43 protein-coding genes (1 of these 43 running past the window's edge) are annotated in these 47,459 nt (G+C 66.6%); 21 read left to right on the top strand and 22 right to left on the bottom strand.

Features of this window, described 5'->3' with window-relative positions; translation table 11 throughout:
• Nucleotides 1-119: 119 nt before the first annotated feature.
• A complete protein-coding gene (locus tag QMX85_RS05290) occupies nt 120-977 on the bottom strand; it encodes an ATPase (protein WP_282339134.1) in 858 nt (285 codons plus the stop codon).
• A gap of 287 nt (nt 978-1,264) precedes the next feature.
• On the opposite strand from QMX85_RS05290, the gene QMX85_RS05285 reads away from it, so the two are divergent.
• Nucleotides 1,265-1,528: a hypothetical protein gene (locus tag QMX85_RS05285; protein ID WP_090227526.1), complete on the top strand. Its 264-nt coding sequence runs from the start codon at nt 1,265-1,267 to the stop codon at nt 1,526-1,528.
• A gap of 2 nt (nt 1,529-1,530) precedes the next feature.
• Here QMX85_RS05285 and QMX85_RS05280 read toward each other — a convergent pair whose 3' ends face one another.
• Together QMX85_RS05280 and QMX85_RS05275 are read right to left on the bottom strand one after the other, a co-directional pair.
• A complete protein-coding gene (locus QMX85_RS05280; RefSeq protein ID WP_282339133.1) occupies nt 1,531-2,520 on the bottom strand; it encodes an NAD-dependent epimerase/dehydratase family protein in 990 nt (329 codons plus the stop codon).
• A gap of 79 nt (nt 2,521-2,599) precedes the next feature.
• Nucleotides 2,600-3,496 (bottom strand): LysR family transcriptional regulator ArgP, encoded by an 897-nt coding sequence (locus tag QMX85_RS05275; protein ID WP_282339132.1) that lies wholly within the window; start codon nt 3,494-3,496, stop codon nt 2,600-2,602.
• 97 nt (nt 3,497-3,593) lie between these two features.
• Between QMX85_RS05275 and QMX85_RS05270 the strand changes: the two genes are divergently transcribed.
• The 7 genes from QMX85_RS05270 to QMX85_RS05240 all read left to right on the top strand — a co-directional run bounded on the left by QMX85_RS05270 (nt 3,594) and on the right by QMX85_RS05240 (nt 12,847).
• Nucleotides 3,594-4,202: a LysE/ArgO family amino acid transporter gene (locus tag QMX85_RS05270; protein WP_282339131.1), complete on the top strand. Its 609-nt coding sequence runs from the start codon at nt 3,594-3,596 to the stop codon at nt 4,200-4,202.
• A gap of 249 nt (nt 4,203-4,451) precedes the next feature.
• Nucleotides 4,452-5,033 carry a Fe-Mn family superoxide dismutase gene (locus tag QMX85_RS05265; RefSeq protein ID WP_090227537.1) on the top strand — a complete coding sequence of 194 codons (582 nt, stop codon included), beginning with the start codon at nt 4,452-4,454 and terminating at the stop codon, nt 5,031-5,033.
• A 282-nt stretch (nt 5,034-5,315) separates the two neighbouring features.
• Entirely contained in the window at nt 5,316-7,379 is a 2,064-nt protein-coding gene (locus QMX85_RS05260) for a GGDEF domain-containing phosphodiesterase (protein ID WP_282339130.1), read from the top strand.
• A 360-nt stretch (nt 7,380-7,739) separates the two neighbouring features.
• Complete coding sequence (locus tag QMX85_RS05255; protein ID WP_282339129.1) at nt 7,740-9,098, top strand: imelysin family protein; 1,359 nt, start codon at nt 7,740-7,742, stop codon at nt 9,096-9,098.
• A 154-nt stretch (nt 9,099-9,252) separates the two neighbouring features.
• Complete coding sequence (locus QMX85_RS05250; protein WP_282339128.1) at nt 9,253-10,665, top strand: di-heme oxidoredictase family protein; 1,413 nt, start codon at nt 9,253-9,255, stop codon at nt 10,663-10,665.
• Between the two features lie 12 nt (nt 10,666-10,677).
• Nucleotides 10,678-11,739: an imelysin family protein gene (locus QMX85_RS05245; protein WP_282339127.1), complete on the top strand. Its 1,062-nt coding sequence runs from the start codon at nt 10,678-10,680 to the stop codon at nt 11,737-11,739.
• A gap of 16 nt (nt 11,740-11,755) precedes the next feature.
• Nucleotides 11,756-12,847 carry a DUF1513 domain-containing protein gene (locus tag QMX85_RS05240; RefSeq protein ID WP_282339126.1) on the top strand — a complete coding sequence of 364 codons (1,092 nt, stop codon included), beginning with the start codon at nt 11,756-11,758 and terminating at the stop codon, nt 12,845-12,847.
• A gap of 36 nt (nt 12,848-12,883) precedes the next feature.
• Here the strand turns inward: QMX85_RS05240 and QMX85_RS05235 are convergent, their stop codons facing one another.
• From QMX85_RS05235 to QMX85_RS05215, 5 genes are all read right to left on the bottom strand, one after another.
• Nucleotides 12,884-13,114: a hypothetical protein gene (locus QMX85_RS05235; RefSeq protein WP_090227552.1), complete on the bottom strand. Its 231-nt coding sequence runs from the start codon at nt 13,112-13,114 to the stop codon at nt 12,884-12,886.
• Nucleotides 13,114-13,824 carry a lipopolysaccharide kinase InaA family protein gene (locus QMX85_RS05230; RefSeq protein ID WP_282339139.1) on the bottom strand — a complete coding sequence of 237 codons (711 nt, stop codon included), beginning with the start codon at nt 13,822-13,824 and terminating at the stop codon, nt 13,114-13,116. The genes QMX85_RS05235 and QMX85_RS05230 overlap by 1 nt, the downstream gene beginning before the upstream one ends.
• A gap of 11 nt (nt 13,825-13,835) precedes the next feature.
• Nucleotides 13,836-14,525 (bottom strand): class I SAM-dependent methyltransferase, encoded by a 690-nt coding sequence (locus QMX85_RS05225; RefSeq protein ID WP_282339125.1) that lies wholly within the window; start codon nt 14,523-14,525, stop codon nt 13,836-13,838.
• A gap of 82 nt (nt 14,526-14,607) precedes the next feature.
• Nucleotides 14,608-15,897 carry a HAMP domain-containing sensor histidine kinase gene (locus tag QMX85_RS05220; protein WP_282339124.1) on the bottom strand — a complete coding sequence of 430 codons (1,290 nt, stop codon included), beginning with the start codon at nt 15,895-15,897 and terminating at the stop codon, nt 14,608-14,610.
• Nucleotides 15,887-16,570 carry a response regulator transcription factor gene (locus tag QMX85_RS05215; protein WP_282339123.1) on the bottom strand — a complete coding sequence of 228 codons (684 nt, stop codon included), beginning with the start codon at nt 16,568-16,570 and terminating at the stop codon, nt 15,887-15,889. Before QMX85_RS05215 ends, QMX85_RS05220 begins: the two co-directional genes overlap by 11 nt.
• A 160-nt stretch (nt 16,571-16,730) precedes the next feature.
• Here QMX85_RS05215 and QMX85_RS05210 point away from each other — a divergent pair, with 160 nt between their 5' ends.
• Complete coding sequence (locus tag QMX85_RS05210; RefSeq protein WP_282339122.1) at nt 16,731-18,692, top strand: LTA synthase family protein; 1,962 nt, start codon at nt 16,731-16,733, stop codon at nt 18,690-18,692.
• Between the two features lie 14 nt (nt 18,693-18,706).
• The gene (locus QMX85_RS05205) at nt 18,707-19,459 is read left to right on the top strand and encodes a phosphatase PAP2 family protein (RefSeq protein WP_282339121.1); all 753 of its coding nucleotides are present in this window, start codon (nt 18,707-18,709) and stop codon (nt 19,457-19,459) included.
• On the opposite strand, the gene QMX85_RS05200 is transcribed toward QMX85_RS05205, so the two are convergent.
• The 6 genes from QMX85_RS05200 to prfB form a co-directional block, all read right to left on the bottom strand.
• The gene (locus QMX85_RS05200; protein WP_282339120.1) at nt 19,435-19,938 is read right to left on the bottom strand and encodes an O-acetyl-ADP-ribose deacetylase; all 504 of its coding nucleotides are present in this window, start codon (nt 19,936-19,938) and stop codon (nt 19,435-19,437) included. The genes QMX85_RS05205 and QMX85_RS05200 overlap by 25 nt on opposite strands.
• Nucleotides 19,935-20,258, bottom strand: a complete 324-nt coding sequence (locus tag QMX85_RS05195) for a hypothetical protein (protein ID WP_282339119.1) — start codon at nt 20,256-20,258, stop codon at nt 19,935-19,937. Before QMX85_RS05195 ends, QMX85_RS05200 begins: the two co-directional genes overlap by 4 nt.
• 137 nt (nt 20,259-20,395) lie before the next feature.
• Nucleotides 20,396-21,691, bottom strand: coding sequence for a flavohemoglobin expression-modulating QEGLA motif protein (locus QMX85_RS05190; RefSeq protein ID WP_282339118.1), 1,296 nt, complete (start codon nt 21,689-21,691; stop codon nt 20,396-20,398).
• Between the two features lie 7 nt (nt 21,692-21,698).
• Nucleotides 21,699-22,250, bottom strand: coding sequence for a hypothetical protein (locus tag QMX85_RS05185; RefSeq protein WP_282339117.1), 552 nt, complete (start codon nt 22,248-22,250; stop codon nt 21,699-21,701).
• A 243-nt stretch (nt 22,251-22,493) separates the two neighbouring features.
• Entirely contained in the window at nt 22,494-23,999 is a 1,506-nt protein-coding gene (gene lysS / locus QMX85_RS05180; RefSeq protein WP_282339116.1) for a lysine--tRNA ligase, read from the bottom strand.
• A gap of 149 nt (nt 24,000-24,148) precedes the next feature.
• Nucleotides 24,149-25,244, bottom strand: a protein-coding gene (prfB, locus tag QMX85_RS05175; RefSeq protein WP_139210702.1) for a peptide chain release factor 2 whose coding sequence is annotated in 2 segments (ribosomal slippage) — nt 24,149-25,171 and nt 25,173-25,244 — 1,095 coding nt in all. Because the reading frame shifts where the segments join, the coding sequence is not laid out codon by codon here.
• A 128-nt stretch (nt 25,245-25,372) separates the two neighbouring features.
• Here prfB and QMX85_RS05170 point away from each other — a divergent pair.
• Complete coding sequence (locus tag QMX85_RS05170; protein WP_282339115.1) at nt 25,373-27,001, top strand: diguanylate cyclase; 1,629 nt, start codon at nt 25,373-25,375, stop codon at nt 26,999-27,001.
• 26 nt (nt 27,002-27,027) lie between these two features.
• Here the strand turns inward: QMX85_RS05170 and QMX85_RS05165 are convergent, their stop codons facing one another.
• Nucleotides 27,028-27,753 carry a tellurite resistance TerB family protein gene (locus QMX85_RS05165; protein WP_282339114.1) on the bottom strand — a complete coding sequence of 242 codons (726 nt, stop codon included), beginning with the start codon at nt 27,751-27,753 and terminating at the stop codon, nt 27,028-27,030.
• A gap of 171 nt (nt 27,754-27,924) precedes the next feature.
• On the opposite strand from QMX85_RS05165, the gene QMX85_RS05160 reads away from it, so the two are divergent.
• Nucleotides 27,925-28,836: a LysR family transcriptional regulator gene (locus QMX85_RS05160; RefSeq protein ID WP_090227584.1), complete on the top strand. Its 912-nt coding sequence runs from the start codon at nt 27,925-27,927 to the stop codon at nt 28,834-28,836.
• A 154-nt stretch (nt 28,837-28,990) separates the two neighbouring features.
• Nucleotides 28,991-30,415, top strand: coding sequence for a gamma-aminobutyraldehyde dehydrogenase (locus QMX85_RS05155; RefSeq protein WP_282339138.1), 1,425 nt, complete (start codon nt 28,991-28,993; stop codon nt 30,413-30,415).
• 40 nt (nt 30,416-30,455) lie between these two features.
• On the opposite strand, the gene QMX85_RS05150 is transcribed toward QMX85_RS05155, so the two are convergent.
• The 4 genes from QMX85_RS05150 to recQ all read right to left on the bottom strand — a co-directional run bounded on the left by QMX85_RS05150 (nt 30,456) and on the right by recQ (nt 36,220).
• Nucleotides 30,456-30,749, bottom strand: a complete 294-nt coding sequence (locus QMX85_RS05150) for a SelT/SelW/SelH family protein (protein ID WP_273231377.1) — start codon at nt 30,747-30,749, stop codon at nt 30,456-30,458.
• Nucleotides 30,750-30,865: 116 nt separating this feature from the next.
• Nucleotides 30,866-33,172, bottom strand: coding sequence for a FimV/HubP family polar landmark protein (locus QMX85_RS05145; RefSeq protein WP_282339113.1), 2,307 nt, complete (start codon nt 33,170-33,172; stop codon nt 30,866-30,868).
• 350 nt (nt 33,173-33,522) lie between these two features.
• Complete coding sequence (locus tag QMX85_RS05140; protein WP_090227608.1) at nt 33,523-33,957, bottom strand: MarR family transcriptional regulator; 435 nt, start codon at nt 33,955-33,957, stop codon at nt 33,523-33,525.
• A 139-nt stretch (nt 33,958-34,096) separates the two neighbouring features.
• Complete coding sequence (gene recQ, locus QMX85_RS05135) at nt 34,097-36,220, bottom strand: DNA helicase RecQ (protein ID WP_282339112.1); 2,124 nt, start codon at nt 36,218-36,220, stop codon at nt 34,097-34,099.
• A gap of 175 nt (nt 36,221-36,395) precedes the next feature.
• Between recQ and QMX85_RS05130 the strand changes: the two genes are divergently transcribed.
• Both QMX85_RS05130 and QMX85_RS05125 read left to right on the top strand, forming a co-directional pair.
• Nucleotides 36,396-36,980, top strand: a complete 585-nt coding sequence (locus QMX85_RS05130) for a YecA family protein (RefSeq protein ID WP_282339111.1) — start codon at nt 36,396-36,398, stop codon at nt 36,978-36,980.
• A 13-nt stretch (nt 36,981-36,993) separates the two neighbouring features.
• Nucleotides 36,994-37,395, top strand: a complete 402-nt coding sequence (locus QMX85_RS05125; protein ID WP_282339110.1) for a YbaN family protein — start codon at nt 36,994-36,996, stop codon at nt 37,393-37,395.
• 4 nt (nt 37,396-37,399) lie between these two features.
• Here QMX85_RS05125 and QMX85_RS05120 read toward each other — a convergent pair whose 3' ends face one another.
• Complete coding sequence (locus QMX85_RS05120; RefSeq protein ID WP_282339109.1) at nt 37,400-37,999, bottom strand: DTW domain-containing protein; 600 nt, start codon at nt 37,997-37,999, stop codon at nt 37,400-37,402.
• A 61-nt stretch (nt 38,000-38,060) separates the two neighbouring features.
• Nucleotides 38,061-39,626, bottom strand: a complete 1,566-nt coding sequence (locus QMX85_RS05115) for a PAS domain-containing methyl-accepting chemotaxis protein (protein WP_282339108.1) — start codon at nt 39,624-39,626, stop codon at nt 38,061-38,063.
• Between the two features lie 381 nt (nt 39,627-40,007).
• Here QMX85_RS05115 and QMX85_RS05110 point away from each other — a divergent pair, with 381 nt between their 5' ends.
• The 4 genes from QMX85_RS05110 to QMX85_RS05095 all read left to right on the top strand — a co-directional run bounded on the left by QMX85_RS05110 (nt 40,008) and on the right by QMX85_RS05095 (nt 45,144).
• The gene (locus QMX85_RS05110; protein ID WP_282339107.1) at nt 40,008-41,489 is read left to right on the top strand and encodes a SulP family inorganic anion transporter; all 1,482 of its coding nucleotides are present in this window, start codon (nt 40,008-40,010) and stop codon (nt 41,487-41,489) included.
• Between the two features lie 12 nt (nt 41,490-41,501).
• Nucleotides 41,502-42,350, top strand: coding sequence for a universal stress protein (locus tag QMX85_RS05105; protein WP_282339106.1), 849 nt, complete (start codon nt 41,502-41,504; stop codon nt 42,348-42,350).
• Nucleotides 42,351-42,509: 159 nt separating this feature from the next.
• The gene (locus tag QMX85_RS05100; RefSeq protein ID WP_282339105.1) at nt 42,510-43,514 is read left to right on the top strand and encodes a 2-hydroxyacid dehydrogenase; all 1,005 of its coding nucleotides are present in this window, start codon (nt 42,510-42,512) and stop codon (nt 43,512-43,514) included.
• Nucleotides 43,515-43,524: 10 nt separating this feature from the next.
• Entirely contained in the window at nt 43,525-45,144 is a 1,620-nt protein-coding gene (locus tag QMX85_RS05095) for a lactate permease LctP family transporter (protein ID WP_282339104.1), read from the top strand.
• A 9-nt stretch (nt 45,145-45,153) separates the two neighbouring features.
• On the opposite strand, the gene QMX85_RS05090 is transcribed toward QMX85_RS05095, so the two are convergent.
• Nucleotides 45,154-45,858, bottom strand: a complete 705-nt coding sequence (locus tag QMX85_RS05090; protein WP_282339137.1) for a VacJ family lipoprotein — start codon at nt 45,856-45,858, stop codon at nt 45,154-45,156.
• A 296-nt stretch (nt 45,859-46,154) separates the two neighbouring features.
• Here QMX85_RS05090 and QMX85_RS05085 point away from each other — a divergent pair, with 296 nt between their 5' ends.
• Together QMX85_RS05085 and QMX85_RS05080 are read left to right on the top strand one after the other, a co-directional pair.
• The gene (locus QMX85_RS05085; protein ID WP_282339103.1) at nt 46,155-46,862 is read left to right on the top strand and encodes a response regulator; all 708 of its coding nucleotides are present in this window, start codon (nt 46,155-46,157) and stop codon (nt 46,860-46,862) included.
• Between the two features lie 62 nt (nt 46,863-46,924).
• Nucleotides 46,925-47,459, top strand: partial view of an ATP-binding protein gene (locus tag QMX85_RS05080; RefSeq protein WP_282339136.1) — the 5' portion only. Its footprint extends 731 nt past the window's final position; the window shows 535 of its 1,266 coding nt (coding positions 1-535); it begins with the start codon at nt 46,925-46,927; the stop codon falls past the right edge of the window.

Below are 47,459 nucleotides of genomic sequence, written 5' to 3'. Positions count from 1 at the left end.
GGGGCTTTTTTTGTGGGGCGCTGGCTGGGAGACATCAGCTTGGGGGGGGGGGCTTCAGCCCACCGCCCCCACCACAAAAGCCACCGGCGGTGGGCTGAAGCCCACCCTACCGTCGCTCATCAGCGGGCGTTGAGTTGCTGCTGCAGGTTCTGCACCTGGCTCTGCAGCGTGCTGATGTTGCGGGTCATCTGCGCGCGGAAGGCGTCGAACTCGGCGGTTGCGGGGCCGCCCTGCGCTTGCGCCGGACGGTTGTCCAGCTCGCTGCGCAGTACCAGCAGGTCCTGTTGCAGGCTGTTGATGGCCTGGCTCGGGTTCTGCTTCTTCAGCGTCTGCACATCGGCGGAAAGGCTCTTGAGCTGCCGCTCGAGCTGGTCGACCTGGGTCGACAGGCTCTTCACCTGGTTGGTCAGCTTGCCCAGGTCGCCCTGGCTGCCCTTCAGGGTTTCGACGTCGCCGGAGAGGCTTTTCAGGCGACCGTCCGCGGCGCTCTGCAATGCCAGCAGATCCTTGCCCAACTGATCGGCGCGCTGGTCCTGGCTGGCCTGCCGGGTGACCAGCGTCTGCTGCTGTTTGCCGATATCGGCGAGCTTGGTCTGCAACTGTTTCACCTGCAGCTTGAGCGCCTCGCTGCCGCTGGTGACGTTGGACTCGGTGGCCACCACCTTGCCGGTGATGTCCTGGATGCGCCCGGCGGCTTCCTCGCTGATCCGCGCGAAGCTCTCTTGGGTCGCCACCAGCTGCTGCTCCATCAGCGAGATCTGCTGGTAGCTCCACCAGCCCAGGCCGCCGAGGGCGATGACCAGCGCCAGCACCAGCGCCCACAGCGGACCGGTGCCGCTGCGAGGCGCCTTGGCCGGGCGCTGGTTGCCGTAGCGCACCGGCTCGGGATCGACATCGCGGGCGAAATCGTCGCGGTCGCGCGCGCTGGTGGTCAGGCTGGGCACGTTGTCCAGTTCGTCGAGAGCATCGTTGCGCATGGGTCGCCTTCTGTCGCCGGTTTGCGAGGCGCGCAGTATACCGGTTCGCGACCGCTGCTTCAGCGCTGAGCATCGAGTGACAAAATGCTCTGCCGGGGTGCAGTGGCATTAGGCCGCCATGGCCGCAACGCCAGGAAACACGTTGGTTGGTGATCTGGTACGCCCTTTGCTAAATGACCGGGGACGCAGCCTTGGCGTTTCGCCGGCGCTGCTTCGGGGCATGAGTGAATCCTGTCGGGCTGATCGAGGGGAGCAGTTCGAGAGTTTCAACCAACGGGGGAAGCGAAATGGAACTGACCAAGACCATGGTGGACTGCATGCAGAAGCTGCGGCGCCGCCTGCGCGACGAACAGGCGGTGGACATTCGTCTGAGCCAGACCGATGCGATCACGGCGATGCTGCTCGCTTGCCAGGAATCGACCAACGAGGACACCCGCGCCATGGGCGAACAGCTCAGCAGCCTGACCGGCGTGCGGCTGAAAGCACCCGAATTGACCGAAGAACAGCTGATCGAAAAATACACCCGCTACGCCGGCCCGCTGCGCGGCTGAAGTCAGCCCGGCGTCCGGCGCCATTCCTCGCAGAACTCGTCAAGCGCCGTCCACAGGCTGGTTTTCGGTTGGTAGTCCAGATACCGCCGCGCCCGGCCGATGTCCAGCGTGTAATCCTTCGCCATCACCGCCACGCCCAGGCGGACCAAGGCGGGTTGCGGCCGCCCCGGCAGCAGCCGGCAGACCGTCTCGTTGAGCGTGGCGGCGGCGTAGGCCAGGGGATAGGCGACATGCCGCGTCACCGGTGGCAACTCCAGCCGCCGCAACACGTAATTCACCACGTCCCATAACGGCAGCGGCGCACCGTTGCTGATGTTGTACACCTTGCCCAACGCCGGCCCGGCGGCCAGCAAGGCGCTGAGCAGCGCTTCGTTGAGGTTCTGCACGCTGGTGAAATCGGCCAGGTTGAGGCCATTGCCGATGATCGCCAGCCGCCCCCGACGCTGCATCTCGATCAGTCGGGGAAACACGCTGTTGTCGCCCGCCCCGGTAACCAGTCGCGGACGCAGCGCCAGCACCTCCAGGCCGAACTCCTCGGCGCCGAAGACCTTCTGCTCGGCGAGGTACTTGGTCTTGCCGTAGTGATCGGAGAAGCGCCGCGGAATCTCATCCTCGCTCAGGTTGAGATGCGAATGCCCGTCGAAGCCGATCGAGGGCGAAGACAGGTGCACCAGGCGCCGCACGCGCTGCTTCAGGCAGGCTTCGACGACGTTCTCGGTGAGCGTGACGTTGCCCCGATAGAAATCCTCGTAGCGCCCCCAGGTGCCGACCGCACCGGCGCAATGCACCACCACGTCCACATCCGCGCAGAGCGCGCGCGCCAGCTGCGGATCGGCCAGATCACCCGGAATGAACTCCGCGCCTCGCGCGATCAGCGGCGCGACCGCTTCCGCGCGGCGCGCGTTGATCCGCACCGCCAGCCCCTGCTCGAGGGCGAAGCGGGCAAAGCGCCCGCCGATGAACCCGCTCGCACCCGTCACCAGAATCTTCATTTATTGCTCCTCAGCCTGCCGATAGAGGCCGGCGCCGCGTCGCAGGATAAGGCCGGCAGGCCGGCATGACGACAGTCCGTCAGTCGGTTCGCGGGACCAGCACCCGTTCGGCCACCCGGCACAGCTGGCGCGTCAGCTCGCCGAGCAGCGGCCCGCCGTTGTGCCAGTGGTGCCAGTACATCGGCACGTCCACCGGACGCCCCGGCACCAGTTCGCAAACCCGGCCGTCATCCAGCAGCTCACGAACCTGCAGCTCCGGCACCATGCCCCAGCCCAGCCCGCTGGAGGTGAGGCGCAGGAACCCTTCGGACGACGGGCACAGGTGATAGTTGAAGCTGCCTTCCACGCCGAGCCTCGCCAGGTAGCGATGCTGCAGCGAATCGTCCGGACCGAAGACGATCGCCGGCGCGCGAGCCAGCTCGGTGGCGCCGGCGCCCTCGGGGAAATGCCTCGCGATGAACGCCGGGCTGGCCACCGCCCGATAGCGCATGGCGCCCAGCGCGACGCTGCGCGCACCCGCCACCGGTCGCTCGGTGGCGCACACGCAGGCCGCCACCTCGCCCACGCGCATGCGCTTGAGGCCGACATCCTGGTCCTCCACCACATGCTCGAGCAGCAGACGATGCTCGACGCAGAACGAGGCCACGGCATCGGCCCACCAGGTGGCCAGACTGTCGGCGTTGATCGAGATGCGCAGGCGCTCGGCTCCGCCTCCTTCGGCAAGGCCCGGCACCTGACCCTGCACGTCGCGCTCGAGCAGGCGCACCTGCTGCACATGGTTGAGCAGGCGCCGCCCCACCTCCGTAGGGCGAGGTGGCACCGCGCGCACCAGCACCGGCTGACCGACCCGCGCCTCGAGCAGCTTGATACGTTGCGATACCGCCGATTGCGAGAGGCCGAGCAATTGTGCGGCGCGCTCGAAACCGTTCTGTTCCACCACCGCGGCGAGCGCAGCCAGAAGTTTGTAATCGAACAATCGATTTTCCTAATGATGGATTAGCATAATTCGTTTTCCTTATACATCCATCGCTCACAGACTCGCCACCTCCTCCTCCCCAACCAAGGACAATGCCATGTGGCAGAGCTACGTGAACGGGCTGCTGATGTGCGCCGGCCTGATCCTCGCCATCGGTGCGCAGAATGCCTTCGTTCTGGCCCAGGGCCTGCGCCGCGAGCATCACTGGCCGGTCGCCCTGCTCTGCATCCTCTGCGATGCGTTGCTGATCTGTGCCGGCGTGTTCGGCCTGGCGCGCCTGCTGGTGGAAAGCCAGTCGCTGCTCGCCGTCGCGCGCTGGGGTGGTGCGGCCTTCCTGCTCTTCTATGGCAGCCAGGCGCTGCACCGCGCCGTGCGTCCTCAGGCATTGGTGCAGAGCGCAGCCAGTACCCGCCGGCCGCTCAGGGCAGTGCTGCTGGCGACGCTGGCGGTGACCCTGCTCAACCCGCACGTCTACCTGGATACGGTGCTGCTGATCGGCTCGCTCGGCGCGCAGCAGCCGGTGCCCGGCGCCTTCGCCATGGGCGCGGCGAGCGCCTCGCTGCTGTGGTTCTGCGCACTGGCGGCGGGAGCGGCCTGGCTGGCGCCCTGGCTGGCACGGCCGGCGACCTGGCGGGTCCTCGACCTGGCCGTGGCGGCGATGATGTTCAGCATCGCGGCGCAGCTGATTTTCAATCCTCCGCAATGAACGCCTGGCGCCAGCCGGGGTCCACGATGAATCGGGCGCCCTCCCGAGCAGCCTGTCAGAAGTGCCTATCCAGAGGCCCCGGCAGTGGGTTTCCCCCTACGTTTGTTGCGTGGTTTAGGGGGTTGCCCGGTGCTATGATCCAGGCTTCGCGGCAAGTAGGAGTAGCAAGCTCCAGCCGCATTGCTGGCCGACCGTGACGGCCTGGCGCCTGCCGCAAACGACCTGACCTGATGAATCAAGGAGATAAAAATGGCTTTCGAATTGCCGCCGCTGCCTTACGAAAAAACCGCCCTCGAGCCGCACATGTCCGCCGAGACGCTGGAATACCATCACGACAAACACCACAACACCTACGTGGTAAACCTGAACAACCTGGTTCCTGGCACCGAGTTCGAAGGCAAGGACCTGGAAACCATCATCAAGACCTCGTCCGGCGGCATCTTCAACAACGCCGCTCAGGTCTGGAACCACACCTTCTTCTGGAACTGCCTGGCTCCGAACGCCGGCGGCCAGCCGACCGGTGAACTGGCTAGCGCCATCGACGCCGCCTTCGGCTCGTTCGACAAGTTCAAGGAAGAGTTCGCCAAGACCACCATCGCCACCTTCGGCTCCGGCTGGGGCTGGCTGGTGAAGAAGGCCGACGGCTCGCTGGCCATCGTCAGCACCGGTGGCGCCGGCAACCCCCTCACCTCCGGCGACACTCCGCTGCTGACCTGCGACGTGTGGGAACACGCCTACTACATCGACTACCGCAACCTGCGCCCGAAATTCGTCGAGGCGTTCTGGAACCTGGTGAACTGGGACTTCGTGGCGAAAAACTACGCCGCCTGATCCGCTGTTCCGCTCCATGGGAAAACCCGGCCTCGGCCGGGTTTTTTTCGTTTCCGCGGCTTTTGCCGATCCGGGCATTCTCCAAACCGCCGAATGGTCCTCAAGTCCCTCGGATGCGCACCGACAAAGTGCGCATCGTGGCTTAGCCCTGGGTTCGACTGCGCCGAAAATGCGCACCTGCGCAAAAAATCCCGTTAGCCGATGCTGGCCCTTTGACTGCCACAGCGCGATTGCCAATACTCCGCTTTGTCGGACGATTTGGCATACATAAGGAATCCCCTTTTGAAGCTGGAACTCAAGAACAGCTTGTCATTGAAGTTGCTCCGAGTGGTGCTGCTGGCAGCGCTCGTGGTAGGCGTGGTGCTCAGCTGCGCGCAGATCGTGTTCGACGTCTACAAGACCCGACAGACCATCACCAGCGATGCCCAGCGCATCCTGGCGATGTTTCGTGATCCATCGACACAAGCGGTCTACAGTCTCGACCGCGAGATGGGCATGCAGGTGATCGAGGGCCTGTTCCAGCACGAAGCCGTGCGCGTCGCCTCCATCGGCAACCCCACCGAGCCGATGCTCGCCGAGCGCGAACGCGGCCTACTCGACACCCCGACGCGGATGCTCACCGACCCGATCCTCGGCAAGGAACAGACCTTCAGCACCCGCCTGGTCGGCCGCGCGCCCTACAGCGAGTACTACGGCGACCTCAGCATTACCCTCGATACCGCGCCCTACGGCGAGAGCTTCGTCACCAACTCGGTGATCATCTTCGTCTCCGGCGTGCTGCGCGCGCTGGCGATGGGCCTGGCGCTGTACCTGGTCTACCACTGGCTGTTGACCAAGCCGCTGTCGAAAATCATCGAGCACCTCACCAACATCAATCCGGACCGCCCCAGCCAGCACAAGCTGCCGATGCTCAAGGGCAACGAAAAGAACGAACTGGGCCTGTGGATTCACACCGCCAACGAGCTGCTCTCCTCGATCGAACGCAACACCAACCTGCGCCATGAGGCGGAAAACAGCCTGTTGCGCATGTCCCAGTACGACTTCCTCACCGGGCTGCCGAATCGCCAGCAGCTGCAGGGCCAGCTGGACCAGATCCTCGAGGACGCCGGACGCCGGCAACGCCGGGTGGCGGTGCTCTGCGTCGGCCTGGACGACTTCAAGGGAATCAACGAACAGTTTAGCTACCAGACCGGCGACCACCTGCTGCTGGCCCTGGCCGACCGTCTGCGCAGCCACAGCGGTCGGCTCGGCACCCTGGCGCGGCTGGGCGGCGATCAGTTCGCCCTGGTCCAGGCCGACATCGAACAACCCTACGAAGCGGCGGAGCTGGCGCAGAGCATTCTCGACGACCTCGAACTTCCCTTCCCGCTCGACGAACAGTCCGTCCTGCTGCGTGCCACCATCGGCATCACGCTGTTCCCGGAAGACGGCGACAGCACCGAGAAGCTGCTGCAGAAAGCCGAACAGACGATGACCCTGGCGAAAAGCCGCTCGCGCAATCGCTACCAGTTCTACATCGCCAGCGTCGACAGCGAGATGCGCAGACGCCGCGAGCTCGAGAAGGACCTGCGCGACGCGCTGGCGCTGGAACAGCTGCACGTGGTCTATCAACCCCAGGTGGATTACCGCAACCACCGCGTCACCGGGGTCGAAGCGCTGCTGCGCTGGCAGCATCCGCAACACGGCTTCGTCCCGCCGGACCTGTTCATTCCGCTGGCGGAACAGAACGGCACCATCATTCCGATCGGCGAGTGGGTGCTCGACCAGGCCTGCCGCCAACTGCGCGAATGGCATGACCAGGGTTTCAGCGACCTGCGCATGGCGGTCAATCTGTCCACCGTGCAGTTGCACCACGCCGAGTTGCCGCGGGTGGTCAACAACCTGATGCAGGTCTATCGCCTGCCGCCGCGCAGCCTGGAGCTGGAGGTCACCGAAACCGGCCTGATGGAAGACATCACCACCGCCGCGCAGCATCTGCTCAGCCTGCGCCGTTCCGGCGCGCTGATCGCCATCGACGACTTCGGTACCGGCTATTCGTCGTTGAGCTATCTGAAAAGCCTGCCGCTGGACAAGATCAAGATCGACAAGAGCTTCGTTCAGGACCTGCTGGAAGACGAGGACGACGCCACCATCGTTCGCGCCATCATCCAGCTCGGCAAGAGCCTCGGCATGCAGGTGATCGCCGAAGGCGTGGAGACCGTGGAGCAGGAGGCGTACATCATCGCCCAGGGCTGCCACGAGGGTCAGGGCTACCTCTACAGCAAGCCGCTGTCCGCCCGCGAACTGGGCCAGTACCTGCGCCAGTCGAAGCGCCTGAACCAGACGCCCGTGCCCACCCACAACTGAGCGCCACCGCTCGCTTCGGACGAAGTGACGAGATCAGCCGCCGCCAGCGCCCGCCAATGGCGGCGGACCTTCGCGCCACTCGGGATCGATCAGGCATTCCGGCTAGGTGGGGCCAAGCCTCGCTGAAGGCGCGCTCAGGCACCTCCCAACCGCAGTCTTGCCGCTGTCGCTCGCGCCTGTGGCGCAGGACGCTTGCCCGTCTCGGCATTCCTTCCACGGGATCGAAACAACCGGAACTGCGGCTTCGCTGCGCAGGTTAAATGCGACAGAACACTTTTCAACAATGAAAATCTTTCGCATTATGTGGCGGTTTTCCACCCTTCACATCGCTCCATCACCCAGATGCAAAGGAACCCGCACATGATTCGTAAGCCCCTGGCTGCCGCCAGCCTCCTGGCCATTGCCATTTCCATCGCCGGCTGTGGCGATGACAAGGAAAAAGCACCTGCGCAACAAGCCAGCGCTCCTGCTCCCGCCGCCGCTCCGGCCGCCAGCAGTGCACCGGCTGCAGCCAGTGCGGCCACGGTCGACGAAGCCGCCGCCAAGCAGGTGATCGTTAACTATGCGGACATGGCCTCCGCCGTCTTCGACGACGCCCTGAGCACCGCGCAGAACCTGCAGAAAGCCATCGACGCCTTCCTCGCCAACCCGAGCACCGCGACCCAGGACGCCGCCAAGAAGGCCTGGCTGGCCGCTCGCGTCCCGTACATGCAGAGCGAAGTCTTCCGCTTCGGCAATACCATCGTCGACGACTGGGAAGGTCAGGTGAACGCCTGGCCGCTGGACGAAGGCCTGATCGATTACGTCGCCAAGGACACCCAGTCCGCGCTGGGCAACCCGGCCGCCACCGCCAACATCATCGCCAACACCGAGATCCAGGTCGGCGAAGACAAGATCGACGTCAGCGAAATCACCGATGAGAAGCTCGCCAGCCTGAACGAGCTGGGCGGTTCCGAAGCCAACGTCGCCACCGGCTACCACGCCATCGAGTTCCTCCTCTGGGGCCAGGACCTGAACGGTACCGGCCCGGGCGCCGGCGAGCGTCCGGCCAGCGATTACCTGACCGGCGAAGGCGCCACAGGCGGCCACAACGACCGTCGTCGTGCCTACCTGAAAGCCGCGACCGACCTGCTGGTCAGCGACCTGGAAGAGATGTCCGGCCAGTGGAAAGCGGGCGTCGCCGACAACTACCGCGCCACCCTGGAAGCCGAACCGGTCGAGAACGGCCTGCGCAAGATGCTCTTCGGCATGGGCAGCCTGTCCCTCGGCGAACTGGCCGGCGAGCGCATGAAGGTCGCGCTGGAAGCCAACTCCACCGAAGACGAGCACGACTGCTTCAGCGACAACACGCACAACTCGCACTTCTACAACGGCAAGGGCATCCGCAACGTTTACCTCGGCGAGTACAAGCGAGTCGACGGCACCACCCTGACCGGCGCCAGCCTGTCTTCCCTGGTCGCCAAGGCCGACGCGGAGACGGACAATACTGTCAAGGCCGACCTGCAGGACACCGAAGCCAAGCTGCAGGCGATGGTCGACAGCGCCGAGAAGGACAACGTCCATTTCGACCAACTGATCGCCGCCGACAATGCCAAGGGCCAGCAGATCGTTCGCGACGCCATCGCCGCACTGGTCAAGCAGACCGGTGCCATCGAGCAGGCCGCCGCCAAGCTGGGCATCAGCGACCTGAAGCCGGATAACGCCGATCACGAGTTCTGATCGAGCGCATCGCCAGGCAACACAACGGATGCGCTTTCGGGCGCATCCGTCTTTTCCGGCGCGACACTTCGTCCCGCGTGCAAACGAAAATCTCTCTTATTCACGACCAAGTGCCCTGCTAAGCTTGCTCGCCGCCTCGTTCAGGACATTCTCGATGCTCCCCCTGCTCCGCCTGTCACCGCTGTTTCTGGCACTGCTCATCAGCGCTTGCGACGACAAACCCCGCTTCACCCAGGCCGAGCCCGGCGAAGCCCTCTCCGGCGGCGCCACCACCGTATTCCAGACCGACCGCAACGCCTTCGCGATGCCCTCGGGCAACCTGTCCAACACCCGCAGCCTCGACTTCAGCGTCGGCAACAGCTTCTTCCGCAACCCCTGGGTCACGGCCCCCACTGCCACCACCGCGCGTGACGGTCTCGGGCCACTGTTCAATACCAATGCCTGCCAGAACTGCCATGTCCGCGACGGCCGCGGCCAGCCGCCCGGCGAGAACGCGGTGCAAGCGGTCTCCATGCTGGTACGCCTGTCGATTCCCGCCAGCCCGGCCGACGCCAAGGTCCTCGAACACCTGGGCATGGTCCCCGAGCCGACCTATGGCGGGCAGTTCCAGGACATGGCGATTCCCGGAGTCGCTCCCGAAGGCAAGATCCGCGTCGACTACAGCCCGCTGCCGGTGACCTTCGCCGACGGCAGCGTGGTCGAACTGCGCAAGCCAACCCTGCGCCTGAGCGACCTCAACTACGGCCCCATGCATCCGCAGACCATGACCTCGGCCCGCGTCGCGCCGCCGATGATCGGCCTCGGCCTGCTCGAGGCGATTCCCGAAGCGGACATCCTCGCCAACGCCGATCCGGAGGATCGCGACGGCAACGGCATATCCGGGCGCCCCAACCGCGTCTGGGACATGCGCAAGGGTGAAACCGTGCTCGGCCGCTTCGGCTGGAAAGCCGGCCAGCCGACCATCGAGCAGCAAAGCGCGCACGCCTTCTCCGGCGACATGGGCCTGACCACGTCGCTGCTGCCGCACGACGACTGCACGCCGAGCCAGATCGACTGCCTGAATGCCGTGAATGGCGGTGTCCCAGAAGTCAGCGACAACATCCTGTCCAAGGTCGTCTTCTACTCGCGCAACCTGGCCGTTCCGGCGCGCCGCGATGTCGACGCCGCACGGGTCCTGGCCGGAAAATCGGCGTTCTTCCAGGCCGGCTGCCAGCAATGCCACACGCCGCAGTTCAAGACCCGCGCCGATGCCGCCGAACCCGAGCTGGCGAACCAGGTGATCCGCCCCTACAGCGACCTGCTGTTGCACGACATGGGCGAAGGCCTCGCCGATCACCGCGGCGAGTTCCAGGCCAGCGGCAGCGAATGGCGTACCGCTCCGCTGTGGGGAATCGGCCTCAGCGAGGCGGTGACCGGACATACCCAGTTCCTTCACGACGGCCGCGCGCGTAACCTTCTCGAAGCCATTCTCTGGCACGGCGGCGAAGCCGAACCGGCCAAGCAGCAGGTACTCGCTTTCGATGCCGAGCAACGCACCGCGTTGCTGGCTTTCCTGAATTCCCTCTGAAAAGGAGCGCAGATGTTTCGCCCCCGACTTCTCCTGACAGGCCTCGCCATCGCGCTGGGCGCCTGCTCTCCGCAGGACCAGCAGGCCGCCACCAGTGCCGCCATCGCCCAGCAGGTCATCCTGCCGACCTACAGCCGCTGGGCCGAGGCCGACAAGCAACTGGCCGCCAGCGCGTTGGCCTTCTGTGAAGGCAAGCAGGACCTGGCACAGGCCCGTGAGGCCTTCCTCCGGGCGCAGAAGGCCTGGGCCGAACTGCAACCGCTGCTGATCGGCCCGCTGGCCGAAGGCAACCAGGCCTGGCAGGTGCAGTTCTGGCCGGACAAGAAGAACCTGGTCGCCCGCCAGGTCGAGCAATTGGTCAAGTCCGACACGCCGCTGACCGGTGAAAGCCTGGCCAAGTCCAGCATCGTCGTGCAGGGCCTCAGCGCCTACGAGTACGTGCTCTTCGACAGCGGCCTGGACCTCGCCGACGCTGAGCAGAAGGCCCGCTACTGCCCGCTGCTGGAAGCCATCGGCGCGCACCAGCAGGCGCTCTCCGAACAGATCCTCGCCGGCTGGCAGAAGAACGACGGCATGCTCGCGCAGATGAGCAAATTCCCCAACGCGCGCTATGCCGAGTCCAAGGAAGCCATTTCCGACCTGCTGCGCGTCCAGGTCACCGCCCTGGATTCGCTGAAGAAGAAACTCGGCGCCCCGCTCGGCCGGCAGACCAAGGGCATTCCCCAGCCGTTCCAGGCCGAGGCCTGGCGCAGTCATGCTTCCCTGTCGAACCTGGCGGCGAGCCTGGAAAGCGCCGAACACGTCTGGTCGGGCGTCGACGGCAAAGGTCTGAAGGCCCTGATCGGCAGCGAGCACAAGGACCTCATCGACAAAATCGACGCCGCCTATGCCGACAGCCGCCGGCAGATGGCCGCGCTGCAGCCGCCGCTGGACGACTTGCTGAAGACCGACCAGGGCCGCGCCCAGCTGAACGCCTTCTACGACAGCCTGAACGTGGTCCATCGGCTGCACGAGCTGGAACTCGCCCGCGTGCTGGGCGTGCAGCTCGGCTTCAACGCCAACGACGGGGACTGATTCGGGAGAGTCGACGATGCTGCGCCACGTACAGAACCTCGGCAATGCACTGCTCAAGGCTGTTACCTCGGTTGAGTGGAAGTTCAATCGGCAGACCGCCCAGCCGCTGCTGCTGTCCGCTCGCGACGATGCCGACGGCGGCCACTACGCGGTCGGCTACCGCCTCGACGGCAGCCCGGCGTTCGTGACCCGTGTAGGCCTGCGCTGTCACGCCATCGTGCAGCATCCAGGCAAGCCGCTGGCGCTCTTCGTGGCGCGGCGACCGGGCACCGAGAGCTATCTGATCGACCTGCGCGACGGCCGCCTGCTGCAGACGCTGAAGTCCAATGCCGACCGGCATTTCTACGGTCATGGCGTGTTCCACAAGGATGGCGAGTGGCTCTACGCCACCGAGAATGACACCCGTGACCCGGGGCGCGGACGGCTCGGGGTCTACCGTTTCGACGGCGAACGACTGGTTCATACCGGCGAGCTTTCGACCCACGGGCTTGGCCCGCATGAGGTGTCATGGATGCCTGACGGGGAAACCCTGGTCGTCGCCAATGGCGGCATCCGCACCGAGGCCGAAAGCCGGGTCGAGATGAACCTCGATGCGATGGAGCCGAGCCTGGTCCTGATGCGCCGCGACGGCAGCCTGATCAGCCGCGAGACGCTCCCCGAACAGATGAACAGCGTGCGTCACCTGGCGATCGCCGCGGACGGCACCATCGTCGCCTGCCAGCAGTATATGGGCGCCAGCCACGACCGCGCCGCACTGCTGGCGATCAAGCGTCCCGGCGGGGCGTTCATGCCGTTCCCGGTCGAGGAGCCACAACGCCAGGCGATGGCGCAGTACACCGCCAGCGTGGCGATCAACGACGCGATGCGCCTGGTCGCGCTGACCGCGCCTCGCGGCAACCGTTTCTTCGTCTGGGATCTGGACAGCGGCGCGCTGCGCCTGGATGCACCGCTGCCCGACTGCGCGGGCGTCGCCGCGGTGGAACAGGGTTTCGTGGTCACGTCCGGCCAGGGGCGCTGCCGCCTCTACGACTGCCGCACCGGCGCCATCGAGGTCCGGCCACTGGAACTGCCCAGCGGGCTCTGGGACAACCATCTGCACGTGGCGTAACCCTGCGACGCCTTCATCGCGGAGGCGCCGATTCGATCAGCTGGGTGCGCGCAGGCCCTGGGCCAGGCTGAACATCAGCAACAGCAGGTCTTCGTCAGGTTGCGGCTGTACCTTCGCCCGCAGGTTGCCCGGCATCGGGCAATTCTTCGCCAGGCTCGGAAGCCCGCTGATCACCTTCGGCGCGGGCTCCGTCCAGGACGCTACGGCCAGGGAGGCGACGCCCAGCGCCGCGCAGAGAAACAGACCTCGAGCGATTTCTAGTCTCATCACTGCAACCCTTTGATTGGCCTGCCGAACGCCGCTCGGTAAACGTAGATCAGCTTCGCCCATTCGGCGGCACTGAACGACGAATGGCGCCGCAGCTGTCGCAGGTCGTGCTGCGCGGCGTGGCTCCGGGTCAGCCGGCGGCGGCTTTTTTCCAGATCGAGCAGCGCCACTTCGGCGCGCGCGTCGGCGCCCTCCCCGTTGACCCGCACGAACACGTGCTTTCCATACATGCAGCCATGCTGCCAGCGCGCGCGGTGCATGCGCGCCAGGGTGGCCGCCAGTTGGTGCAGCAGTTGCTCGTGCAGACGTTCGTCGTAACGCTCGCGCGCACCGCCGGCATACCAGGCATCGAGGTCCTGGAAACCGTCGAGCGACTCGGTGACCAGCAGTCCGCGCCAGCCGGTATCGGCGCTGAACGAGGTGGAGCAGTGCACGACATTCGGCACGCGCACGCCCAGGTCGGTCATGCGGCGCAGCGCATCGTGCTCGCGCAGCACCGTGGGCCGGCCGAGCGGATAACGCAGGCTGCGATACAGATGGCCAACCTGGCGCTTGGCATAGAGCACGCGGTCCATCTCCTGCAACCGCTGCACGCCGCTCTCCCCGCCCCGCCGCTGGTTGGGTTGCTCGACCCAGTCACCCTGGCGCTGCCACCAGGCATCGAAGGTGTCGAGCGGTGGCGTGGACGGCGGAAGCTCCGGCGTCGGCATCTCGAGGCAGTTCATGCCCGCATGTCCTTGCGCAGAACGTAGACGCGCCACATCGCGTACAGCGGCAGGAAATCCAGGTGACGCTGGATGCTGAAACCGGCGTCGGCGAACTCCTGCTCGATGGTTTGCGCCGGAATCACGAAACGGTTCTGGAAGTCCGCATCGTCGGCGCCCTGTTGCCGGCGCTGCTCCAGGCGCTTGCGCCGCCAGGACTTGTAGTTGCCGTCCACCCATAGCGAAACGATCAGGCTGTCGCGAGTCACGCGGTGGCACTCGCTGAGCATCTTCTGCCGGTCCGCCGCGTTGCCGACGTGATGCAGCAGACGCATGCAGAAGATGCTGTCCACGGAGTTATCCGGCAGGTTGATGGCGAAGGCCGAGGTCTGCAACGTCTGCACGCGTCGGGTGACCGATTCAGGCTGGCGCTGCATGGCCACCTTCAGCATGTCCGCGGAATTGTCGGCGCCGATGATCACGCGGTTCTGGCGCTCGGCGAGCAGCGGCCAGAAGCGCCCGGCGCCGCACGGCAGGTCGAGGACCAGGCTCGGCTCGCCGGCGATCTGCAGGGCGCGGCGGGCCAGTTGCTCGTCGCGTCTGTGGGAGAGCGTGCGCCAGAATCCGTTGGCGTGTTTCCGTCCATAGGCTTCGGCATGCTCGCGATCGTACTTGTGGGAGAACTCAAGATCGACGGTATCGCTCATGGAAAAGGCCACCACTGGGAAAGATGGCGGCACCTTATCCAGCGAGCCGTTAACCGGGAGTCAAGGCAATGTGAAAATTGCGTCAAACCGCCGCTGCGAGCTCTCCGCCCAGGGTGACCTGGAAACGACATCCGCCCGACTCCGCCGCCGACAGGCTGACGCTCCAGCCCTGGCTCTCACAGATCCGCTTGACCAGCGAAAGGCCCAGGCCGAGCCCGTCGCCGCGCTGCTCGACGCCCCGCACGAAGGGCTCGAACACCGCCTCGCGCTGTGCCTCGGGAATCCCATGTCCGCTGTCCTCGACATAGAAGCCGGTGGCCTGCAGTTGCAGGCAGATCCAGCCGTTGTCGGTGTAGTGCAGCGCGTTGCGCAGCAGGTTGCCCAGCACCGCGCGCAGGAAGGGCGCGTTGTAGCCGATCGGCAGGGCGCCGTTGACGTGGTATTCGAAGCGCAGCCCCTTGTCCTCGATCGCACTGCGCCATTGCCCGACCAGATCGTTGGCCACTTCCATCAGCGTGGCCAGTTGCCCCTCGCTGGAGTTAGCCGGCTGCGCGCGCGCCAGCAGCAGGAAGGTGTGCACCAGCTCGCGCATTTCCTCGCAGGCGCGCGACATGCGCAGCACCTGCGCCCGGCCGCGCTCGCCCAGGCCCGGGTTTTCCAGCAGCAGTTCGCAGGAACTCGCCAACACCATCAACGGCGTGCGCAGCTCATGGCTGACGTCGCTGGTGAACAGTCGTTCGCGGGTCAAGGCCTCGCGCAGCAGGCCGAGCGTGGCATCGAACGCCGCCGCCACTTCGCCGACTTCGTCGGCGGCGTAATCCGGCGCCAGCGGCGGTGCGAGCACCAGCAGCTGGTCGCGATGACGAACCTGCCGCGCCAGGCGGATCACTGGCGCCATCACCCGCCGCGCGAGCAGCCAGCCGAGCAGCCCGCCCAGCGCCAGGCTGATCAGGAAGCCCACCAGCACCACCGCGAAGAGCACCTGCTCGCGCGCCTCGAAGCCACGCTGGTCCTGCATCAGCACGTATTTGCGGCCATCCACGGTACGCACGAACACGTGGTAGGAGATGTCGCCGCGGAAGACTTCGTTGAAGCCCGGCGGCAGGTGCTTGACGTCCTCGGGCAGGGCGAACTCGCCGACGCCGCCGCTATAGTAGAAGAACTGATCCGGCTCCGGCTGCGAGCGCCACGACTCGACCGAATCCATGCGCAGCAGACGGTCCAGATCGCCGCCCAGCTCGCCAGTGATCAGGCGTTCCTCGACCACGTGGACGACGTTGACGATACCGATGGCGAAGGCGCCGGCGACCAGTGCGGTCACCAGGACGAACGCGATGACTATGCGTCGCGAGAGGCTCTGCTTATACTCCATCGCCATCATCCGCCAGGCGATAGCCGATGCCATGCACGGTGTGCATCAGCGCGCGGGCGAACGGTTTGTCGATCACCTGGCGCAGCTGGTGCACATGGCTGCGCAGGCTGTCGCTGTCCGGGCAGTCGTCGCCCCATACGGCTTCTTCGAGGACCTCGCGGCGCACGACGTGCGGGCTTTTCTGCATCAGCACGGTGAGCAGCTTCTGGCCAATCGGGTTGAGCTTGAGCATCTTGCCGGCGCGGGCCACTACCAGGGTGTCCAGGTCGAAGGTCAGGTCGGCCACCTGCAATTGACGGCGTCCGCCGCCCTGGGCCCGGCGCAGCACCGCCTCGATGCGCGCCGCCAGCTCGGACAATGCGAAGGGCTTGATCAGGTAGTCGTCGGCACCGGAATTGAACCCCTGCAGGCGGTCGTCCAACTGGTCCCGGGCGGTGAGCATGATCACCGGCGTGTTACGCCGGGCATCCTCGCGAAGTCGCTTGCACAGCGTGCAGCCGTCGAGTCCCGGCAGCATGATATCGAGGACGATCAGGTCATAGTGCTCGGTGGCGGCCAGGTGCAGGCCGGACAGCCCGTCCTGGGCGCAGTCCACGCTATAGCCCTTGATACTCAGGTAGTCGAGCATATTGCCCAGGATGTCGCGGTTGTCTTCGACCAGCAGGATGCGCATGGAATGTCCTCAGGGCGCGCCCGTTGGGGCGGCGGTGGCGAATGATTGCACGGGGAAGACTAGACCGTTTCGTTTTGACGAATTTTTAACTGCCGATTCACCTGGCTGCGACATATCCGGGACCAGACTGCCGCGCATCGTTCAACCCGGAAAAATCGCAATGCGAACCCTCATGCGCTCGGCGCCCCTGCGTTACCTGTCCCTCATTCTCGGCCTCTGGCTGGGCGTATTCCTGTTGACCCGCAGCCTGCTCCTGGTGACTCACCTGAGCGAGGCCGGCAGCGACGCCAGCAGCCTGCTGCGCCTGTATGGCATCGGCCTGCTCTACGACCTCGGCTTCCTCGCGTACGCCGCCGTGCCGCTGGCGGCCTTGCTGTTGCTCTGCCCGTCCCGTATCTGGCGGCGCGGCGGCTGGCGCACGACGCTCGGCGTGCTGCTAGGCGCCAGCCTGTTCGTCATGCTCTTCGTCGCCGTCGCCGAATGGCTGTTCTGGGACGAATTCGGCGTGCGCTTCAACTTCATCGCGGTGGACTACCTGGTTTACTCCGATGAAGTGCTGCACAACCTCTGGGAGTCCTACCCGATTGGCAAGCTGCTGAGCGCCATCGCCGCCGTAGCGCTGATTTCCACCCTGCTGCTGCGCGCTCCGTTGCGCGGTGCCTGGAGTGCGCCGCTGCCGAGCTGGCGGGCACGCCTGGGCGGTCTCGCCGCGGTTGGGTTGTGTGCGGCGCTCGCCGGCCTGCTGCTGGATCAGGATCACCCGCGCGGCATCGGCGGCAACGCCTATCAGCATGAACTGGCGAGCAACGGCCCCTATCAGTTCTTCGCCGCGTTCCGCAGCAACGAGCTCGACTACAACCAGTTCTACGCCAAGCTGCCGACCGCCCAGGTAGCCGAAATACTGCGCCAGGAGCTGGCCGAGCCGAACGTCAGTTTCGTCGGCCGCGACCCGCTGGACATCCGCCGCAGCATCGACAATCCCGGCCAGCCACGCCGGTTGAACGTGGTGCTGGTGACCATCGAGAGCCTCTCCGCCAAGTATCTGGGCAGCAACGGCGACAAGCGCGGGCTGACGCCGAACCTCGATGCGCTACGCCAGCAGAGCCTCTACTTCAACAACTTCTACGCCACTGGAACCCGCACCGACCGGGGCCTCGAGGCGATCACCCTGTCGGTCCCACCGACGCCCGGGCGTTCCATCGTCAAGCGCATCGGCAAGGAAAGCGGCTTCGCCAGCCTCGGCCAGCAGCTCGTCGCGCAGGGCTACGACAGCGTCTTCGCCTACGGTGGACGCGGCTATTTCGACAACATGAACGCCTTCTTCGGCGGCAACGGCTATCGCATCGTCGACCAGAGTTCGGTGCCTGAATCCGACATCCACTTCAAGAACGCCTGGGGCATGGCCGACGAGGACCTGTACGCCCAGACGCTGAAACTGGCGGATACCGATCACGCACAGGGCAAGCCGTTCCTGCTGCAACTGATGACCACCTCCAACCACCGCCCCTACAGCTACCCGGACGGGCGTATCGACATCCGCTCCGGCGAGGGCCGCGAGGGCGCCGTGAAGTACACCGACTGGGCAATCGGCGATTTCCTCGCCAAGGCGCGGCAGAAGCCCTGGTTCGACGACACCCTGTTCGTCTTCGTTGCCGACCATTGCGCGGGCAGCGCCGGGGTGGAGGACCTGCCTGTCGCCAACTACCAGATCCCGCTGTTCATCTATTCGCCAAAATGGGTGAAGCCCGCCGAGAACGCCCAACTGGCCAGCCAGATCGACCTTGCGCCCACCCTGCTCGGCCTGCTGAACATGGACTACACCTCGACCTTCTTCGGCCGCAACCTGCTGCAGGAAAACGCCGCACCGCCCCGCGTGCTGCTGGGCAACTATCAGCACCTGGGGCTGTTCGATGGCCACGACCTGGCGATTCTCAGCCCACGCCAGGTGATGCGTCGGCATGACGATGCCCTCGGCGCCAGCCGCGAGCGCAGCGTGGCCAACGACGACCCGCTGCTGCAGCGCGACATCGCCTACTACCAGGCGGCCAGTCACGGCTTCCGCCACCAGTTGCTCAGTTGGCAACCCTCGTCCGCCGGCAACGACCGGATCGACCAACGCTGATCTTAGGAGCGCTCATGACTACACAGAAGCTACTGCATCCTTCGCCGCGGCTACGCCTGTGGGCAAGCCTGGGAATTCCGCTGGCGATCGCCGCTCTATTGCTGATCTTCGAGCCCACCCGCCTGGATTTCGCCATTTCCGACCTGTTCTACCTGCCCGACGAAGGCTTCGTCGCTCGCCACAACGTATTCTTCGAGGAGTGGTTTCACGACCGCGCCAAGCAGGCGGTGATCCTGGTCGGCGTGCTGTCGATCGCCGGCCTGCTGCTGAGCTTCGTGAACCGCCGCTGGGCCGCTTGGCGCTTGCCGTTCGGCTATCTGGTGCTGGCGATGGGACTGTCGACCGCCATCGTGCCGCCGCTGAAAACACTCACCGGCGTGCATTGCCCGTGGGACCTGACCCGCTACGGGGGTGGCGAGACCTACAGCCCGCTGCTCGGCGAGCGCGCACCGACGCTGAAGCCCGGTCGCTGCTGGCCGGGCGGGCATGCCAGCAGCGGCTTCACGTTCTTTGCGTTGTACTTCCTGCTGCGCGACAGGCGCCCACGGCTGGCGAAAGTGGCGCTGGTCGGCGCCTTCGCGCTGGGCACCGCGCTGTCGCTGGTGAGGATGATGCAGGGCGCGCACTTCCTCTCGCACAACATCTGGACGGCCGTGTTCGACTGGCTGATCTGCCTGGGCTGCTACGCGCTGATGCTCTACCAGCCCGCGCCGAAGGGCAGCTTCGCCCCGCCATTGGGCGATCAGGCCGCCAGCAGTTCGCCGTAGCGGATCGCCATCTCGCTGGAGAAGGCCACCAGTAGCGCCCGGCGCAGCGGACTGCCGTCCGCCCTCGGACGGCGCAGTTCGTCCACCGCGATGCGCGCTGCAGCGGCCGGAGGATAGCCGTAGATGCCGCAACTGATGGCCGGAAAGGCAATGCTGTCCAAGCCATGGGCTTCGGCCAGCGCCAGGCTGTTGCGGTAGCAGGCCGCGAGCAACTGCGCCTCGCCCTGGCCGCCGCCGTGCCAGACCGGCCCAACGGTGTGGATCACATGGCATGCCGGCAAGCGGAAACCGGGAGTGATGCGCGCCTCGCCCGTGGGGCAGCCGCCGAGCGGTCGGCAGGCGGCGAGCAATTCGGGGCCGGCGGCGCGGTGGATCGCGCCGTCCACTCCGCCGCCGCCGAGCAGGCTGGCGTTGGCGGCATTGACGATCGCCGCCACCTCCAGCGTGGTGATGTCGCCCTGCCAGATTTCGATCTTCACTTCGTGACCTGAGGCGTCTCTTCGCCGACGCATCGCACCGCCTGCTTGCGGTCGTTGACCAGCACGCCGGACAGGCCGCGCTGCTCGGTATCGAACAGCACGAGAACGCCGTCGATGCACTGGGCAATCTGGTCGGCGCGGGTCAGCGAGACCTTGTAATCCTGACCGGGAATGGTCTTGAGCATGGTGAACTCGGCCAGCAGCAGCGCGTCCTCCGGCTTGGCGAAGTGCAGGTAGCCGTAGTACGACAGTGCGGCGACGGTGCCAACGACGCTGCCGATGGCGGTGAGGATCAACGGAATGGGATTGCGTTCGCTCATGGTCACTTCTTCGAGAACGGAGGTTGTGGGCAGCGGGGACATGCACCCGCCACGATTGGGAGCGGCATGCTGCCATGGAATGCTGGTCGGTGCTTGGCACCGATCAAGATTATGCGCGACGGTTCGCCGCGTGGCGGCTAGAGGATATTGGCGTAATCCGCCTCGATGCGATCCAGGCTCAGGTGGTTGAGAAAGTTGGAAAAGCACATCCAGGCGGCCAGCGCGTTGAGGTCGCGGAACTGCGGCGGGAGGTACTTGGGCGGCGCCACCAGGCCCTCGTCGACCAGCTGGCGCAGGGTGCGCATGTCCTCCAGGGTGGTCTTGCCGCAGAACAGCAGGGGAATCTGCTCCAGCTTGCCCTTGCGCACCGCCAGCTGGATGTAGTTGTAGATCAGGATGAAGCCCTTCAGATACGACAGGTCCTTGGTGAACGGCAACCCGTCCGGGGTGGAGCCGCGGAACACCCGGCTGCTGTTGGCGTAGCTGGAGTCCTCGCTATAGCCCTGCTCGCGGAAGAACTCGAAGATCTGCAGAAAATCCGCGCCCTCCTCAGCCATGTGGATCGCGCGGGTGCGGTTGGTCAGCTTGCGCAGACGGCTTGGGTAGGACGTGAAGGCGATCACTTCCATGAGGATCGCCAGGCCCTCCTGAGTCACGGTCGAGGACGGCGGGCCCTTGGAGAGGAAGGTGCAGATCGGCTGGTTCAGCCCGTTCAGCGTGGTGCCGACGTGTACCAGCCCTTCGTGAACCTCCAGCGCGCGCACGTCGCGCTCATTGAACAGCGCGTCCGTGCGGACCTTGATGTAGTCGGCGCCGGCCGCCGCATCGGCGACGATGCCGTCGGACTCGAACACGCGGATGATGCCCTCGCCGGCACCGAACACTTCGTCCAGCCGGCGCTGCAGCATGGCCACGGCTTCCTTGGCGGTCAGCGTCTTCGGCTCGTCCTTGAGATCGCCACGGCCGTCGATGTTGTTCAGGTAATCCGAGAGCATCAGGCCGAGGTCGGCCAGGGTCGGATCGCCGGCGTGGAAGGCGTCCGAGGCGGCGCCGTAGAGTTCCTGGGAAATCAGCCCGAAATCCGCGGTGCCGCGCGCTTCGAGCATGCGGATCACCATGCGGTACTCCTTGCACATGCGCCGCATGATCTGCCCGACGGGGTTGAACTGGCCGAGCTGGCGGGTGACGTCGCGCTCGATGTTCTGCAGCTCGAGCTTCTTCGCCGCACCGTCGAAACCCAGCGGACGCGCTTCGTAATAGGCGCGATCGACCGCCGGCAGGCGCTTGCAGCCGTCGTCGAAGAAGCCCTGGCGGATGCTCTCGTCCCACTTCACGGCATCGAGGATGCGGATCGGTGCCTGCGCCTCGACGATGCGGTCGGACAGGGCGCGCACGATGCGCTGATAGTCGTCCAGGTTGCTGCCGTTGCTCATGGCTCCCTCACTGTCCCAGGCGCTGGTAGCGCGCCGCTTCGACGAAGACATCCGAATTGGCCGGATCGTCCAGGTAGGCGAACACCGCCGGCCACGGGCTGTCGATCAGCGCGCCGTCGCCTTCCGCGGTCTCCACGCGCCGCCCCTGCAACATACCGCCCTGGATATCCTGGAGGATGCGCTCGATGTCGAGGGTGTAGACCAGCAGCTCGCCGTTGTCGGTCAACTCGAAACCGCCGATGGCGAAATTGCCGCCGAACTTCTTCGGCAGGCCGGCGGAGAGGTACCAGCGGCGGCCGTGATGGGCGACGGTGAAACCGTACTCGTCGGCGCCCGCCAGGTTGTCCGCGCTCTCGGAATAGACCCGCGCCTGATACAGGTTGCTGCCAGCGCGGCGGATGTCGAGGAATTGCTGCACGCCCCATTCGTCCTTGCGCGTCCATTCGCCGAGCAGCGGAATGGGCGCGGCCTCGTTGGCCGGGATCGGGTCCTTGAAGGTCGCCAGGCAACCGCCAAGCAGAAGACAGGTGACCGCGACCAGCGCGCGCCAGGGAATCATCGGGAATCTTCCTCTTATGGGTGACGCATCGGGCTCCGCCCGACGGCGCGGAGCGAGCCGCAAAGCCGTTGGATCTTCCATTCCAGGGCGCGGGGCGTCAATCCCCGAGGCGCTGCGGGCCTGGCGGACGGATCAGTTCGATGGGGCTTTCGCACCCGCCATCTAAGCAACCCAGCGGTTCGTCAGCCTGAGATGGAACCCATGAAAAAGCCGCCCTCGGGCGGCTTTTTCAATGCGGAGCGATCAGAGTTCCGGGCGCATGTGCGGGAACAGGATCACGTCGCGGATCGACGGCGAGTCGGTCAGCAGCATCACCAGGCGGTCGATGCCGATGCCCTCGCCGGCAGTCGGCGGCATGCCGTACTCCAGCGCGCGGACGAAGTCGGCGTCGAAGTGCATCGCCTCGTCGTCGCCGGCATCCTTGTCCGCGACCTGGGCGTGGAAACGCGCGGCCTGGTCTTCGGCATCGTTCAGCTCGGAGTAGGCGTTGGCGATCTCGCGGCCGCCGATGAACAGCTCGAAGCGGTCGGTGACGCTCGGGTCGGCATCGTTGCGGCGCGCCAGCGGCGACACCTCGAACGGGTACTGGGTGATGAAGTGCGGCTGCTCCAGCTTGTGCTCGACCAGCTCTTCGAAAATCATCACCTGCAGCTTGCCCAGGCCCTCGAAGCCCAGCACCTTGGCGCCGGCCTTCTTGGCGATGGCGCGGGCGGTGTCGATGTCCTGCAGGTCAGCCGCGGTGATTTCCGGGTTGTACTTGAGGATCGAGTCGAACACCGACAGCCGCGCGAACGGCTCGCCGAAGTGGAACACCTTGTCGCCGTAAGGCACGTCGGTGGTCCCCAGAACCAGCTGGGCCAGTTCGCGGAACAATTCCTCGGTCAGGTCCATGTTGTCTTCGTAGTCGGCGTAGGCCTGGTAGAACTCGAGCATGGTGAACTCGGGGTTGTGCCGGGTCGAAACGCCTTCGTTACGGAAGTTGCGGTTGATCTCGAAGACCTTCTCGAAGCCACCAACCACCAGGCGCTTGAGGTACAGCTCCGGAGCGATGCGCAGGAACATCGGCATGTCCAGCGCGTTGTGGTGGGTCTCGAACGGCTTGGCCGCCGCGCCGCCGGGAATGGTCTGCAGCATCGGTGTTTCCACTTCGAGGAAATCGCGCTCGGCGAGGAACTTGCGGATGTGCGCGATCACCTGAGAGCGCACGCGGAAGGTCTGGCGCACTTCCTCGTTGACGATCAGGTCGACGTAGCGCTGGCGGTAGCGCTGCTCGGTGTCGGTGAGGCCGTGGTGCTTGTCCGGCAACGGGCGCAGCGACTTGGTCAGCAGGCGCACGCTGTCCATGTAGACGTACAGGTCGCCCTTGCCGCTGCGCGCCAGGGTGCCCTCGGCGGCGATGATGTCGCCCAGGTCCCAGCTCTTCACCGCTTCAAGGGTTTCCGCGGGCAGCGTCTTGCGGTCGACGTAGACCTGCAGGCGGCCGCTGCTATCCTGCAGCACCATGAAGGCGCCGCGGTTGAGCACGATGCGACCGGCCACCTTGACCTTGATGCCGGCGGCTTCCAGCTCTTCCTTGGTCTTGTCGGCGTACTGCTTCTGCAGGAGGTCGCAGAGGCTGTCGCGGCGGAAGTCGTTGGGGAAGGGAATCGGCTGGGCTTCGCGCAGCGCGGCAAGTTTGTCCTTGCGCTGGGCGATCAGCTTGTTCTCTTCCTCATGCTGGGCATGCTCGTTCAGCGGTTGTTCGCTCATGGTCTTCGGTGGTTCCTGGTTAGGCGCGTGCCTGTGTCGAAACGGGTTAGCGCATCTGTCGCGCGGTGGCCGAGACGGATCGCCGGCCACTTTGCTGGGGTTATCGAAGCGGGCCCGCGAGTCCGGCCCACCCACGGGAACAGGGGCGTTTAAAGCCCCTGCTTCAGGCTGGCCTCGAGGTATTCGTCGATGTCGCCGTCCAGCACCTTGTCGCAGTCGCTGCGCTCGATGTTGGTCCGCAGGTCCTTGATCCGCGACTGATCGAGGACGTAGGAACGAATCTGGTGGCCCCAGCCGATATCCGACTTGGTTTCCTCCAGCGCCTGCGCGGCGGCGTTGCGTTTCATCATTTCCAGTTCGTACAACTTGGCCCGCAACATCTTCATCGCGGTGTCCTTGTTGGCGTGCTGGGAACGCTGGTTCTGGCACTGCACGACGGTGTTGGTCGGCACGTGGGTGATGCGCACCGCGGAGTCGGTGGTGTTCACGTGCTGGCCGCCGGCGCCGGACGAGCGATAGGTATCGATGCGCAGGTCGGCCGGGTTGATGTCGATGTCGATGTTGTCGTCGATTTCCGGCGAGGCGAACACCGCGGAAAACGAGGTGTGGCGACGGTTGCCGGAGTCGAACGGGCTCTTGCGCACCAGCCGGTGCACGCCGATCTCGGTGCGCAGCCAGCCGAACGCGTACTCGCCCTTGATGTGCACGGTGGCGCTCTTGATACCGGCGACCTCACCTTCGGAGAGCTCGACGATTTCCGCATCGAAGCCGCGCTTGTCGGCCCAGCGCAGGTACATGCGCAGGAGCATGTTCGCCCAGTCCTGGGCCTCGGTGCCGCCGGAGCCGGCCTGAATGTCCAGGTAGGCGTTGTTAGGGTCCATCTCGCCGCTGAACATGCGACGGAATTCGAGCTTCTCGAGAATCCCGCGCAGGCGCTCGACTTCCACGGCGACGTCGTCGACGGCGCTCTGGTCGCCCTCCTCGGCCGCCATTTCCAGCAGGTCGCGGGAATCCGCCAGCCCGCTTTCCATCTCGTCCAGGGTCTCGACGATCAGCGCCAGTTGCGCGCGCTCGCGGCCCAGGTTCTGGGCGTATTCGGGGTTGTTCCACACGGCCGGATCTTCCAGCTCGCGGTTGACTTCGGTCAGGCGTTCATTCTTCTGATCGTAGTCAAAGATACCCCCGAATGGTTTGGGAGCGTTCGTGCAAATCTTTGATGCTGTTAAGGATCGGGTTGATTTCCATGGCGGGCATCACTCACAGGCAAAACTTCGGAAAAGCCGGCGAGTATACGCGACTCCTGCTGACCTGGCAGCACACGCTGGGGCATACTCGCCGGCCACGTCAGGCCTCCGATAGGGACCCCCAGCGCCATGCACGCAACCCGTAGTCTGCGTAGCCGCTTCGCCCTGCTCATCGCACTGCTCGCCGTCACCCTCTGCCTGTTGCTCGGCGGCGCCATCTACAGCGAGTCGAGCAAACGCATCCGCCAGGAGGTGGGCCAGCAACTGGCCGACCTGTCCTACCAGATGATCGAGCGCCTGGACCGCGACATGGCCAACCGGGCGCGAATGCTCGATGTTCTCGCCTCGCTCAACACGCTGCGCGAACCCGACGACCTGGGGCAGATCCGCGCCCTGCTCGACCGCATGAAATCGCAATTCCAGAGCGTCGCCTGGACCGGCTACACGGACGCCCGGGGCAACGTCCTGGCCGCCACCGGCGGCGTGCTGGAAGGCGCCAACATCGCCCAGCGCCCGGTGTTCAGCGAAGGCATCAAGGGACGCTTCGTCGGCGACGTCCACGAAGCGGTGCTGCTCGCCAGGCTCCTGCCCAACCCGACCGGCGAAGCGATGAAGTTCGTCGACGTCGCCCTCCCGGTGAGCGCCCTGGACGGCCGCGTCATCGGTGTGCTCGCCACGCACCTGTCCTGGGCCTGGGCCGACGAGGTGCGACGCTCGCTGATGCTGCCGCAGCAGGAGCGCAACCAGGTGGAATTCCTCGTACTGTCGAGCGACCGCCGCGTGCTGCTCGGCCCGAAGGACATGATCGGCGAGCGCCTCGACCTGCCGGCGCTGGCCGACAAGCGGGACAACTTCTGGTCGGTGCAGGAGTGGTCGGACGAGCGCCTCTACCTCACCGGCTTCGCCCGCAGCCGCGGCAACGGCGATTACCGCGGCCTGGGCTGGACGGTGGTGACCCGCCAGCAGGTCGACCTGGCCTACGCGCCCGCCGTCGAGATGGGCCGCGACATCCTCGTCTGGGGCGCCGGCCTGGCGCTGATATTCGCCGCCATCGGCTGGCTGATGACGACCTATTACACTCGGCCGCTGCGCGAGATCGCCGCGGCCGCCGATCGCCTGAGCGCCGGCGAGATCGCGGTCATTCCGGAAGTCCGCGGCAGCCGCGAAATCCAGTCGCTGAGCCATTCGATACGCGGCATGGTGGAGAGCCTGATCCAGCAGAAAAGCGAACTGGGGATAATGGAGAACCTTGCCCACCACGACCCCCTAACCGGCCTGCCGAACCGCGCGGCGCTGGACAAGTTCCTGCGCTACGCCCAGCAGCAGGCGCACGGCACCCTGGCGCTGCTCTACCTCGACCTGGACGGTTTCAAGCCGATCAACGACCGCTTCGGCCACGGCGTCGGCGACCAGTTGCTGCGCGAGGTGGCGATCCGCCTGCGCGCCTGCCTGCGCGACGGCGACCTGGTGGCGCGCCTGGGCGGTGACGAGTTCCTGATGGTGCTCAAGGTGTCGAAGGAGGATGCGCCGATGCAGAGCGAACAGATCGCCGCCCGCGCGCTACGCGCCCTGCGCGAGCCCTTCCTGCTGGAAAGCCAGCAAGCCCAGGTGGGCTGCAGCATCGGCGGAGCGCTCTGGCCGCTGGACGCCGAAGGGATCGAACAGGCATTGGAACTGGCCGACCAGGCGCTGTACCGGGCCAAGTCGGCCGGGCGCAACCGGGCCGAATTCCACCGACCGTGGGTGCCGGCGGCCTAGTCGAGGGTCGCGCCTGGAAAGACGATCTAGGCTTCCACCGCCTGGCGTACCTGGCTCTCCAGCTCCAGCTTGAGTGCCGGGTCGATCCTCAGCTGGCGCGCCAGCTCTTCCAGATAGGCGCGCTCCATGAAGTGCTCCTCATCCACCATCAGCACGCTGGCCAGGTACATCTCGGCGGCCATTTCCGGGGTGCTCGCGGCGCGGGCGACATCGGCCGGATCGAGCGGCTTGTTCAACTCCGCTTCCATCCACTGGCGCACCTCGCGGTCGTCGGTGAGCTTGACCAGTTCGCCCTCGATCAACTGGCGCTCGCGATCATCGACGTGTCCGTCGGCCTTGGCCGCGGCGAGCAATGCCTTGAGGATCGCCTGGCTGTGCTCCTCGACCAGCGGCGCGGGCAGGCGGTCCAGGGTCTGCGGCTCGCCCCGCGGCGCATCGGCCTGCTGGCTCTGCCAGTTGCCGTAAGCCTTGTAGGCGAGCACGCCGAGCGCCGCGAGGCCACCGTAGGTGAGCACCTTGCCGCCCACCTTGCGCGCGCTCTTGTTGCCCAGCAGCAGGCCGAACGCGCTGGCGCCCAGCGCACCGCCGGCCGCCCCCTTGAACAGATCGCCGTTGCTCCTGGCGCCACCGAGCATGCCGCCGAGGGCATCACCCAGGCCACCGAGTCCGCCGGCGGATTTACCAGTGGATTTCTGCTGCAACAGCTCCTGGCCGGATTTGAGCAACTGATCGAGCAAACCACGCGTATTCATGGGATTCCTCCGCGGAACGACAAAAAAGGCCTGCGGGAAATCTACCGCGCGGGCCCGCAGGGCGCGGTTTCAGAGTGCTTCCGGATATTGCCGCGCGGCAGCCGCGATCATTTCGATAAAAACGAACGCCCGTGGCATAGTTCGCGCAAATCCTTTAGCGAGCCCGCCGCCATGATGTCGCTACGCCAGATTCGCCACTTCATCGCTGTCGCCGAATCGGGCTCGATTTCCGCCGCCGCGCAGGCCGTGTTCATCTCGCAGTCGACTCTGACCCTGGCCATCCAGCAACTGGAGGAAGAGATCGGCGTCAGCCTGTTCAACCGCCACGCCAAGGGCATGTCGCTGACCCACCAGGGCCACCAGTTCCTGCGCCAGGCGCACCTGATCCTGGCCACCGTGGAAAACGCCAAGCGCAGCCTCCAGCAGAGCACCGAGCAGGTCGCCGGCTGCCTGACCATCGGCGTGACCAGCCTGGTCGCCGGCTATTACCTGGCCGACCTGATCACCCGCTTCCAGCGCGCCTACCCCAACGTGCAGACCCGCGTGGTGGAGGACGAACGCTCGTACATCGAGCACCTGCTGGTGTCCGGCGAGATCGATGTCGGCGTGCTGATCGTTTCCAACCTTGAGGACCGCCACGCGCTGCAGACCGAAGTGCTGACCCATTCGCCGCACCGGCTCTGGCTGCCCGCGCAGCATCCACTGCTGGAACGCGACAGCATCGGCCTCGCGGATGTCGGCGCCGAGCCGCTGATCCAGCTGAACGCCGACGAGATGGGTCTGCACACCCAGCGCATCTGGGCCCGCGCCGGGCTGACGCCGCACGTGACGCTGCGCACCGCCTCCGTGGAAGCGGTGCGCAGCCTGGTCGCCGCCGGGCTCGGATTGTCGATCCAGCCAGACATGACCTACCGGCCGTGGTCGCTGGAAGGCGACATCATCGAGGCACGGCCGCTGGCCGACCTCAGCGAACCGCTGGACGTCGGCCTGGCCTGGCGACGCGGCACCGCGCGACCGGCGCTGGTCGATCCGTTCCTCACCGTGGCCCGGGAAAAGCCCTCCGCACGCCGGCATTCGATTTAATCGAACGCGGCTTTCATTTTTTAGCATTTGTCGACCGCGATGCGGCCCTCTAGTCTCGGGTAAACACGAACAGGCGCTCAACGGCGCCGGGTTCGCGCAACCGAATCGCCACGGAACGCCGATCACGATGAATGCAATCAGCCCACTCGCCACCCTGCGCACCGATCTGCTGATCGGTGGCGAGCTGTCGCGCGGCGAAGGGCTGGTCGAGGCGATCATCGATCCGGCCAGCGGCGAGACGCTGGTGGAGGTCGCCGAGGCCTCGATCGATCAGGTGGAGGCCGCCATCGCCGCTGCCCAGCAGGCGTTTCCCGGCTGGTCGAAGACCACGCCGGCGCAACGTGCCCAGGCATTGCTGGCGATCGCCGACTGCATCGAAAGAAACGCCGACAGCCTGGCGCGGCTGGAATCGCTGAATTGCGGCAAGCCCCTGCACCTGGCGCGTCAGGACGACCTGACCGCGAGCGTCGACGTGTTCCGCTTCTTCGCCGGCGCGGTGCGCTGCCAGCAAGGCCAACTGGCCGGCGAGTACGTGCCTGGCCACACCAGCCTGGTGCGACGGGACCCGCTGGGCGTGGTCGCCTCCATCGCGCCCTGGAACTACCCGCTGATGATGGCCGCGTGGAAGATCGCGCCGGCCCTGGCGGCGGGCAACACCGTGGTGCTCAAGCCGTCCGAGCAGACGCCGCTGACGGCGCTGAAACTGGCCGAATTCCTCGCCGAGATCTTCCCCGCCGGGGTGGTCAACATCGTCTTTGGCCGTGGCGCCAGCGTCGGCACGCCGCTGGTGACGCACGCGCGCGTGCGCATGGTCTCGCTCACCGGCTCCATCGCCACCGGCGCCAACATCATCTCCAGCACCGCGGCCAGCGTGAAACGCATGCACATGGAACTGGGTGGCAAGGCACCCGTGCTGATCTTCGACGACGCCGACATCGAGGCCGCCGTCGAGGGCATCCGCACCTTCGGCTTCTACAACGCCGGACAGGACTGCACCGCTGCCTGCCGCATCTACGCACAGAAAGGCATCTACGAGAAATTCGTCGCCGCCCTGGGCGATGCCGTGGGCAGCCTGAAGACCGGCCTGCAGAACGACGCCGCCACCGAACTCGGCCCGCTGATTACCGCGCAGCATCGCGACCGCGTCAGTGGTTTCGTCGAGCGCGCCAGCGGCCAGTCGCACATCGAGGTGGTCACCGGCGGCAAGGCGGTCGCCGGAGACGGCTTCTTCTTCCAGCCCACGGTGCTGGCCGGCGCACAACAGGACGACGAAATCGTCCGCAACGAAGTGTTCGGCCCGGTGGTGTCGGTCACGCCGTTCGACGACGAGTTGCAGGCGCTGACCTGGGCCAACGATTCCGACTACGGTCTCGCCTCGTCGATCTGGACCCGCGACGTGGGCCGCGCGCACCGCCTCTCGGCGCGCCTGCAGTACGGCTGCACCTGGGTGAACACGCACTTCATGCTGGTCAGCGAAATGCTCCACGGCGGCGTCAAGCGCTCCGGCTACGGCAAGGACATGTCGATGTACGGGCTGGAGGACTACACCGCGGTGCGCCACGTGATGTTCAAGCACTGAAGCTGTCGCGCAGGGCGCCCCTGCGCCGCAGGGGCCGCGCCTAGGTGCGTGCCTCGTTGTGGCCCAGGTCACGCCCGGGGTCGATGCGGTCGCGAACCCGCTGCTTGAGCACCTTGGCCTCGGGGAAACCGCCGTCCGCCTTGCGCTCCCAGAGCTGAACGCCGTCACAGGTGATGCGGAACACCCCGCCCGTGCCCGGCTCCAGGGCGACCCGGCCGAGGTCGTCGGCGAACGTGGACAGCAGCTCCTGCGCCAGCCAGGCGGCGCGCAGCAGCCACTGGCACTGGGTGCAATAGGTGATGACGATTTCGGGGCGTGGCGTGGGAAGGGTCATGGCGATCTCGCGGGCGGGCCGGGCGACCAGCATAACGGCAACCACGACCGGCGCCGAGGCGCGAAAAGCAAAACGCCGCATCGGGATGCGGCGTCTCGGTGGCGCGGGCGACCTTCTTACGCGATGCGCGACAACAGCTCGCGAGCCTCTTCCTTCTGCTGCTCGTCGCCCTGGTCGATCACCTCGTTGAGGATGTTGCAGGCGCTCTGGATCTCGCCCTGCTCGATGTAGGTCATGGCCAGGCTCATCTTGCGGCGGGCGGCCAGGTCGTCCAGCGGACGCTCGCTCGACAGGTCGTCGCCGAAGGCATCGAGGAAGTCGTCGCTGAGGTCCGCCTCGAAACCCGAGTGCGCCGACGGCTGCTCCGGCTCGTCCAGCTCGAACACCTCCGGCAGCTCCTGCAGGTTGGAATGGAAGTCCGGCTCCTCTTCGACCTCGGCCTTGCCCTGCCCTGCCCTGGACGCCTGGTTGGGGAACGGGTTGATCAGGTCCCAGTCGGCGTCCAGCGACAGGTCGTCGAGGTTCAGCGGGTAATCGTTGGGGTCTTCGTCAGGCGCCGCGTGGGCGACCGGTGCGGGCGGCAGATCGTCCAGGTCGAGCACGGCATCCTGCAACGGGTCGACCCGCGAGTCGGCCATCGCCACGGCATCGGCATCCGCGTTCATCGCCGGATAGCGGGTCTTGATCCGCTCGAGCTGCGCCGGGCTCGCGCCCATCTCGCGCAGCACCGCTTCCTCGCGGGCGAAACCGCCGAGATCGCCGTTCTCGGCGAGCACTTCGAGCAGGCGCAAACGCAGGTCCATGCGCGCTGGCGCGTTTTCCAAGGCCTGGCGCAAGGTGCTTTCGGCCTCGCCGAAGCGACCGTAGGCGATGTAGATGTTGGCGGCTTCCAGCGGATCGGTGGAGATCTGCGTGCGAGTCTCGACGGGCTGCTCGACGCTGGCGGTGCTGCGCACGCGCGCCGGGCTGACCAGCGCGTCGTCCTCGACCACCGGCACCACGACCACCTGAGGGTCCGGCAGCCGCGCGGGCTTGCGCCGGCGGCGCAGGAGCAGCAGCAACGCCAGCAGCATCACCAGGCAGAAGGCGCCGATCAGCCAGATCGACGAACCGGTCGACTGCTCGGCCTCGGCGGCCGGCTCCTGGGCGGCCGGCTCCTCGGCGACGGGCACGGCCGGAGCGGGCTCGCCAGCGGGAGAAGTCTGCGCAGGAGCGGTCTGGGCAGCGTCCGTCGGCGGCAGGGCCGGCTCGGATTCGTCCTGCGGCGCCGCGGCCGATGCCTGATCGTCCAGCGGCGCCACGGCATCCGCAGGCGGCGCTTCCGGCTGGCCGGACGCCGCGATATCCGCCGGCGCTGCGGCGGACGGGCCCGGCTCGGCCGCGGCGGGCGCGGTCGCCTGGGGAACAGCCGCTGGAGTCGCGCCGAGACGCGACTCCAGGCTGGCCAGTTGCTGGTCCTTCTCGCTCAGTTGCTGCTGAAGGATCTGCAGCTGGTTCTGCAGGTCGCGCATCTGCTGCTGCAGGGACTGGCTTTCGGCGGTGCTGGACGCGAGTTCCTCATCCACGCGCCGTTGCAGGGCAGCCTGGCTTTCCGGGGAACCGGGAACACCGGGCATCGGTGCGGAGGGCCGAGTGTTCTCCAGCTCTTCATCCTCGCTGGACAGCGAGAGCATCGCGGGCGGCGCCTCTTCGGCGAGCGTATCGGGCAGCAGCAACTCCGCCCCCACCTTGAGGCGATGCGCTTCGCCGCCGACGAAGGCCTGCGGATTGAGCAGCTGGATATCGCGCATCAGCCCTTCCAGCGAGGCTTCGCCGCCCGGGTTGAAGCGTCTGGCGATGGCCCACAGGCTGTCGCCGCTGGCGACGCGGTAGTGCTTGCCCTGCACGGCGGCGGGCAGCGGACCGGAGGGCGCGCGCGCGGCGACCGGCGCGCTGCGCACGGCGGCGGTAGCCGCGGCGCGGGGAGTACGACTCGGCGCGGCGGTCGCACTCGGAGCGGGCGCGGCGCTGGCCACGTATGACGATTCCGGGGGGTCCAACAGCAGGGTGTACTCACGAAGCAGTGTGCCGCCCGGGCGCGCCACCTCGACGATGAAATTCAGATAGGGCTCGCGCACCGGCTGGGTGGACACCACCCGCACCACGCTGCCCTTGCCGCGCACGACCGGGGTGAAACGCAGATCGTTGAGGAAGAACGGCCGGTCGACGCCGGACTGGTCGAAAGCGCTCTGGCTGGCGAGGCGCACCTTGATCTCGTCGCGGGTCAGGTCACCCACGTCGAGCAGTTCAATTTCGGCGCTCAGCGGCTGATTGAGCGCGGACTGCAGATTGATGTCCCCGAGACCCAGTGCGGGAACCAGCCCTGAATAAAGCGCCGATCCCGATACAAGGGTCAGCACCAAGAGCTGGTGAACTCTAGCCATGTTTCCTCCCGGTGGTCCGGCTCGATCCGGAGCCTGTTCTTGAAATGCGCGACATCGACGAAACATGCACAGTGAGGCAGATCCAATTAACCCGGAAAATCATCCAGATACCTAGTACGGGATGCTAGTCGAAGGATACGTGAGCCACGCAGTATAGCGGCCCTATGCCAGCACATCCGAGCACTCCGTTCCGTTTATCGTCAGAAAAGCGCCTTTCTCGAGGGCTTCACGACGGACGACCGTCATATTGTCTGGCGCCGCAACGCGATACAACGGCAATGGGCAGGAAACTCGGCGCCAGGCGCCCGGCGGCGATCACCGGTAAGCAGGCGGCGACGCGCCCGCAAACGTCAGGGGTTCTGGAGATTGGCGAGGATGTGCGAGTGGACCTGCTGGCAGCGTTGCAGGTCCTCCGGATCGATGCCCTGGAACAGTTCGCGACGCAGTTGCGAGGAGATCGCCTCGATCCGTTCGATCAGGGGCTTGGCTTCCGGACTGAGGGCGATCTTCTTGGCCCGACGGTCTTCGGGAACCGCGAGGCGACGCACCAGGCCCTGGGCTTCGAGGCTGTCGAGCAGTCGCGCCAGCGTCGGACCCTCGACCCCTACGCTCTGCGCCAGCTCGCGCTGGGTCGGCTGCTCGGCGAAACGCCCCAGGTGCAGCAGCACCAGCCAGCGCGCCTGGGAGAGGCCAAGCCCGGCGAGTCGGCGGTCGAGCTCGCCACGCCAGGCGCGCGACAGCTGCGATACCTGCATGGCGAAGCGGTGATGATCGTATTCGGACATTGCGCCTGTACCATAAAACTAATAATTAGCGAGCTAACCATAGCACTGGGGCGGGCGGCAAGTCCGCAGATGGTCGCGCCCAATGCCAAGCGGCGGATTTCCCTGGGATTTTAGGTTTCCGAAGATTACCGGGCGAGGTTCAGGCCTGGAATTCCGCCTGCAGCGCCGCACGTACGCAGTGCAACACACCCTCGTTGACCCGGCCACGGAACTGCTCGGCCAGTTCGGCCACCGGCGGCAGCTCGCCCTCGCCATCGAGGAAGGCGTCCTGGACTTCGCCCAGCAGTTCTTCCGGCAGGTCCAGAGCCTGTTCCAGCGACAGCTGCTGCTCGGCGATGGCTTCGGCGAGCAGCGCGTAGACGTTCTTTTCCGTGCACTTGAGCTGGCTGGCGACCTGCGACGGCGTCATTCCGGCCCGCACCAGGCTGATCAGCTCATGACGCAGATCGACGGGGGTACTGGCCGGCTCGGCCTTGCCGCCGAGCACGTCGAGGAAGGCCTCGCCGTAGCGCTCCAGCTTGCGCGCGCCGACGCCGCTGACGCGCCCCATGGCGCTGAGCGTGGTCGGCATGCTGCGCAGCATTTCCAGCAGCGTGGCATCGGGGAAGATCACGTAAGGCGGCACGCCGTGCTCCTCGGCGAGCTTGCGGCGCAGCGCGCGCAGCGCTTCCCAGGTGTCGCGCTCGTGGCTCTGCACCAGTTGGCTGGCCGCGCTGGAGGTGGACTTGGGCGCCTTGGTGGTGAGGTCGCGCCGCAGCTCCAGCGTCACCTCGCCCCGCAACAGCGGCCGGCAGCTCTCGCTCAGGCGCAGACCGCCGTAGCCCTCCAGGTCGATATCGACGAGGCCGCGGGCGACCAGTTGGCGGAACAAGGTGCGCCACTCGCTCTCGCTGCGCGCCTTGCCTACACCGAACACCGACAGGTGCTGATGGCCCGGCCCGCGAATTTTCTCGTTGTCGCGACCGAGCAGGATGTCGACCAGATGACCGACCCCGTAGCGCTGGCCGCTGCGGTAGATCGCCGACAGCGCCTGGCGCGCCGGCTCGGTGGCGTCCCAGGTCTGCACGCCGTCGACGCAGTTGTCGCAGTGGCCGCAGGGCGCGGCCAATTCTTCGTCGAAATAGGCCAGCAGCGTCTGCCGCCGGCAGCGGGTTTCCTCGCAAAGAGCGAGCATCGCGTCCAGCTTGTGCTGCTCGACGCGCTTGTGGCGCTCGTCGCCTTCGGAGTTGGCGAGCATCTGCTTGAGGAACACCACGTCCTGCAGCCCGTAGGCCATCCAGGCGTCCGCCGGAAGGCCGTCACGGCCGGCGCGGCCGGTTTCCTGATAATAGGATTCCAGCGATTTCGGCAGGTCGAGGTGGGCGACGAAACGCACGTTGGGCTTGTCGATGCCCATGCCGAAGGCGATGGTCGCGACCATGATCAGGCCTTCCTCGTTGAGGAAGCGCTTCTGGTGATAGGCCCTCAGTTCGCTGGGCAGGCCGGCGTGATACGGCAATGCCGGGAAGCCCTGCTCGGCGAGGAAGGCGGCGACCTCCTCGACCTTCTTGCGCGACAGGCAGTAGACGATACCGGCATCGCCCTTGCGCTCGGCGAGGAACGCCAGCAATTGCTTGCGCGGCTGCTCCTTGGGGACGATACGGTAGAAAATGTTCGGCCGGTCGAAGCTCGACAGGTAGCGCTCGGCGTCTTCCAGATGCAGGCGCTGGACGATTTCCTCGCGGGTGCGCTTGTCCGCCGTGGCGGTCAGCGCCAGGCGCGGCACCTTGGGGAAGAGTTCGGCGAGCTGCCCCAGTTGCAGGTATTCGGGGCGGAAATCGTGGCCCCACTGCGACACGCAATGCGCCTCGTCGATACCGAACAGGGCGATGTCGAGCCGTTGCAGGAAGGCCAGCATGCGCGGTTGCACCAGACGTTCGGGCGCCAGGTAGAGCATCTTGATCTCGCCGCGGCGGATGCGCTCGGCGATCAGTCGCTGCTCGTCGTTGCTCAGCGTCGAGTTCAGCGCCACCGCAGCCACGCCGAGTTCGTCGAGGGTCGCGACCTGGTCGTCCATCAGCGCGATCAGCGGCGAGACGATCACCGCCAGACCCTCGCGCAGCAGCGCCGGCACCTGGTAGCAGAGCGACTTGCCGCCGCCCGTGGGCATCAGCACCAGGGCGTCGCCACCTTGCGCCACGCGCTCGATTATCGCCGCCTGATTGCCGCGGAAGGCGTCGTAGCCGAAAACGTCTTTGAGGATGCGCAGGGCCTGGTCGAGCATGCCGGTCTCCGAAGGAAGGCGCGCATTATAAGCGCAAACACCCGCCGTACCGGCCGCCGCGCGTATCGCGGATGAGCGGTACGCGCCGATCTCGCCGCACGCCGCAGTTTTCCCTGAGCCTTGTGTGCGGGCTTTGCTAGAATCCAGCGCTGATCTCTTCCCCAGGTACCCCACGATGTCCTTCGCCGAGCAACTGTCCCGCCTGCAAGCCTTTCTCGATGCCGACGAACTGCACGAGGAGGCCCTGGACTACGTGGCCGCCCACGGTTACCTGACTGCCCTCTCCATCTGCCCGCAGCCGGTACCGGAGCGCGAGTGGATCGACGCGCTGTTCGCCGAGCCGCCGCACTACCGCAGCGACGCCGAGCGCGCGGAAATCGAGGAAAGCCTCATCCAGCTCAAGGCGCTGATCGCCCGCCAGTTGGCCAGCGACGAGGACATGGAGCTGCCCTGCGAGCTCGACCTCGGCGAAACCCCCGACGACTCCGACCTGCGCGGCTGGTGCATCGGATTCATGGAAGGCGTGTTCCTGCGCGAATCGGTGTGGTTCGAAGACGCCGAAGACGAAGTCAGCGAGCTGCTGCTGCCGATCATGGTCGGTTCGGGGCTGTTCGACGAACAACCCGAGTTCGACGAGATCGCCGCCGACCCTGACCTCGTCGACAGCATGGTCGAGCAGATTCCCGAGCTGCTCACCGCGCTCTACCTGCTGTGCCAGGCCCCGGAAGAAAAACCCGCACTGCTCAAGCCGCGCCACTGAGCCAAGCCCGGGCATGGCCGCTCGCGAATTCGCCCCGAGCCGCAACCCCTGGGTGCGCTACGTGCTGCTCGGCATTGGCTGGACGAGCGTGGCGCTCGGGGTCATCGGCATCTTCCTGCCGGTGCTGCCGACCACGCCGTTCCTGCTGCTCGCCGCGGCCTGCTTCGCACGCAGTTCGAGGCGTTTCTACGAATGGCTGGTGGATCATCCGCGGCTTGGCCCGTGGATTCGCGACTACCTCGACGGCGAAGGCATCCCGCTCAAGGGCAAGGTCTACGCCATCGGCCTGATGTGGGCGAGCATCGCCCTCTCCTGCTACCTGGTGCCGCTGTTCTGGGCGCGCACCTTCATGCTCACCAGCGCGGTGTGCGTGAGCCTCTACATCCTCAAACAGAAAACCCGACCGCCGCGCTGACCTGTCAGGGCACGTGGTTGCGCCGGTAGGTCTCCTCGCCCATCGCTTCGATCTGACCGTCGATCAGCCGCTCGAACGGGCGCAACAGGGCGTCGAAGCTCGCCGGAGATTCGAGCAGGTTCAGCGCCGCCACCACCGCCTCGAGGGTCGACAGCGCACCCGCGGCCGGCGCCTTGCGCACCCGGTAGCGCGAGGTCATCCCGTCCGGCAGGGCGAGGCGCGGCAGGGCCGCCAGCGCAGGATTCAGGTGAAGCAGCTTGCGCGCCTTGCGCCAGGTGCCATCCGGCACCACCAGCAGCAGCGGGCGGGAATCCTCGCGCGGGATACCGGCGCCCAGCACCTCGGCATCAGCGCCGGGAAACAGCAGGCAGGGTCGGTAGCCGGGATCGTCCAGACGCGACTGCAGGTCCTCGAAACGCTCGCCGATCAGCAGCTCGGCGTTCTGCAGGCCCAGCGCCGCCAGGCGCGCGGTATTCAGAGCGTGCCCGGATTCGCTCGGGTGCTGCAGCAGCAACACGCGGCTACGGCTCGGCAGGGACGGAATGAGCGCACACAGGCAGTGGCTCAACGGGCGGATGCAGCGGGGACATTGCGGACGGGACATTGGCGTTCTGGCGAGAGTGGAGCGGCGGCGCAGTCTGCCACAGGTGCGCCGCCAGGAGACCTCAGCGGGCGAAACGCTCGGCCAGACCGTGCAGGTAGCCGGCCATCTGTTCCAGCTCCTGGCAGATCGCCGCGCCCTGCTGGGCGTGTCCGGCGCTGTTGTCGGAAAGCTGGGCGATGCGCGTGATCTGCCGGTTGATGTCCTCCACCACCAGGCTCTGCTGTTCAGAGGCCGCCGCCATCTGCTGGCTCATGCCGCTGATGCGCGTCACCGCCTGACTGATGCTGCCCAGCGACTGATGCACCGATTCCACGCTGCCCAGGCTTTCCTGCGACATCGACTCGCCGCGGCTGACGCTGCTCACCGCGCGGTCGGTGCCGGTGCGTAGGCTCGCGATCAACTGATGGATCTGCTCGGTGGACTGCCGCGTGCGCGCCGCCAGGGCGCGAACCTCGTCGGCGACCACGGCGAAACCGCGCCCCTGCTCGCCGGCCCGCGCCGCTTCGATGGCCGCGTTGAGCGCCAGCAGGTTGGTCTGCTCGGCGATGGAGGTGATCACGTCGACAACGCTGCCGATGGCGTGCATCGACGACGCCAGCTCGGTCACCGCCTCGCCGATGTCGTTCACCGCCGCCGCCATCTGCTGCATGGTCACGCGGCTGCCGCCGGCCAGAGTCTGCCCCTCGCCGGCGATGCGGTCGGCATCTTCGGCGGCCCGCGCGGTGTCCTGCACGTTGCGCGCGATTTCCTGGATGGTCGCCGCCATCTGGTTGATCGCGGTGGCGGACTGATCGGTCTCGTTGCGCTGCTGCTCCAGCAGTTCGGCGCTGGCGCGCGAGGTTTCCGAGGACTGAGCGGCGCGCTGGCGCACCTGCTCGGCGGCGTCCTCCAGGCGGCTCAGGGCCGTCTGCAAGCGCGCCTCCTGGCTGATCAGCGCCATGTCCAACTCGGCCTGGGCACCCTGGCCATCGGAATAGGTGAGCGCCACCAGCGGATCGGTGAAGGCTTTCGGGTGATCGCGCAGAGTTTTCCTGATGTCTTCCTGGCGCGTGAACGACAGCCAGGTCGCCAGGCCGAGCATGCAGGCGGCCACCAGCGCGGTGAACGCCCAGCCGTCGAGCACGCGGTCGAGCCCGATGATCAGCGCCGCGGCGACGATCAGCGGCCAGGAACGCTGCAGTTCGTGGGTGATGCGCGCCACCTGCGAGCGGGCGGGCTTGCCAGCGCGCAGGCGCGCATAGAGGGCGTCGGCGCGGCGCACCTGCTCGCGGGTCGGAAGCGAGCGCACCGACTCGTAGCCGACCATCTTGCCGTCCTCGTAGATCGGCGTGACGTAAGCGTTGACCCAATAGAAGCTGCCATTCTTCGAGCGGTTCTTCACCAGCCCCATCCACGGCTTGCCGCTCTGCAGCGAGGCCCACATCAGGCCGAAGACGGCGGGAGGCATGTCCGGATGGCGGACCAGGTTGTGCGGCTGGCCGATCAGCTCGTCGTAGCTGTAGCCGCTGACGCGGACGAAGGCGTCGTTGCAATAGGTGATGTTGCTTTGCAGGTTAGTCGTGGAGATCAGGCGCTCCTCGCTGGAGAAGGTGATCTCCGTATTACTGACAGGCAAATTTTGACGCATCGGCAACATTCCTTCGCAAGGTTGGTTTTTAGGACGTCCTGTTCTCTTCATGTCTAGCACAACCGATGCGCCTGTCACGGCGCGACCTTGGTCGCAGGCGCCAGGCAAAGGCAGGGAATGCGCCGGAACGCCGGCTCGTCCGGGCGATGCCGCGGGAGGTCGTGCCCTCGCGCCGGATTGGGTAGACTGCACACCCGCCTAATTCACCCGAGCGCCCCGCATGTCCTGGCTGCAGACTCCGCCTTAGTCCCTCGCCGCTGCGCCGACCCCAAGCCTTCCGCGCCGACGTGCCTCACGTCCGTGCGCCTTGTTTTCCAGCGCCCGCCCTGTTTCGTCCCGACGGGAAAAATACGACGGGCGGCGCCCCGTCCGGACTTTTCCATGCTGCAGACGTTCAAGCAAACCTGGCTGTTCAACCTTCGCGGCGACCTGCTGGCGGGCCTGGTGGTCGCCCTGGCGTTGATCCCGGAAGCCATCGCCTTCTCGATCATCGCCGGCGTCGACCCCAAGGTCGGCCTCTACGCCTCGTTCTGCATCGCCGTGGTGATCGCCTTCGTCGGCGGCCGTCCGGGGATGATCTCCGCCGCCACCGGGGCGATGGCGCTGCTGATGGTCACGCTAGTGAAGAACCACGGGCTGGAATACCTGCTCGCCGCCAGCCTGCTCTGCGGGGTGCTGCAGATCGGCGCGGGTTTGCTGCGCCTCGGCGCGTTGATGCGCTTCGTCTCGCGCTCGGTGGTCACCGGCTTCGTCAACGCGTTGGCTATCCTGATCTTCATGGCGCAACTTCCCGAGCTGACCCACGTGACCTGGCACGTCTACGCGATGACCGCGGGCGGCCTGGCGATCATCTACCTGTTCCCCCACGCGCCGACGCTGGGGCGGCTGATCCCCTCGCCGCTGGTGTGCATCCTCTCGATGACCGCGCTGTCGATCTCCCTCGGCCTGGACATCCGCACGGTCGGCGACATGGGCGCGCTGCCCGACACGCTGCCGGTGTTCCTCTGGCCGCAGGTGCCACTGACCTTCGAGACGTTGGCGATCATCTTCCCCTACGCCGCCGCGATGGCGGTGGTCGGCCTGCTGGAGTCGCTAATGACCGCGACCATCGTCGACGAGCTGACCGATACCGCCAGCGATAAGAACCGCGAGTGCAGGGGCCAGGGCATCGCCAACATCGCCGCCAGCCTGCTCGGCGGCATGGCCGGCTGCGCGATGATCGGGCAGTCGGTGATCAACGTGAAATCAGGCGGCCGCGGGCGTTTGTCGACGCTCGTCGCCGGCTCGGTGCTGCTGCTGATGGTGGTATTCCTCAGCGACTGGGTTCAGCAGATCCCCATGGCCGCGCTTGTGGCGGTGATGATCATGGTGTCGATCGGCACTTTCAGCTGGGATTCGCTGCGCCATTTCCGCCGCTACCCGCTGTCGACCAACCTGGTGATGCTGGCCACGGTCGCGGTGGTCGTGGTGACGCACAACCTGGCTTACGGCGTGCTCGTCGGCGTGCTGCTGGCGGCGCTGTTCTTCGCCAACAAGATCGGCCATCACCTGCACGTGGAAACCTCCGGTGACAGCGAGCTGCGCGCCTACCGGGTGGTCGGCCAGGTATTCTTCGCCTCGTCGACACGCTTCGGCGCCGCCTTCGACTTCCGCGAGGCGCCGCTGCGGGTGAGCATCGACCTCACCCACGCGCACTTCTGGGACGTCACCGCGGTCGCCGCGCTGGACAAGGTGGTGCTGAAATTCCGCCGCGAAGGCGCCCAGGTCGAGGTGCTCGGAATGAACCAGGCCAGTGCCACGCTGGTCGATCGTTTCGGTGTGCATGACAAGGCGCAGGATCTCGACCTGCCAACGGGTCACTGAAGGAGAAACACCATGAGCCAGGTACTGGCGTGCATCGATGCTTCCGTTTCCGCACCCGCCGTCGTCGACTATGCCGCCTGGGCGGCGCTGCGCATGAGCGCGTCGCTGAGTTTCCTGCATGTGCTCGACGAGCAGCGCTACCCGCACGCCGACCTCAGCGGCAACATCGGCCTGGGCAGCCGCGAGGCCCTGCTCAACGAACTCTCCTCGCTGGATGCCCAGCGTAACCGCCTGGCCCTGGAAGATGGCCGCGTGCTGCTGCAGGAAGCCCGCCAGCGCGCCCACTCGGCGGGCGTTCCGATCGCCGAAACCCAGCAGCGCCACGGCGACCTGCTGCACAGCCTGAACGAGCTGCAGGGCGACACGCAGTTGCTGGTGATGGGCCGCCAGGGCGAGCGCAGCGGCGGCCACGCGCTGCAGATCGGCAGCCAGCTGGAGAACGTCATCCGCGCCGTGCCGCGGCCGATCCTGGTGGCGCCGAGCACGTTCCGCGTGCCGCGACGGCTGATGCTCGCCTTCGACGGCAGCGTCACCGCGCGCCAGGCCGTGGAAACCCTGGCCAGCGGGGCGCTCTGCGAGGGCATGCCGATCCACCTGGTGATGATCGGTGCCGACACCGGCGACAACTGGGCGCCGCTGGACAACGCCGCCGCACGCCTGGCCGCCGCCGGCTACGACGTCCGCCAGGCGATTCGCCACGGCGAGGTCGTCGCCTCGCTGCTCGCCTATCAGGAAGAGCACAGCATCGACGTGCTGGCGATGGGCGCCTACGGGCATTCGCGCATCCGCCAGTTCCTCGTCGGCAGCACCACCGGCGCGCTTCTGCGCTCCAGCAGCGGCGCCCTGCTGATCCTGCGCTGAGGACCGCTGGTTCCCGGCGACGGCGCGTGCCCTCGATCCTGGGTTACCCTTCACGACGCTGCGACCCAAAGACGCAGCGTTGCGGCCCCGCCACGACCGGGAGCCACCGTCGACCCGTGGGCAGCGCCCACCGGCGCGCGCCACCACCAGGGGATGCCCATGAAAATCGCCGTATTCAGCACCCAGCCCTACGACCGACGCTTCCTCGATGAAGCCAACCTGCAGAGCGACCCGAGCAATCCCTTCGAACTCGTCTACCAGGACGCTAGCCTTTCCGCCAGGACCGTGTCGCTGGCCCAGGGTTGCGAGGCGGTGTGCGTGTTCGTCAACGACGTGCTCGACGCCGAGGTGCTCGAAGCCCTCGCCGGCTATGGCGTGCGCGCCGTGCTGCTGCGCTGCGCCGGTTTCAACAACGTCGACCTGCAGGCCGCCCATCGCCTGGGCCTGTTCGTCGCGCGGGTGCCGGCCTACTCGCCGGAAGCCGTCGCCGAACACACCCTGGCGCTGGTAATGACCCTCAACCGGCAAACCCACCGCGCCTACAACCGCGTGCGCGAAGGCAATTTCATGCTCGACGGCCTGCTCGGCATCACCCTGCACGGCAAGACCGTCGGCATCGTCGGCACCGGCAAGATCGGCGTCGCCACCGCGCGCATCTTCAAGGGCCTGGGTTGCCGCGTGCTCGGCTACGACCCCTACCCTTCGGCGGATTTCCAGGCCGTCGGCGAGGTCGTGGAGCTGGACGATCTGCTCGGCGCATCCGACATCGTTTCGCTGCACTGCCCGCTGATGGATAGCACGCGGCACATGATCAACCGCGAGAGCATCCGCCAGATGAAACGCGGCGCGATGCTGGTGAACACCTCGCGCGGCGCGCTGATCGACACCCCGGCGGTGATCGCCGCGCTGAAGTCCAGGCAGCTGGGCTCGCTGGCCATCGACGTCTACGAGCAGGAGGCGCAGCTGTTCTTCCACGACCGCTCCGGCGACATCATCGACGACGACGTCTTCCAGCGTCTGATGACCTTCCCCAACGTCCTGGTCACCGGCCACCAGGGCTTCTTCACCGTGGAAGCGCTGCGCGAGATCTCCGCGGTGACGCTGCACAACCTGAGCTGCCTGCGCGACGGCGTCGCCTGCGCCAACGTCGTTCCCGCGGTCTAAGGATCCCTCCATGTGGCAACAAACCTACGATCCGCTGGGTAACGCCTACCTGTCCGCGTTGCTGTCCGCCGTGCCGATCCTGTTCTTCCTCTTCGCCCTCACCGTACTCAAGCTCAAGGGACTCAACGCGGCGCTGCTGACCCTGGCGATCTCGCTGGTGGGCACGCTGCTGCTGTTCGGCATGCCGCCGGCATCGATCCTCGCCGCCGCCGCGTTCGGCTTCCTCAGCGGGCTGTGGCCGATCGGCTACATCGTGCTGATGGCCGTGTGGTTGTACAAACTGGCAGTGAAGAGCGGCAAGTTCGAGGTGATCCGCGGCAGCATCGCGACCATCTCCGAGGACCAGCGCGTCCAGGTGATCCTCATCGCCTTCTGCTTCGGCGCCTTCCTCGAAGGGGCCGCCGGCTTCGGCGTGCCGATCGCGATCTGCGCAGCGCTGCTGGTGGAGCTGGGCTTCAATCCGGTCAAGGCGGCGATGCTCTGCCTGCTGGCCAACGCAGCCTCCGGCGCCTACGGCGCGATTGGCGTTCCGGTGCTGGTCGGCGCCCAGCAGGGCGGCGTGGCGCTGGCCGACATGTCGCTGATGATGATCGCGATCATCCAGCTCTCCACGCTGTTCGTGCCGACCCTGCTGATCGCCGTGCTCGACGGCTGGCGCGGCGTGCGCGAGACCTGGCCGGTGCTGTTGCTGATCGGCGCGCTGTTCAGCGTGAGCCAGGCGCTGGTGTTGTATTTCCTCGGCCCGGAGCTGGCCGACATCGTGCCGCCGCTGCTGAGCATGGGCACGCTGGCCGCCTTCATGCAGTTCTGGCGACCGCGGCACATTTACCGCGAGGAAGGCGCGCCGCCGTTGTCCTCGCAGCGCTGGGCGCTGCCCGCAGTAATCTCCGCCTGGTCGCCGTTCTACATCCTCACCGCGGTGATCCTGACCTGGAGCCTGCCGCCGTTCAAAGCCCTGTTCGCCGCCGACGGACCGCTGGTGGCGACGGTGCTGAAGCTGCCGATCCCGTTCCTCGACCTGCGCATCGAGGAGTTGCCGCCCATCGTCGCCGCACCCCACGCGCTGCCGGCGGTATGGAACGTCGCCCTGATCAGCGCGCCGGGCACCGCCATCCTCATCGCGGTGATCCTCACCACGCTGTTCTCCTCGCGGCTGTCGCTGCGCAGTTCCGTGCATCAGCTGGAGAAGACCGTCAGCGAGCTGTGGCGGCCGATCTGCATGATCTCGCTGATCATGGCGGTGGCCTATATCGCCAACTTCTCCGGCGCTTCGTCGAGCATCGGCCTGAGCGTCGCCGAGAGCGGCAGGGTGTTCCCGCTGATCTCCCCGGCAATCGGCTGGCTCGGCGTGTTCATCACCGGCTCGGTGGTCAACAGCAACACCCTGTTCGCCCACCTGCAGTCGATCACCGCCACGCAGATCGGCACCAGCCAGGCGCTGCTGGTGGCGGCCAACACCTGCGGCGGGGTGATGGGCAAGCTGATCTCGCCGCAATCCATCGCCATCGCCGCCGCGGCGGTGGGCCAGGTGGGCGGCGAGTCGCAGATCATGCGCACCACGCTGGGCTACAGCCTGGCGCTGCTGGGCTACGTGTGCCTGTGGACGCTGGTGCTGTCGCTGCTGCTCTGAGCCAACGCCTCAGAGGCTGTCGCCAAGCGGCGTCGCGCAGCGTGCGTCGACGCTGCTGTGGATGTCGCCCTGGCGCCCGTCGCTGACCAGCACCGCGCGGCGCTGGGCGATGGCGTCGCGCAGGGCGGCGTAGTAGTCCGGTTGCCGCTCCAGGCGCTCGGTGAGCGGCAGCGCCTCGGCGCGCCCGTCAACCACCCCGCCGACGGTACTCGCGGTCGCCAGTGCATCGTAGGTATCGCTGTCGATGCCACCCAGCGGGTCGAGCAGCATGCCCATCACCACGCCCAGGCTGTCGCGGCTGTTGTGGCTGCCGAGCAACGGCAACTCGAGCACCGGGCCGTCGCCCACGCCCCAGACACCGAAGGTCTGGCCGAAATCCGCGCGGTGGTGCGGCATGCCCCAGCGCTCGGCGACGTCGACTATGCCCAGCACGCCGAAGATCGTGTTCACGCCAAAGCGCCCGAGGGTGTTGGCCGAACGCTTGAGGTTGCCCTGCAGCAGGTCGTTGACGAACACCTTGGGCTCGCCGAAGTTGTCGACGAAGCCGTGCACGCCGCCGCGCACCGGCTCGGGTAGCTTCTCGTAGCCGCGTGCCACCGGCTTGAGCGCATAGTCGTCCAGTACGCGATTGAAGGCGAACAGCCCGCGGTTGACCGACTCGGCCGGGTCATGCGCGCTGGCCGAGGCCGTGCAACCGCCGGGCGCCACCTCCATCTGGGCGCAGCCGGACAGACACAGCAGCGCGAGCGCCGCCAGCGGCGGCAACGCCCGGCGCCGCAGCGTCGATGGCTGGAAAGTCGCGTCGCGCGAAACCTCGGGAACACCGTTGCGTACTGCCTTCATCCTGCACCCTCCCGTTGATTGATCGGCGCAGGGTGCGGGGCGATTCTTGCCCGAAGATGTCCCGTTGATGTCGTCGCGGAAGGATTGTTACCCGATTGAAATATATGACCGGCGGCGCCCTTTGCCTTTAGATTGGCCGCTCGAACGGGGTAGCGGACAACCTGATAGTGAGCAGAATCCTGATCGTCGACGATGACCTGGAAATCCTCGCCCTGCTGCAGAAATTCTTCTGCCGGCACGGCTATGACGTCGAGGTCGCCTGCGATGGTGCGAGCATGTGGAAAGCCATCGAACGGCAGGTGCCGGAGCTGGTGATCCTCGACCTGATGCTGCCCGGCGAGGACGGCCTGTCGCTGTGCCAGCGGCTGCGCGCGGAGCAGCGGGTGGCGATCCTCATGCTCACCGCGATGGGCGAGCTGAGCGACCGCATCGTCGGCCTCGAACTCGGCGCCGACGACTACCTGAGCAAGCCCTTCGATGCCCGCGAGCTGCTGGCGCGGGTACGCGCGGTGCTGCGCCGCGCCGGCGACGCCCGGCCCCCGCGCGACGACGCGCGCCCTTTGCTGGGGTTTTCCGGCTGGCAACTGGACGTCACCCGCCGCGAACTGCGCTCGCCGGAAGGGGTGATGATTCCGCTCTCCGGGGGCGAGTTCGACCTACTGCTGGTGTTCGCCGAGCACCCGCAGCGCATCCTCAGCCGCGAGCAGTTGCTCGACCTCGCCCGCGGCCATGCGCACGACGCCATCGACCGCAGCATCGACGTCCAGGTCAGCCGCCTGCGGCGCAAGCTGGAAGCCGACGCCAAGCGTCCGGTGGTGATTCGCACCGTGCGCAACGGCGGCTACCTGTTCATCCCCGCGGTCAGCCGCCTGTGAAGCGACGGGTACGGCCGCGCGACACCCTCGTTCGCTGGATCGCCCTGACCATCGCCCTGGCGATGCTCGTCTCGCTGGCGCTGAACGCGCTCTTCATCGAGGTCGCCGGGGTCTGGGCGAAGCCGCCGCTGACTCAGACCGGCCTGCTGGAGCAGGTCGCCGGTGTGGTCCGGGTGATCGAGGCCGCGCAGAGCGAACTGCGCCCACGCCTCGCCGACGCGGCTGGCAACCCGCTGTTCGCCGTGGAATGGCAGGCGCGGCGCGACGCCATCGCGACGCCGGCGGCGGACGATCCGGTGTTCCACGACGGCACGCGGACGATGCGGCGCCTGCTCGGCGACCCGCAGCGGCGGGTGGAGGCCTTCGAGCCCGACGACTTCCCCGACGGCAGCAGCGCGCGCCGCTACCTGATGCTGGTACAACTGCAGGACGCCAGCTGGCTGGCCTTCACCACCCCGGCGCGCAGCTGGGGCCTGAACGCCACCGCCCGCGCGCTGGTGATCATCGGCCTCGCGCTGATCGCCGCGCTGTCGGTCGCGGCAGTCGCCACCCGGCGGCTGGCGACGCCGCTGCTGAGTTTCGCCAAGGCCGCGCGGC

This window comes from Pseudomonas sp. PS02288, assembly GCF_029959715.1.
GTDB classification, from domain to species: Bacteria; Pseudomonadota; Gammaproteobacteria; order Pseudomonadales; family Pseudomonadaceae; genus Pseudomonas_O; species Pseudomonas_O kuykendallii.
The sequence above is the reverse complement of the archived record's forward strand: the minus strand, read 5'-3'. Positions and strand labels throughout refer to the sequence as shown.

Bases quoted from the DNA above. Each gene is read 5' to 3' on its own strand.
- QMX85_RS05225 (WP_282339125.1), bottom strand. From the start codon at position 14,525: ATGAGCGATACCGTCGATCTTGAGTTCTCCCACAAGTACGATCGCGAG.
- QMX85_RS05090 (WP_282339137.1), bottom strand. From the start codon at position 45,858: ATGGAGGTGGCGCCCGGCGGTTGCACGGCCTCGGCCAGCGCGCATGAC.
- QMX85_RS05095 (WP_282339104.1), top strand. From the start codon at position 43,525: ATGTGGCAACAAACCTACGATCCGCTGGGTAACGCCTACCTGTCCGCG.
- QMX85_RS05250 (WP_282339128.1), top strand. From the start codon at position 9,253: ATGCTCCCCCTGCTCCGCCTGTCACCGCTGTTTCTGGCACTGCTCATC.
- QMX85_RS05140 (WP_090227608.1), bottom strand. From the start codon at position 33,957: ATGTCCGAATACGATCATCACCGCTTCGCCATGCAGGTATCGCAGCTG.
- QMX85_RS05110 (WP_282339107.1), top strand. From the start codon at position 40,008: ATGCTGCAGACGTTCAAGCAAACCTGGCTGTTCAACCTTCGCGGCGAC.
- QMX85_RS05245 (WP_282339127.1), top strand. From the start codon at position 10,678: ATGTTTCGCCCCCGACTTCTCCTGACAGGCCTCGCCATCGCGCTGGGC.
- QMX85_RS05185 (WP_282339117.1), bottom strand. From the start codon at position 22,250: ATGATTCCCTGGCGCGCGCTGGTCGCGGTCACCTGTCTTCTGCTTGGC.
- QMX85_RS05215 (WP_282339123.1), bottom strand. From the start codon at position 16,570: ATGCGCATCCTGCTGGTCGAAGACAACCGCGACATCCTGGGCAATATG.
- QMX85_RS05120 (WP_282339109.1), bottom strand. From the start codon at position 37,999: ATGTCCCGTCCGCAATGTCCCCGCTGCATCCGCCCGTTGAGCCACTGC.
- QMX85_RS05150 (WP_273231377.1), bottom strand. From the start codon at position 30,749: ATGACCCTTCCCACGCCACGCCCCGAAATCGTCATCACCTATTGCACC.
- lysS (WP_282339116.1), bottom strand. From the start codon at position 23,999: ATGAGCGAACAACCGCTGAACGAGCATGCCCAGCATGAGGAAGAGAAC.
- QMX85_RS05105 (WP_282339106.1), top strand. From the start codon at position 41,502: ATGAGCCAGGTACTGGCGTGCATCGATGCTTCCGTTTCCGCACCCGCC.
- QMX85_RS05220 (WP_282339124.1), bottom strand. From the start codon at position 15,897: ATGGAGTATAAGCAGAGCCTCTCGCGACGCATAGTCATCGCGTTCGTC.
- QMX85_RS05170 (WP_282339115.1), top strand. From the start codon at position 25,373: ATGCACGCAACCCGTAGTCTGCGTAGCCGCTTCGCCCTGCTCATCGCA.
- QMX85_RS05190 (WP_282339118.1), bottom strand. From the start codon at position 21,691: ATGAGCAACGGCAGCAACCTGGACGACTATCAGCGCATCGTGCGCGCC.
- QMX85_RS05230 (WP_282339139.1), bottom strand. From the start codon at position 13,824: ATGCCGACGCCGGAGCTTCCGCCGTCCACGCCACCGCTCGACACCTTC.
- QMX85_RS05235 (WP_090227552.1), bottom strand. From the start codon at position 13,114: ATGAGACTAGAAATCGCTCGAGGTCTGTTTCTCTGCGCGGCGCTGGGC.
- QMX85_RS05240 (WP_282339126.1), top strand. From the start codon at position 11,756: ATGCTGCGCCACGTACAGAACCTCGGCAATGCACTGCTCAAGGCTGTT.
- recQ (WP_282339112.1), bottom strand. From the start codon at position 36,220: ATGCTCGACCAGGCCCTGCGCATCCTCAAAGACGTTTTCGGCTACGAC.
- QMX85_RS05270 (WP_282339131.1), top strand. From the start codon at position 3,594: ATGTGGCAGAGCTACGTGAACGGGCTGCTGATGTGCGCCGGCCTGATC.
- QMX85_RS05265 (WP_090227537.1), top strand. From the start codon at position 4,452: ATGGCTTTCGAATTGCCGCCGCTGCCTTACGAAAAAACCGCCCTCGAG.
- QMX85_RS05145 (WP_282339113.1), bottom strand. From the start codon at position 33,172: ATGGCTAGAGTTCACCAGCTCTTGGTGCTGACCCTTGTATCGGGATCG.
- QMX85_RS05115 (WP_282339108.1), bottom strand. From the start codon at position 39,626: ATGCGTCAAAATTTGCCTGTCAGTAATACGGAGATCACCTTCTCCAGC.
- QMX85_RS05280 (WP_282339133.1), bottom strand. From the start codon at position 2,520: ATGAAGATTCTGGTGACGGGTGCGAGCGGGTTCATCGGCGGGCGCTTT.
- QMX85_RS05210 (WP_282339122.1), top strand. From the start codon at position 16,731: ATGCGAACCCTCATGCGCTCGGCGCCCCTGCGTTACCTGTCCCTCATT.
- QMX85_RS05255 (WP_282339129.1), top strand. From the start codon at position 7,740: ATGATTCGTAAGCCCCTGGCTGCCGCCAGCCTCCTGGCCATTGCCATT.
- QMX85_RS05285 (WP_090227526.1), top strand. From the start codon at position 1,265: ATGGAACTGACCAAGACCATGGTGGACTGCATGCAGAAGCTGCGGCGC.
- QMX85_RS05100 (WP_282339105.1), top strand. From the start codon at position 42,510: ATGAAAATCGCCGTATTCAGCACCCAGCCCTACGACCGACGCTTCCTC.
- QMX85_RS05205 (WP_282339121.1), top strand. From the start codon at position 18,707: ATGACTACACAGAAGCTACTGCATCCTTCGCCGCGGCTACGCCTGTGG.
- QMX85_RS05125 (WP_282339110.1), top strand. From the start codon at position 36,994: ATGGCCGCTCGCGAATTCGCCCCGAGCCGCAACCCCTGGGTGCGCTAC.
- QMX85_RS05165 (WP_282339114.1), bottom strand. From the start codon at position 27,753: ATGAATACGCGTGGTTTGCTCGATCAGTTGCTCAAATCCGGCCAGGAG.
- QMX85_RS05160 (WP_090227584.1), top strand. From the start codon at position 27,925: ATGATGTCGCTACGCCAGATTCGCCACTTCATCGCTGTCGCCGAATCG.
- QMX85_RS05195 (WP_282339119.1), bottom strand. From the start codon at position 20,258: ATGAGCGAACGCAATCCCATTCCGTTGATCCTCACCGCCATCGGCAGC.
- QMX85_RS05130 (WP_282339111.1), top strand. From the start codon at position 36,396: ATGTCCTTCGCCGAGCAACTGTCCCGCCTGCAAGCCTTTCTCGATGCC.
- QMX85_RS05290 (WP_282339134.1), bottom strand. From the start codon at position 977: ATGCGCAACGATGCTCTCGACGAACTGGACAACGTGCCCAGCCTGACC.